The organism is Burkholderia sp. BCC1996 (assembly GCF_905339955.1).
Lineage (GTDB): Bacteria > Pseudomonadota > Gammaproteobacteria > Burkholderiales > Burkholderiaceae > Burkholderia.
In genome coordinates this window covers 1-57,671 of sequence record NZ_CAJPHM010000013.1, presented here as the reverse complement: position 1 = coordinate 57,671, position 57,671 = coordinate 1, and the positions used below count along the sequence as shown (strand labels likewise).

The 57,671-nt window shown below is 61.4% G+C and carries 51 protein-coding genes (1 of these 51 running past the window's edge); 27 read left to right on the top strand and 24 right to left on the bottom strand.

Features of this window, described 5'->3' with window-relative positions:
* Positions 1-303, top strand: the end of a protein-coding gene (locus U4Z64_RS19885; RefSeq protein WP_321820933.1) for a CAP domain-containing protein. The gene continues 759 nt to the left of window position 1, outside the view; 303 of the gene's 1,062 nt are visible here — the last part of the coding sequence; its start codon lies beyond the left edge, outside the window; the stop codon is at positions 301-303.
* Positions 304-1,241: 938 nt separating this feature from the next.
* On the opposite strand, the gene U4Z64_RS19880 is transcribed toward U4Z64_RS19885, so the two are convergent.
* From U4Z64_RS19880 to U4Z64_RS19820, 13 genes are all read right to left on the bottom strand, one after another.
* Positions 1,242-2,858, bottom strand: coding sequence for a hypothetical protein (locus tag U4Z64_RS19880; protein WP_321820767.1), 1,617 nt, complete (start codon positions 2,856-2,858; stop codon positions 1,242-1,244).
* Positions 2,855-3,904: an ATPase, T2SS/T4P/T4SS family gene (locus tag U4Z64_RS19875; protein WP_321820766.1), complete on the bottom strand. Its 1,050-nt coding sequence runs from the start codon at positions 3,902-3,904 to the stop codon at positions 2,855-2,857. Before U4Z64_RS19875 ends, U4Z64_RS19880 begins: the two co-directional genes overlap by 4 nt.
* A 154-nt stretch (positions 3,905-4,058) precedes the next feature.
* Positions 4,059-4,685 (bottom strand): type 4 pilus major pilin, encoded by a 627-nt coding sequence (locus U4Z64_RS19870; RefSeq protein WP_321820765.1) that lies wholly within the window; start codon positions 4,683-4,685, stop codon positions 4,059-4,061.
* 372 nt (positions 4,686-5,057) lie between these two features.
* Positions 5,058-6,248 (bottom strand): hypothetical protein, encoded by a 1,191-nt coding sequence (locus U4Z64_RS19865; protein WP_321820764.1) that lies wholly within the window; start codon positions 6,246-6,248, stop codon positions 5,058-5,060.
* A gap of 16 nt (positions 6,249-6,264) precedes the next feature.
* A complete protein-coding gene (locus tag U4Z64_RS19860; RefSeq protein ID WP_321820763.1) occupies positions 6,265-8,157 on the bottom strand; it encodes a GspE/PulE family protein in 1,893 nt (630 codons plus the stop codon).
* Positions 8,158-8,208: 51 nt separating this feature from the next.
* Positions 8,209-9,108: a hypothetical protein gene (locus U4Z64_RS19855; RefSeq protein WP_321820762.1), complete on the bottom strand. Its 900-nt coding sequence runs from the start codon at positions 9,106-9,108 to the stop codon at positions 8,209-8,211.
* 20 nt (positions 9,109-9,128) lie between these two features.
* Entirely contained in the window at positions 9,129-10,520 is a 1,392-nt protein-coding gene (locus tag U4Z64_RS19850; RefSeq protein WP_321820761.1) for a hypothetical protein, read from the bottom strand.
* 70 nt (positions 10,521-10,590) lie between these two features.
* Entirely contained in the window at positions 10,591-12,456 is a 1,866-nt protein-coding gene (locus U4Z64_RS19845; RefSeq protein ID WP_321820760.1) for a hypothetical protein, read from the bottom strand.
* A gap of 70 nt (positions 12,457-12,526) precedes the next feature.
* Complete coding sequence (locus U4Z64_RS19840) at positions 12,527-13,324, bottom strand: toxin co-regulated pilus biosynthesis Q family protein (protein ID WP_321820759.1); 798 nt, start codon at positions 13,322-13,324, stop codon at positions 12,527-12,529.
* A gap of 40 nt (positions 13,325-13,364) precedes the next feature.
* The gene (gene icmT, locus U4Z64_RS19835; protein ID WP_321820758.1) at positions 13,365-13,649 is read right to left on the bottom strand and encodes an IcmT/TraK family protein; all 285 of its coding nucleotides are present in this window, start codon (positions 13,647-13,649) and stop codon (positions 13,365-13,367) included.
* Positions 13,646-14,896 carry an ATPase, T2SS/T4P/T4SS family gene (locus U4Z64_RS19830; RefSeq protein ID WP_321820757.1) on the bottom strand — a complete coding sequence of 417 codons (1,251 nt, stop codon included), beginning with the start codon at positions 14,894-14,896 and terminating at the stop codon, positions 13,646-13,648. The genes icmT and U4Z64_RS19830 overlap by 4 nt, the downstream gene beginning before the upstream one ends.
* A gap of 19 nt (positions 14,897-14,915) precedes the next feature.
* Positions 14,916-15,755, bottom strand: coding sequence for a type IV secretory system conjugative DNA transfer family protein (locus tag U4Z64_RS19825; protein ID WP_321820756.1), 840 nt, complete (start codon positions 15,753-15,755; stop codon positions 14,916-14,918).
* Complete coding sequence (locus U4Z64_RS19820) at positions 15,739-16,236, bottom strand: DotD/TraH family lipoprotein (RefSeq protein ID WP_321820755.1); 498 nt, start codon at positions 16,234-16,236, stop codon at positions 15,739-15,741. The genes U4Z64_RS19825 and U4Z64_RS19820 overlap by 17 nt, the downstream gene beginning before the upstream one ends.
* 831 nt (positions 16,237-17,067) lie before the next feature.
* On the opposite strand from U4Z64_RS19820, the gene U4Z64_RS19815 reads away from it, so the two are divergent.
* The 11 genes from U4Z64_RS19815 to U4Z64_RS19765 all read left to right on the top strand — a co-directional run bounded on the left by U4Z64_RS19815 (position 17,068) and on the right by U4Z64_RS19765 (position 32,420).
* Positions 17,068-18,216 carry a hypothetical protein gene (locus tag U4Z64_RS19815; protein WP_321820754.1) on the top strand — a complete coding sequence of 383 codons (1,149 nt, stop codon included), beginning with the start codon at positions 17,068-17,070 and terminating at the stop codon, positions 18,214-18,216.
* Positions 18,217-19,249: 1,033 nt separating this feature from the next.
* Entirely contained in the window at positions 19,250-21,019 is a 1,770-nt protein-coding gene (locus U4Z64_RS19810; RefSeq protein ID WP_321820753.1) for an AAA family ATPase, read from the top strand.
* A gap of 68 nt (positions 21,020-21,087) precedes the next feature.
* The gene (locus U4Z64_RS19805) at positions 21,088-21,291 is read left to right on the top strand and encodes a hypothetical protein (protein WP_321820752.1); all 204 of its coding nucleotides are present in this window, start codon (positions 21,088-21,090) and stop codon (positions 21,289-21,291) included.
* A gap of 94 nt (positions 21,292-21,385) precedes the next feature.
* Positions 21,386-22,687, top strand: a complete 1,302-nt coding sequence (locus U4Z64_RS19800; protein ID WP_321820751.1) for a hypothetical protein — start codon at positions 21,386-21,388, stop codon at positions 22,685-22,687.
* Between the two features lie 147 nt (positions 22,688-22,834).
* Complete coding sequence (locus U4Z64_RS19795; RefSeq protein ID WP_321820750.1) at positions 22,835-25,819, top strand: hypothetical protein; 2,985 nt, start codon at positions 22,835-22,837, stop codon at positions 25,817-25,819.
* 300 nt (positions 25,820-26,119) lie between these two features.
* Positions 26,120-27,958 (top strand): hypothetical protein, encoded by a 1,839-nt coding sequence (locus U4Z64_RS19790; protein ID WP_321820749.1) that lies wholly within the window; start codon positions 26,120-26,122, stop codon positions 27,956-27,958.
* A complete protein-coding gene (locus U4Z64_RS19785) occupies positions 27,955-29,709 on the top strand; it encodes a hypothetical protein (RefSeq protein ID WP_321820748.1) in 1,755 nt (584 codons plus the stop codon). The genes U4Z64_RS19790 and U4Z64_RS19785 overlap by 4 nt, the downstream gene beginning before the upstream one ends.
* Positions 29,706-30,158 carry a DUF6884 domain-containing protein gene (locus U4Z64_RS19780; RefSeq protein WP_415750585.1) on the top strand — a complete coding sequence of 151 codons (453 nt, stop codon included), beginning with the start codon at positions 29,706-29,708 and terminating at the stop codon, positions 30,156-30,158. The genes U4Z64_RS19785 and U4Z64_RS19780 overlap by 4 nt, the downstream gene beginning before the upstream one ends.
* A 44-nt stretch (positions 30,159-30,202) precedes the next feature.
* Positions 30,203-31,081, top strand: coding sequence for a tetratricopeptide repeat protein (locus U4Z64_RS19775; protein ID WP_321820746.1), 879 nt, complete (start codon positions 30,203-30,205; stop codon positions 31,079-31,081).
* A 130-nt stretch (positions 31,082-31,211) separates the two neighbouring features.
* The gene (locus U4Z64_RS19770; protein ID WP_321820745.1) at positions 31,212-31,448 is read left to right on the top strand and encodes a hypothetical protein; all 237 of its coding nucleotides are present in this window, start codon (positions 31,212-31,214) and stop codon (positions 31,446-31,448) included.
* Between the two features lie 33 nt (positions 31,449-31,481).
* Positions 31,482-32,420: a prepilin peptidase gene (locus U4Z64_RS19765; protein WP_321820744.1), complete on the top strand. Its 939-nt coding sequence runs from the start codon at positions 31,482-31,484 to the stop codon at positions 32,418-32,420.
* A gap of 62 nt (positions 32,421-32,482) precedes the next feature.
* Here the strand turns inward: U4Z64_RS19765 and U4Z64_RS19760 are convergent, their stop codons facing one another.
* Entirely contained in the window at positions 32,483-32,818 is a 336-nt protein-coding gene (locus tag U4Z64_RS19760) for a helix-turn-helix transcriptional regulator (protein ID WP_321820743.1), read from the bottom strand.
* 339 nt (positions 32,819-33,157) lie between these two features.
* Here U4Z64_RS19760 and U4Z64_RS19755 point away from each other — a divergent pair, with 339 nt between their 5' ends.
* Together U4Z64_RS19755 and U4Z64_RS19750 are read left to right on the top strand one after the other, a co-directional pair.
* On the top strand, positions 33,158-33,784 hold the full coding sequence (locus U4Z64_RS19755) for a hypothetical protein (RefSeq protein WP_321820742.1): 627 nt from the start codon (positions 33,158-33,160) through the stop codon (positions 33,782-33,784).
* A 420-nt stretch (positions 33,785-34,204) separates the two neighbouring features.
* A complete protein-coding gene (locus tag U4Z64_RS19750) occupies positions 34,205-35,098 on the top strand; it encodes a PAS domain S-box protein (protein ID WP_321820741.1) in 894 nt (297 codons plus the stop codon).
* On the opposite strand, the gene U4Z64_RS19745 is transcribed toward U4Z64_RS19750, so the two are convergent.
* Positions 35,095-35,589, bottom strand: coding sequence for a hypothetical protein (locus U4Z64_RS19745; RefSeq protein WP_321820740.1), 495 nt, complete (start codon positions 35,587-35,589; stop codon positions 35,095-35,097). The genes U4Z64_RS19750 and U4Z64_RS19745 overlap by 4 nt on opposite strands.
* Positions 35,590-35,632: 43 nt before the next feature.
* Positions 35,633-35,896 carry a hypothetical protein gene (locus tag U4Z64_RS19740; protein ID WP_321820739.1) on the bottom strand — a complete coding sequence of 88 codons (264 nt, stop codon included), beginning with the start codon at positions 35,894-35,896 and terminating at the stop codon, positions 35,633-35,635.
* Positions 35,897-36,155: 259 nt separating this feature from the next.
* Between U4Z64_RS19740 and U4Z64_RS19735 the strand changes: the two genes are divergently transcribed.
* Positions 36,156-37,370: a hypothetical protein gene (locus tag U4Z64_RS19735; RefSeq protein WP_321820738.1), complete on the top strand. Its 1,215-nt coding sequence runs from the start codon at positions 36,156-36,158 to the stop codon at positions 37,368-37,370.
* A gap of 149 nt (positions 37,371-37,519) precedes the next feature.
* Here the strand turns inward: U4Z64_RS19735 and U4Z64_RS19730 are convergent, their stop codons facing one another.
* Positions 37,520-38,380: a GTPase family protein gene (locus tag U4Z64_RS19730; protein WP_321820737.1), complete on the bottom strand. Its 861-nt coding sequence runs from the start codon at positions 38,378-38,380 to the stop codon at positions 37,520-37,522.
* A 469-nt stretch (positions 38,381-38,849) separates the two neighbouring features.
* On the bottom strand, positions 38,850-40,589 hold the full coding sequence (locus U4Z64_RS19725) for a hypothetical protein (protein WP_321820736.1): 1,740 nt from the start codon (positions 40,587-40,589) through the stop codon (positions 38,850-38,852).
* A 201-nt stretch (positions 40,590-40,790) separates the two neighbouring features.
* Here U4Z64_RS19725 and U4Z64_RS19720 point away from each other — a divergent pair, with 201 nt between their 5' ends.
* The 12 genes from U4Z64_RS19720 to U4Z64_RS19665 all read left to right on the top strand — a co-directional run bounded on the left by U4Z64_RS19720 (position 40,791) and on the right by U4Z64_RS19665 (position 51,488).
* Positions 40,791-42,953, top strand: a complete 2,163-nt coding sequence (locus tag U4Z64_RS19720; protein WP_321820735.1) for a helicase-related protein — start codon at positions 40,791-40,793, stop codon at positions 42,951-42,953.
* Positions 42,954-43,265: 312 nt separating this feature from the next.
* Complete coding sequence (locus tag U4Z64_RS19715) at positions 43,266-44,825, top strand: Fic family protein (protein ID WP_321820734.1); 1,560 nt, start codon at positions 43,266-43,268, stop codon at positions 44,823-44,825.
* A 116-nt stretch (positions 44,826-44,941) separates the two neighbouring features.
* Complete coding sequence (locus U4Z64_RS19710) at positions 44,942-45,394, top strand: hypothetical protein (RefSeq protein ID WP_321820733.1); 453 nt, start codon at positions 44,942-44,944, stop codon at positions 45,392-45,394.
* Positions 45,395-45,449: 55 nt separating this feature from the next.
* On the top strand, positions 45,450-46,298 hold the full coding sequence (locus U4Z64_RS19705; protein ID WP_321820732.1) for a hypothetical protein: 849 nt from the start codon (positions 45,450-45,452) through the stop codon (positions 46,296-46,298).
* Between the two features lie 118 nt (positions 46,299-46,416).
* On the top strand, positions 46,417-46,650 hold the full coding sequence (locus U4Z64_RS19700; protein ID WP_321820731.1) for a hypothetical protein: 234 nt from the start codon (positions 46,417-46,419) through the stop codon (positions 46,648-46,650).
* A 30-nt stretch (positions 46,651-46,680) separates the two neighbouring features.
* Positions 46,681-47,043 (top strand): hypothetical protein, encoded by a 363-nt coding sequence (locus tag U4Z64_RS19695; RefSeq protein WP_321820730.1) that lies wholly within the window; start codon positions 46,681-46,683, stop codon positions 47,041-47,043.
* A gap of 12 nt (positions 47,044-47,055) precedes the next feature.
* Complete coding sequence (locus U4Z64_RS19690; protein WP_321820729.1) at positions 47,056-47,241, top strand: DUF1937 family protein; 186 nt, start codon at positions 47,056-47,058, stop codon at positions 47,239-47,241.
* A 365-nt stretch (positions 47,242-47,606) separates the two neighbouring features.
* Positions 47,607-47,975 carry a hypothetical protein gene (locus U4Z64_RS19685; protein ID WP_321820728.1) on the top strand — a complete coding sequence of 123 codons (369 nt, stop codon included), beginning with the start codon at positions 47,607-47,609 and terminating at the stop codon, positions 47,973-47,975.
* 78 nt (positions 47,976-48,053) lie between these two features.
* The gene (locus tag U4Z64_RS19680; RefSeq protein ID WP_321820727.1) at positions 48,054-48,254 is read left to right on the top strand and encodes a hypothetical protein; all 201 of its coding nucleotides are present in this window, start codon (positions 48,054-48,056) and stop codon (positions 48,252-48,254) included.
* Positions 48,251-48,751, top strand: a complete 501-nt coding sequence (locus U4Z64_RS19675) for a hypothetical protein (RefSeq protein WP_321820726.1) — start codon at positions 48,251-48,253, stop codon at positions 48,749-48,751. The genes U4Z64_RS19680 and U4Z64_RS19675 overlap by 4 nt, the downstream gene beginning before the upstream one ends.
* Positions 48,752-48,843: 92 nt before the next feature.
* The gene (locus U4Z64_RS19670) at positions 48,844-49,023 is read left to right on the top strand and encodes a hypothetical protein (protein ID WP_321820725.1); all 180 of its coding nucleotides are present in this window, start codon (positions 48,844-48,846) and stop codon (positions 49,021-49,023) included.
* Positions 49,024-49,616: 593 nt separating this feature from the next.
* Positions 49,617-51,488 carry a PglL family O-oligosaccharyltransferase gene (locus U4Z64_RS19665; protein WP_321820724.1) on the top strand — a complete coding sequence of 624 codons (1,872 nt, stop codon included), beginning with the start codon at positions 49,617-49,619 and terminating at the stop codon, positions 51,486-51,488.
* Positions 51,489-51,545: 57 nt separating this feature from the next.
* Here the strand turns inward: U4Z64_RS19665 and U4Z64_RS19660 are convergent, their stop codons facing one another.
* The 6 genes from U4Z64_RS19660 to U4Z64_RS19635 all read right to left on the bottom strand — a co-directional run bounded on the left by U4Z64_RS19660 (position 51,546) and on the right by U4Z64_RS19635 (position 56,584).
* Positions 51,546-51,764 carry a hypothetical protein gene (locus U4Z64_RS19660; protein WP_321820723.1) on the bottom strand — a complete coding sequence of 73 codons (219 nt, stop codon included), beginning with the start codon at positions 51,762-51,764 and terminating at the stop codon, positions 51,546-51,548.
* Positions 51,765-51,783: 19 nt separating this feature from the next.
* Complete coding sequence (locus U4Z64_RS19655; protein ID WP_321820722.1) at positions 51,784-52,023, bottom strand: hypothetical protein; 240 nt, start codon at positions 52,021-52,023, stop codon at positions 51,784-51,786.
* Complete coding sequence (locus U4Z64_RS19650; protein ID WP_321820721.1) at positions 52,017-52,859, bottom strand: class I SAM-dependent methyltransferase; 843 nt, start codon at positions 52,857-52,859, stop codon at positions 52,017-52,019. Before U4Z64_RS19650 ends, U4Z64_RS19655 begins: the two co-directional genes overlap by 7 nt.
* Before the next feature lie 15 nt (positions 52,860-52,874).
* A complete protein-coding gene (locus U4Z64_RS19645; protein ID WP_321820720.1) occupies positions 52,875-53,183 on the bottom strand; it encodes a hypothetical protein in 309 nt (102 codons plus the stop codon).
* 397 nt (positions 53,184-53,580) lie between these two features.
* A complete protein-coding gene (locus U4Z64_RS19640) occupies positions 53,581-55,002 on the bottom strand; it encodes a hypothetical protein (protein ID WP_321820719.1) in 1,422 nt (473 codons plus the stop codon).
* Positions 55,003-55,066: 64 nt separating this feature from the next.
* Entirely contained in the window at positions 55,067-56,584 is a 1,518-nt protein-coding gene (locus tag U4Z64_RS19635; RefSeq protein WP_321820718.1) for a replicative DNA helicase, read from the bottom strand.
* Positions 56,585-57,671: the final 1,087 nt, after the last annotated feature.

The following is a 57,671-nucleotide window of genomic DNA, read 5'->3' as shown; positions in this document are numbered from 1 at the left end:
CCAACTGCGCCGAATGTTTCGGGTTCCGGTTGGGGAACGCCGGTTGTCGTGATGGGCAATCCGACTGATGCCATCGTTCTCCAATCGGGCACGATGACCGATGGGTCGGGTAATGTGATCAACCTTCAGTTGCTCACCTCCGCAAACGACACCAACAAGATCGTGCAACCGTACGAAGCAGTGGCTTACCCGGCCGCCGCGCTCCTGCCGAACACGCAATATGCGGTCAGCTTGACCGGGACCGTCAACGGCGTTGCATTCTCACGGAGCTTCACTTTCACGACAGGAAACATCGTCGGGTGAAGCGAAGAGCCTGCAAAGCAGGCGTTCCCAATCCTGAAAACCCCACGTCTCGGACGTGGGGTTTTTCTATCTGGAAGATGATTTGTCGTCGGCTCAAAAGACGCGACGTTACGTGAGCCGCGCATCACGAGGCACACTCGTGGTTAGCGTACGTGATCCCGCGGATAACTGCGCTCGCACCATCAGGTTAATGGCCGCCGCCGCAGGGCCCTCCTGTTGCGTTTTGAGATTGGGATAGTATGAATCCAACAACCTGTGTCGTGCCTGGGTTCAGCATGCAGGCAAACAATTGGGTGCTCACGCCATAAACGTAACCGGCGTCGGGATTACCGAAGTCGGGCTCTACGAGGGTGCCGAAACCGAATTTGTAGACATCGTATGGTCCGTTGGACGGTGGCCAATCCCCGTGAGCCGCACCGCCAAAGCCAGAACCCGGGGCTTCACAGATGCGTGGAGGCGGCTGCGAGTTAATGTCGTTGGCAACTTGATTCGTTGTCTCGGACTGCGGGCCGACAAACGCCGACGGCGTCAGAAACTTTCCATAGGCTGCCGCTACGGTGGCGCAAGCCTGCAGCTGATCGGACAGTGTTGCCTGCGGGGGAGGCGGCAACGTACAGCCAAGGCCAACCCAGCCTGATCCATTCCACCAAGGCGCACTCGTTTGCTGATAGCCCCCCGGACACGAGGGCGGCGCTTGGTAATTGCAGGCAGGCTGGCTCCAGTGTGAGCCCTGCCAGACCGCTGAGGAGATGGTGGTCCATCCAGGCCCACTTTGGCAGGCCGGCGGCGGCGTAGGGCTGTGTTGCTGCGGGGTCAAGCACGTCGAATCCTGATATCCCCATGAGCATACGACGGGCGTTGCAGAGGCGGATCTGCAACATGCGACAAGTGCCAGAAGCACGAACGTTCCACGAATGGTCTTCATTTTCCACCTTCCTTCAGTAGGTGCAGTACGTTGACGCGGACGCCGTAGCACTCCAAATCGGATTCCCGCTTCCGTCGACGATGTAGGTCACCCACGCATTACCGCTGGCCCACGCACCGACATTGACAGTGGCCGTGTCGTTCACCACAAAATTGGCTGGGTAGACGAGAATTTGAGGAACTCCACCGCCCGAACACGCGGGCTGCGGAATCCACCAACCATGCTGAACCGTGAATTTGTACATCTGGAGCCAACGGCCCCCAATCGGCAACCACGTACCGGACTGGCACGACAGAATTTGTCCCGAGCCATCGCTATTGGCGCCGATCAAACCGTTTGTTGGGCACCATGTTCCGGGGACCACGACATTTCCCGCCTGAATCGTTCCCTCCACTCCAAGCGACGCTTGCCCGTTCGCAGCCTTGATGGACAAGTGATTGCTCTGGTCGTTGATGATGCGAGCATTGAAATCCTGAACGCCTTGGCCCCCGAAGTGGAAATCGATATAGGGCCAACCACCGCCAGTGGTTCCGTTGTTGCCACCAAGTTCGAGACTGCCACCTTGATCCGCCTGAAACGTTCCACCACCCGGGAGCGTGAATTGCTGCGCATTGACATTGCCATTGACATTGGCACTACCCATCGTCGCGAGTCCGGCGACCTCGATCGTGTTTGTCGTCAGGTCATTCACGTTGTGAATGCTCTGGCTGTTCGCGTTCATCGTGCCCGTCAGCGCCCGGCTACCGTCGAGCTTGTAGAACTGCGCGAGCAGGGCATCGAGTCCCGAGAGATCTCCTGTGCGAATCGCAAGGACGCCCGCAACATTACCCAGCGGGTTCGCGGTCGACCAGCTTGCGCTGCGGCCGGTCAACGTGCCGGGAGTCGACGGGAACGACATGCCGGCATCCTGGCCTGCCGTGACAACAGCCTGTCCAAGCCAGTCGATGCGCGGCTTGCCGGTTCCCTTGTCGAGCAGCGCCTGGTTCGAATACGTGAGGCCTTGAATCACGCAGTTGACCCCGGGGCAAGTTGCCGGATCCACGGTCAGTGAATTCGTGAACGTCAAGCCGGACGGCGAGGTGGCCGACAGGGCGGAATCCAGGACGTGGACGCCTTTCAAGTCCGCGAGCGTCGGTTTGGTCGGATTCGCCACCGTGTAGCTTGCGCCACCGCCCTGCGGCGTGAACACGACGGGCTGGTTCGTCGACAGCTGCGCAAAGAAGTTCTGAACGTACAGGTTCACACCCGCCTGCAACTCAGCCACGTACTGGCCCGTGGCCGTCGCCAGCGAGATGTTCGCCGTACGGCTCACCTGAGAAATCTGCGACATGAGCAGGATCGTGGACAGCACCAGCACGATGCCGAACTCCAGCATCGAGAAGCCCCGCTGAAGGCGAAGCTTCGCCGCTTTCAATGCAAGCGGCGGGACGCGTTGCGATTGCGGTTGCCAGCACCCGATGAGATGTGCTCGAACCTGCGCAGCGCGCACCTCGTGCCGGTACGCGAGATGAAGCTGCGCGAGCAGGCCATTCAGACACCGCTTTACGCGCTTGGTCCGCGTCGTGCTCGGCGCCGGCGTCAGGGCGCTCGCAGCCGCGGCCGTCTCGTTTCCATGCGTGGGCGTGTTCATGCTGCCATCCCTGATTGCTGGGCTGCCGCGACCCGGAACGGGGCAGGCGAGCCGTCACGAATACCTTGGAGGATGCGATCGGACGCCTCATAAGCGCGGATCTGCCACGAGCCATAGGCGTAGCTGTGGAACAGCACGCCGCGCAGGGACTGCGCGATCTGCTCGCGCGCGATCTCGGGCGCCAGGCCCGCACGCGTTGCGGTCGCAATCAGGCGCGTGACGGCTGCATCAGGCGTCATACCGTGCACTGTCGTGATCACTTCATGGCCGTCACATGCAATGTTAAGCAGGTCTACCGAATTGCTGTTGGAGCGCACCTCTCCGTAGTACAGCATCCCCGGCGCGCCGATCGGAAACGCACGCAGCGCATGTTCGAGCGCCGCCGTGAAACCGATCGACCGCACGTCGACCTCGTCGACGTAGCCGTTTGTACCGACGCGATGTCCACCATCGTCACCTAGCGGCGTCTCGAGCGGATCCGCCAGCGTCAGACAGTAACCGCCGTATTTGAGCAGACGCTCACGGACAACGGCATTCGCACCGGTCGATTTCCCTGCGCCGGTGTCGCCGACGCACAGCAGCAACCCACCGTCCGTCCGCAGCTTGCTCGAGAGCGCAAGCTTCTTCGCTGCGACATTGATGCCGTGCAGTTTATCGAGCGGAATTGGCCGAAGCGGGATGTGCTTGAGGGCATAGAATCCGCCCATCGCCTGGGCGCGATAGCGGATCGCGCGGTGGCCAGACGACTCGTCTTGAATATCGAGCAGAAAGGCGGCGAACGGATTGTGCTGCGACTCTTCCTTGCAGTGTTCGCGCAGCGTGTCCGCAAAACGACGCAAGTTCATCGAGAGCACCCCGTATTCCTGCCACGGGCGATCCATGTCCGGACGCACGCCCTCGCGCGCGACTTCTGGCGCGAGAGTGCCCTTGCCAGCCTGCTCCTGATTCGGAAGTGCGCAGGTCTCTTCCGGATCGGCGTCATACAGGCGCCAGTCCGAGAATGCTCGCGCTTCAGCAATCGATTCGCTCTTGACCCGAATGTCCATGTTTCACTTGGCTCGATATCAGCTCGCTACCTGGTGGTAGACCCTCTCAAAGGCACTTCGCGCAGAAAGCGTCTTTGAAGCGGCCAACCAGAGCGCGGGAGACGGAGCAGCCGAGACTGACCCGATCTCCCGCGCGGTTCACGCGTTCAGACGCTTAGAACACCTGGAACGAGAGGGTGTTGGCGTTGCCCGAGCAGGTGATCTTGGCCGGGTTGACCGAAGTCGTCGCGGTCTTCACCACGTTCGCGCCGATCGACACCGTGGCGGCCGTCTGCGAGAGCGCCGTCACGAGCGGCAGGCACGACGCATCCGGCAGGTTCGTCAAGGCGTACTTGACGCTGTCGTTGGCCACGTTGATGGTGCCCGGGGTAACCGTCAGCGTGCCTCCACCGAGGCTCGTCGTCACCGTGCCACCGCTGTTGTTCAGCGACGACAGGTTGTTGAAGAACGAGCCCGACGACAGGTTGGCGTTCGAGACGTTGCCGTACTGGTTCGCGTAGGAGGCCTTGACGTTGCCGATCAGCGTCATGAGATCCGAGCTGAGCTGTTGCGATTGCGTCGCCGTCGAGTTGCGGTTGTAGGCCACGATGATGCCGACCAGCGCGATCGCGATGATCACGAGCACGAGGCCGAGCTGGACCATGTCGAAGCCGCGTTGCGCCTGCGCACGGCGACGGGCGAGGGCGCCGTGGATACGGCGCTGCAGGACGGTCATCGCCGATTCCTGAATCTCGGTCTCGGTTGCGCCGATTTTTTCCACTGCTTGATTGAAGCGGGTCATGCTGATCTCCCTGAAAAATGGCCGGTTGGCAACGATTGGCTACGTGCCGCAGGCCAAATAAAAAGTCACACGTCTGCTTGACATCCCGACCTACACCCCGTCAGCCGCCGACCCGAACTTCACGAACCCGCTTTTGCTGATCGCTACTACCCCTACTGCTTGTCGATGCCTGACCTCATTTCCGTCAGACATCCGGTCCGGATCTGATGCCGAGACACGTCGTTCCGGCTTCCAATCCAATGAACCGACATCCTCATCGGTTCTTTTTACACCGTATTTGCATCACAGTGAATATGTTGCAAGCAATTGTCGGATGGGAACTAAATGTGAGAACACCGGCGCGGCATCCGCGCGAGTGGTGCAACCTAAAACTCAGTGGCCCATCCTCAGCGTCTTCATCTGCACCTGTTCCTTGAAGTCCTCGATGATCAGGATCGTGCCCCCATAAATCGCCATCATCAGCACGATGGTCACGACCATGATTCCGTAGCGCATCAAGGTCGCGCGTTGCTTGATTTCCAGCGGCGCCTTCTCGAGGATCAACTCGCCCACCACTGCGAGCATTTCCGAGGTCTGCGCGTACTCACCGATATCCAGAATCCGGTAGTACATCGAACGATTGGTGAGGCCCGTATCGAAAACCTCACCCCGGCTGTTCGGCTTCAGTTCCATGTTGGCCAGGATCGCGTCGATATGCCACTTGAGCCACGGTGTCGCATTCGTGCGCATTCGCTTCAGCGCGTCACTCACTTGCATGATCTGTGAGCCGATCAGCTTGGTGACCGAACCGAGCGACACGAAAAACTGAGCGCTATTGAAGTCGCGGTAGATTTGATAGAACAGCACGTGCTTGTCGAGCCATGCGCGGACGCGCCCGGTGTAGCGCGGCAGCGACCAGATCACCCATCCCGCGACGATGCCCACGAACGCGACCCACATCCACCAGTCAGCCCGGATCACATCGCCACTCGTGAAGAACACCGTAGCCACCGTGCCCATGTCGCGCGGATCAATGTTCGCCTTCACCGCGTCCTCGAGCTTGGGCAGCACCATCCACGCCTGAATGGCCAGGAACAGGTGCATCACCAGAACGAGGAAGACCGCCGAGGCCAATGCACCGTTCACCGTCTTGCGGCACGCGGCCATCCCCTGAATACCCTTGCCGAGCGATTCGAGCCCGGCTCTCAGGTCGCCGTTCTTCTCCGACACCGAGAGCACGGTGATGTCCTCAGGTGGCACCGAATCACGGATCGCCTCATAGAAATAACCCGTATGGGCAAACCGTTCGAGCCAGTGAGCAGCGAGTTTGCCCATTGGCATCTTGGCGTAGCGTTGTGCGTACTTCTCGAGGAAGTCGCTCGTCGTACGTCCCGGCATGCGGCGCATGCTCTCGGCCAGGTCGAGATAGAAGTTGCCGCGTTCGCTCTTGAAGCGCAGCTTGGCCCAGAACAGCTTGTCACCCAGCTTCGCATCAAGCTTTTTCAGCACGCTTTTGCCTGCCTGCGAATCGAGATCCGACACCTTCGAGCGTGCGCGCTGGAACATGTCCAGAGAGAAACCCATGCTTGATCCTCCGTACTTAGCCTGCATTCACCACGTGCAGGCGACGGGCTTCGGCCTCCTTGCCCGTGATTGCACGCTCACGCTCGTATTGCTGGAACGACCCGAACTTCGCTTCGACTTCCCGCGGATCGATCATGCCGATGCTCACCTTGTACATAGCGACCTCGAGCACGGTTTTGCCGCGCGTTGACGGTTCGTCGTAACGCGCGCGATTCAGGCTGCGCACGTAACATTTGAGTTCGAGGTTCTTGGTCGGGTCGCGGGCATAGCTCAGCATCGTCGAGTCCAGCTCGATCATCTCTGCGATCACCGTGCGGCCGCGCGCGCCGTTCAGCTCGGGCAGGCCTTCGCGACGGCACAAATGGCAGCCATCGGGGTTCCGGAAAAACATCTTCTCCGGGTCGATGTCGAACAGGCGCTTGACGTTGTCGATATACTCGCGCGTGACCACGCCGCGCGTGATTGCGTCGCGAGCGCACAGGCGACAATCCGGGTTCGTGCACGTGACCGGTAGCAGCGCCTGGTAGATGAGCAGGTTCAGGAATCCGGGCGTCGCAATCACGTCGCGCGGAATACCGAGTTCGTCGGAAACGAGACGCAGCGTGATGATGTCGATCGCCGATGGCGCATGGACCGTGGCAAAGGCCCGGTGACCGGATTCCGCGATGTCGCGGAACAGGCCTGCTGATTCCTTGTCCCGGATTTCGCCGACCAGCACCGCATCGGGGTCCATCCGCTTGAGCTGTCGTTTGGCAACGATGAACGGGTCACGGCCTTCTTCGGATAGGCCACGCGACACCGAAAACTGGGCTGCACCAGGAATGTCGTATTCGACCGGGTCCTCGACCGTATAACGTGCCATCCAGTCCGGCAGCATCGTCATGACCGTCTGGATAGTGGTCGATTTGCCGGAACCCACCACGCCGGAAATCACCGTACCGCCACCCAGACGCGCGATCGCCTCGTTCCACATGTCGATCTGGTCAGGCAGGTAGCCCAACTCGATGAGCGTACGAATCGTCTGGATGCTGTCCTGATACAGCATCCGCATGACTACTTTGCAGCCCTTGCTTGTTTGATTCGAGGCCCAGCGGAACAACACTTGCCGGCCATTGATCCGCTCGGATATCCGGCAGGCCTGGCCCATGTTCATGTTGAAGCCGTTGTCCGAACCGGACTTCCCATGCATGTTGTACAGGTACGCCACCATGTCGGTGAGCGTGGATGACTTGAGATTGAATTCTCTCGGCCGTGTGAGACGACCATCGACGCGAAAGAGGATCTGCGACTTGGGCGACGCAGTCTCGATCTCGATGTGAATGTCCGACGCCTGGTTTTCCATCGCGAAGCTCACGGCTGCACAGAACTGCTGCCACAAAGCGCTGCGATCCTTGAGCGACAGCCCCATCATGGCTGCCTTGTTTTGCGGATGGTTCTCCATCACAGCGTCGCGAGCCAGTTCCACCAGCACTTGGGTCGAAGCAGGGTAGAAGAGCGGCGTGCTCGCGGTGAAGCCTTTCTCTTTCAGGAGCCGCGCAATTTCCTCCGCGACGTCCGAATTCACGAGATGCTCTACCACGATCAACGCGAACACCTTGACCTTGTCGTGTTCGGCACCCCCCTGCAGCTGCACCGGGCAAATCTCATGGCGCAGGCTGTGACGCACGCCGATTTCGTCATAGAGCTTCTCGCGGAAGAAAGGTAGCTCGGCCACGTCCATGATCGTGGCCGCAGCCCGTTCTGCCGGCCGCGCGATACCACCGCCTGCACTCGATGCGGATGCGGCAGTTCCCGGCGTTGTCGCTCGCGCACGTGCCGCAGCCACCGGCTGACCACCGGACTGGCCAGCCGGTCGAGTTGCCGTAGCCTTCATCGGCTTACCCTTGAGGAACCGCGAAAAGAGACCCATGGAATCACTCTCGTTCGACTTGCCCCGCGCCTCGCGGAACTTTTCTCCGCATCACATTCCACCCACCGGGTGCATCAGTGACGTGTTCACGATCGGTGTAAGCGCCGTGCGCACCGCGCTGTTGTCGCTACTGGCGGTGCCGTAGGCCATACCACTGCTCGGCGTGACCACCCGAGCGACCGGGGCGTTGAGTTCGGCCGGTACATCATCGGCCGTGATCTGCTGGAACGGTGCGAACAGATGTTTCTTCTTGCCAGCCGACAGCGTCGCGCCGCGCGGCGTGATGCTTGTCACCGTGTAGCCGCGAAGCCTCACACCCACCGAGATCGTCGTCTCGACGTCGTCCCAGTTGATGACGGCACGATAGTGATTGACGCCACCAAATTCCGCGCCATACACCGCGCTGAGGAACGGCGGGTGCATGTGCGACCGTCGTTCTGCGGCGGCCGCAGCGGCCGCGGCGCGCGCGGCGTCCGGTTGGGACGTTGCGGAGGCCGCCGCGGCGGCGCCACCGCCGCTGCCACCGCCACCGCCACCGCCACCACCACCACCGGCATCGCCGTTGAGTTGGTCGCGGAGTTTCTTGAGCGCGAGCTGGTCGTCGACGTTCAGCATCTGCCGCAAGAGCACCGATGCGCCCGCCGCACTACCAGCTGTCGCCGGCTGAGTGACGGCCGCTGCGGACGAAGCCGCCAGCGCAGCCGCGGCCGGCGTGGTGATCGGTCCGGACGCAGCTGCCGACGGTGTATTCGTTGCGGCGGAAGAATTGCCGCTCGCCATTGCAGCGACAATCATTGCGACAGCCGCCATCGCAGCGCGACGGCGCATGCGCGAATGACTACGCATACTGAACATATCGCACTGCGACACATTCGCCGGCGCAGCGCCGACGTGGCCGCGTAGAGCCACGGCCTTACGGGCGTATTTATTGATCATCTGAGTGGATTCCATCTTGCCCCCTCGTCCCAGAACTAGGACCGCTTCGCGAAAAGTTGACCGGAAACCTCGATCGAGCCGAGCGAGGTATTGAGCATGTGCTGCGCACCCTGCTCGCCGTAGCTGAGCACCACATGCTCGACGGACAGGTATGGCGGGAAGAGTCGGATCGCACCGATATTGCGTGCGGGCCCCGCCGCCTTCCACGGTGCCGCAAAGATCGGGGACGACAGATCGCCCGGCGACACACCGGTCGGCAGACCGAACACCTGGTAATCACCGAGCGCCACGCCGTTGCCAGCCATCACACGGTCGAGTTGCTGGGCTTGTGAGCGGAAGTCGATGTCGACCGTGCGTTGTGACGGAAGTGCATTGAGCACCGTCGACATCAGGCGCGTGCTCACCGGTCTGGTGAGTGTCACCGAGATGCCCTTGCCGCTCGGTGCGAACACAATGCTCGGCCGCGGCCAGTCGGCCGGCGCAGCCTCGATGAATGAACGGTTGGTCGCGAGAGCAAAGGGACCACGCGCGAAAGACAGCGTGCATGACAGCAAGCTTCCGGCCGCCGTAGTTGCGACAGGTGTCGGCATGCCCGGTGCAGCACCCGGCGCTGTAACTGGAAGACCTCCTGCCGATTGCACTGTGCAATCGTTCTTTTGGAAGTACCAGCCGCCAACTTGACGTGGCAGCGACACGCTCCAGTCATACCAGTCATCCAGATCAGTCACCTGCACGACAGGTAGCGCGCGGGCCGCCTCCATTGCCTCCTGATACAGCTGGTCCGGCGACTTCTGCTCGCGGGCCTGGTCGGCCGCAAGCTGCTGTAGCCGGTAGCTATGGTAGAAGTAGGCTCCACCCACCACGGCGCCGCCAAGCAGCAGGAACATCAGGATCGACGCCGGGCGAATTCGCTTCCCACCGCGCTGCATCAGGCAACTGTCATCCGCCGCTGCAGCGACTTCGTCAAGGGTCAACCGCTCGATGCCTGGCAGCGGGGCGTCACCGACCAGCACGAAACCTTCCTCGCGGAAGATTTCCATAAACTGGGTCACCACCTCATGCAGCTCGTCCTCGCCAACCGGTTCGCGATCGAACCCGGCCTTCGGCTTGCGGTTCTGCAGGCCAACCACGAGATACTGCGGGTCAGCCGTCTCGAGCGTATCCGGTAGCGCCAGAATTGCCAGCACGTTGTCATGGTTCTGATACGAGTGCGCGACTGCCGCCGCGCCACAATACAACTTCGGCACCTTTTTCGGCAGGGCACCGGGAGCGGGCAGCAGCCCACCCACGTACTCGCCGGCCGAATCGGCGTAGAACCACTTCGAACCCATCTCTCGGGCTTTCTGGGCCGGCGTCGCATCGCCACCAATGATCGGCTGCCAGCGCAGCCCGAAGGCCAGCGTTGTGCCGTTGTGTTCGACAATCATGGGCGCGCCTCGATTCGATGATCCATGTCAGGTTCGGTATGGCGTGGTCGGACGGAATAGGTGGGCGGCCTCAGATCGTCGGCGTGCTCGAGTCGACGACCGACACAGTCACCAGAACGACCGTCGTCGTGCGTACACGTTTTGACGTCAGCGAGCCGCCGGTCAGAATCGGCAGCCCAGCGCCCATAGCTCGACGGTCGTACTGATCTGCGACACGATCGAAACCAGTCAGCACCAAGGTCTGGCCGCTATGGATCGGCACTTCTTGCGTCGATCCTTCGCCGTTCACGTTGGGGAGCTGCACCATCTGCTGGTTGGAGCCCGACCCGGAAGTGAAGGTCTGCAGGCTTGTCAGCTCCGAGTTGTCCAGTGAGACAGTCAGCACCACGTCGTCACGCGATGTCGCGTTCGGATAGATCATGAGCTTCGTGCCGACCTGATCTTGCGAGGTCGTGATGCCCGGGATGCCGCCCGTGCCGCCGGCCGTCGCCGTTGCCGGCGTGGTGGCCGACACGTATGAAAACTCGCTGCGCACGTTGTAAAAGATCGGGTGGCGGTTGCGTGTCGACAACGGCAGCTCCGTCGATGTCTGCACGCGACCGATCTCGCTGAGCGCCTGGATAATGGCTTGCGTACCGTTCAGCGAACCCGACAGGATGTTCAGCCCAATCGAGCCGGCATTGCTCGACACCAGCGACGCCGGCGAGATCGCAGCCAGGCTGAATGACGGGATGTGCTGAAGCGCGCGCGTGAGCACGGCGTTCCAGTCGATGCCACCTTCCCCGTCGTCCGTCGTCGTCACTTGAACCGTACGGAATTTCAGGAGCACGAGACGCGAGAGGATCGACACCTGCGTGTGGATGATCTTGTCTGCTGCCTCCACCGACGGCTTGGTATCGGTCAGCGTGATCGTGCCGGTGGCATTGTTGACCGCGACGCTACCCGAAGCGGTCATGACCGTCTCGATCGAATTCTTGATCGACTCCAGCTCGTTGCTGCCTTGCGCTTCGGACTTCACCGGTGCGGCGTCGCTGCTTTGTGCCTGCAGCGCGTTCGAGTTCGTGGTCTGGTGCTGGACCTGGAAGGCGGTCGTATAGCTGGTCGCCGCCGGGCTGACCGGCAACTGCCACGTCTTTGTCACCATCCTGTAGAAGCGAATCACGCCGTGCGCGTCGTCGTATTCCCAGTTGATGCCGAGGCGAGTTGCAATCAGATCGCACCAGCCTGCTGCTGTTGGATTCCGTGCGGTGAGCGGGTCGACAGGATCGAACTCGAAGCTCGCAGGGGTATCGACGCCCATGCTCGAGCTGGAAAAGCCCGGCCGAGGCATCGCCTGACGGAGGCTGCCGGCGCCACCGCTTCCCACGAGCGGCGATGGCAGCGGGGCGCCCGCCGTACCCGTGACCGGCACGGCGTTACCCGAACCCGGCACCGAGCCCTGGGCGGTCGCCGACAACGCCTGGCTCTTTGGCAGCAGAGAGCTGGCATCCATATAGACGTCCGGCTCGATCTTGACCGGGATGCCTGTCGCCAGCGTGATACGTTCGGCCGCCGTCGTAAGTGACACACGGCCTGGCCTCCACATCGCAGCGATCTTCGCGCCCGAGCGCAGTGCCAGGGGCAGGGTCACCTCGCGCGCGAGCGGCACCGGCTTGCCGACAAGGTACGGCTTGTTGACGTCTTGTTCCTTCAAGCGCGCTTGTGCGCTGCGATCGAGTGCATTCAGCAGCGTCGCGCGCTGAGCGTCAGCCTCTGCGCGTGCATTGTCGTGCCCGCCCGTCGTCGTCTTGATCAGGTCCGGCGAGACACAGCCGGCGAGTTGCGCGACCATCACGGCCATTGTGACCGCGGCCGCAACCGGGCGCAGACGCAGCGCGCTCAGCACACTGCGCTGATAGTGCGGCCGGCTAGAAAGATCATTCGTGGTACGGGGCATGGCTGTTACCTCTTCGGAATCAGGTTGGGTTCGGGTTCGCGAGGTAGTTCGCGCTCCAATCACGCGGCGGTTACTGGTTCGGATCGCACTTGACAGTCACCGGCGCGACGCGCACCACGTTGTTCGAGTAGAAGCAGGGCTTGAGCGGCGTATCCATCATGTCGGTCGACGACAGGAGCTGCCGCACGGCGTCCTTGAAGTCGCCCGTCGCTGAATCACTGGCCGCCAGCGGGAGATCCTGGCCGTAGTCCCAGACCACCTTCCACTTCGCTTGCGCGGCCCAGCGCTCCATCGCCACACGCAAGTTGCCGTCCGCCTCGCTTGCCACCCACGTGCTGGGATTGCCCGCGCTGGCGGCGCCGGCGGCGGCCCCCACACCTGAACCGGTCGAGTCCGTGCCCGCCGGAGCCGGCCCCGATGCTGCCGGGGCGTCGACAACCAGATCCCTGTCTTCGAGGTGCGCGCCGTATCCAGCCTGACGCAGCACGTTGCGGATCACGTCTGCCCGTCGGTCGCCGCCTTCCCACGAGACTGTCTTGGCAGGTAAAGCCATGTCATACGACAGGCGGTAGCCCTTCGGTAGCAACGCGGTCAGCGCGTCGAACACCGATTCATCTCGCCCGAAGCCGCGTGTCGTTTGTGCCCAAACCCCGCCAGTCGGCAAGTCGACCGCCGGAGCACCAGCAAGAGCCCCCGGTGCCACCGTTGCGGCCGCGACGCTCGGGTCTGCGGACGGATTCGCGCTGGCGACGAGGACCGGCGCCTTCGAGCGTTGATCGATGAAGCCGGCGCGAGCCGGCAGCGCCATCACTGCGCACGCGAGCGCAGCACAGGCCGTCAACGCGGCCGGAGCCAGTTTCGCGGTCATCGCATGGAGGGGTGCTCGTGCAGACATGGTGGTCCCCACTTCAATAGGAAAGATCGTCCGCACTGATGCGGATACGAAGGCGGTTGCGGAAATACAGCGGACGCGCTTCAAGGCGGTGCCCGCGAAGCTTCGAGAGGTAACGGCGAATCATCCACATCAGGGTCTTGCCGCGACCGTGCAGGAACCACAGCGTCGCGATTGCGATGAGCATGACGACGAAGGTCCACCACCGGATGTGCGTCAAGAAAAGCAGGAGCGGGCCGAAAACCAGATATGCGGGGAAGGGGCCCAGCTTGGTCGTACCCGCCGCGGCTGCCCAGCTCATGCTGCCTCCTTCCCGTCGCGCAACGGATCGTTCGACGAATTCTGCGATTGCGCACGCTTGCGATAGGCGTCCATGAAGCGCTCGGCCTCGGCATGCGCCATACCGGTCACTTCCTTGAAGCCGTCGAAGGACAGCGTGCCGGATAGCACATCCGGCGCCGCCTGAGTTTCGAAATCCGATCCGTTCGCTCGGCACAGTTCGCGCACACGGCCGGCCCATTCGTAGTAAGGGATCCGGCTCATCTCGATGCGCAACTCGCGATTGAGCACGAGCCACGAGCGGTACGCCTTGACCTCACCGTCCGAGGTGACAGCCAGCTTTTGCGCCACGATCATGCGCAAGTTCGACATCATCTTGTTCGCCGCGCCTGCCTCACGCCCCTGGTAATAAGAGAGCACGCGGTCGAATGCCTCGGCTGGGGTGTCGACGTGCATCGTGGCGTAGACGGCGTGCCCCGTTTGCGCCATCTGCATCCCTTCTTCCATGGAATCAGCGTCGCGCATTTCTCCGACGATGATCACCTTGGACGCGCGGCGCATTGCGTTCGGTGTCGCCATCGAGAAATCGCGCAGGTGCTGGCCCGGGCCAATTTCCACCTGTGACGGTGCCGGCATCGAGCCATCACCGAGCCCGCCATATGTAAACTCGATCGGCTCGCCGTACTCGAGGATCTTGATCTTCTCGAATGCGCAACGCACTTCGATCCGGTAGCGAACGTGCGAGGCAAGCAGAGTCGTCTTGCCCGAGCCGGTCGTGCCGACGATCAGCACCATCCCGTAGCGCTGGAAGAGGTTGTCCAGGATCTCCACCGGGAGATTCAGCGTTTCGATCTTCGGCGGGTTGTGCGGAATCGTGCGCAGCGTGATTGACAAGCCATTGCCGATATCGCCGATACGCGACTTCACCGCATTGAGACGGAAGCGATACGACTGTCCGCGCTGACGATAAATCTCGTACGCAACGTTCAGATCGACGCCCGTGCCCAGCACGCCTTCAGCTGTCGGGCCGTACATGAATACCAGCGCACGCATGACTTCGAAGTCGTCCAGGTACCGGTTGGTGCCCGGGTAAAGCTGGCGCTTGTACTCGATCCAGACCGGTTCGCCTGACTGAAGCGTGATGTCCGATACCTTGTTTTCCCAGTAAGAGGTCAGTAAGGTGTCCAGCTCGGACTTTACAAAATCCGAGGAGAGGGACATCGGATCCGGACGGCTGAAAGTCATCGGAAGTGGTGTGGTGGCGCTCATGCTTTTCCTTTCGCGACGATTACTGCGCCAGCGGTTTCCATGACGACGCTCCCGTGAACTTGGAGTCCGCCGTGATGCGGAAAACCGTTTGTCCAATCACCACCGAGTTCGGATCTTCCACCACCGAATCGGTGGCCGAAGCGATCTCCGGCAGCGACACCATGCCCTGCGCATGTAACTGGTAGAACCGCCGCATGCCCTCATAAGCTCGCGCGAGACGCGCGAGGTTCGCCTGGAAAATCGCGTCAGCCTGAGCACGACCGGCGGAATACGCCGTCGACAGTTGCTCCTTCCAGTACACGCGCTCTTTCTCGTCGCGCGGCAGCGACCCCTCGTACTGCGAGACCTCTGGGGCACCGCCCGTCAAACCGGTGAACAGCCAGTCCCGCCACGTCGGCGGGACACTGACAAAACGCGCTGGCTCCTCGATCCGGTACTGCACGCCCTGAACCGTCATCACACGAGCGGCCACGTCGGCCGAGTCACGAATCGTGGTGATGACGGGCGGCAGCACGCCGTTCGCGAAGAGCAAATCGGTGAAGCGCCATTTCTGGTCGAGGTCATGTTCGCGGTACTTGAGATCCGCAAGGATCTCCTTCGAGCGATCCGCCAGACCCGCCTGCGCGCCGACCGCCTGGGCCGCGCCCTGCAACTCGATGCGGCGTATGAGCGGAATCGAATCGCTTTGCACCGAGGTTGGCGACACGTTAAGCAGTGCCGGCAAGCTGTCCTCGGCGTGCGAGGCAACCGGCCATGCGCACACCGCCAACCCGAACGCGACCGATGCGGCGACGAACGCGGCCGACGGCAGCGTTTTCAGGAGGGACGCGTGCACCCGCCGGTTATTGAGCCGGTCCACGATAGACGATCTGGATTTGGTTGTCGGTCAGCACCAGGTCGGCGCGCTGCCCGAATTGGTGTCCCACATCGGTCATGAACTCCGCAAACGGCACCGACGTCATGTTGATGAAGACAGGCAGCGCCAGACGCGGATACGGACCGTAGACCTTGAATTCCATTCCACGCGCCACTGCCACCTTGCGCAAGAGCGCATCGGCGTCTCCCTGCCAGACAACGGTGATCGTGTCGCCCGACAATTCCGGCGGCGGAATCTTTTCTTCCGGACCCGCGCTGTACCCGGGGAAGCCGGCCACGTTCTTATAGGCGCCCTCGAGTGCCGCATCGACTACCGGATCGCCCGGCTGTTTAGGCACGGGTGGATTGGCACATCCCTCCAACCCGCAGACGACCAGCAGCGACCCGACCAAAGCCGAGGCTGTGATCGCTCTTCGCGCAACGGGCGCCATGCGCCATTTCTGGAAATAGGGTCCGATATCCACGACCGCATCCTCATGAATGCACTTCCAAATCGACGCCCTCGGCCAGATGACTGCTGCGGTATCCGCTGTCATCGGGATTCATTCAACCCACGCTGTCGGCGCAACACATCTGCGAGGACCTTTGGGGCAAAAGGTAACACAATGAATTTTTAGTCTCAAGAATATATTGTGCGTAAAAGTACAGAAACATGAGTTACGTTGCGTGCAACTTCGCGCAGCGGTCTTCAGCAGCGCCGATTTGTCGCGTTTAATCCGCTTGTTAGCGTGTTACTGGTGCAATTGACGGTAACGACCACCTTCGAGTGGATAACGTGCGCGCATCAATACGTTGCACAACGTTAACGGTGCAATAAAAAACGTTAGAATGATCGGGTGGGCACGACAGCCTGCTCGTCACGGCTGGGGGTTCCTGCTGCGATCGCGTGCGCGACCGGACGCTGAATCGAAGTTGCGCCGCAAAGAATGCGGGTCCGGAAGCCGCGCAAGGAGGGGTAAGAATTGCCGGGCGGCAACCATCGATTGCACGTGCAAACGATCGGCGGGCGACGCGCACGATGCGCATGACGAACACCGTGACAGGTGGAATGCCAGCCCGTTGGAACAAGGAGCCAGGGAGCACATTTGATTCCTTGGCCCCGCGATCGAGCCCACATGATCCAGTAACGCCCGCAGGAAACACGCGCGCGAATGAATCAGATCCGCCTGCAATGCAGTGTTAACGGGAACCACTTCGGCACCAGTAATGGGCCCAGCAGGGATCAGGGCCGCGGCGAACACACTCCGCCACGCTCACCAGCGCCGAAGGGGATCCTTCTGATGGAATCAAATCGCATGGAATCCTTGCACGAAGACACGACGCTCCAGGAGGCACCATCCACCGGGGGGCATAACAAATCCACCGAGGACCAGTACTTCAAGATCGTCACGCGTCTATATAGAGAAGCCGAGGCGCGTCGTTCACGCGATCCGGAACTGCCCGCCACCGTGAGCAACCTCGACGTCGTGAACGACCTCCTCGAGGCATCGCCCACCCTGCGTCCCAACACCTGGCGGCTCTATCGCGCCGCGCTGCGTCATCATCTCGAGATCCTGCTGAAAACTCTCCCGGGGGATCGACACGCCGGCGTGCAACTGGCGCTCAAGGCGCTCATGCGCCATCAGGTCGCTCCCAACCCGAACCTGCCGCACCGAACGTCGAGCAACCGCCGTCGCAATTTCAGCGAGGACGACCTCAGCATGCTCGTGCGCCACCTGAACAACCGCCGCATCTCCGCGCATGCTTGGCCACTGCGAGCAGCCCACTGGCTGCTCGCAGGACTGGCGACCGGCCTGCGGCCGGCTGAATGGGAGCATGCGCGGTTGATCGACGACCGACGGCTCGCGGTCATCACCGGGAAACGCAAGGGCGAACCCCCTGCCAGCATTTTGTCTGCTGAGTGGGATGCGATTCTGACTGCACACGTGGACCTGGCCGAACCGTTGCCACAATGGATCCGGATCGTCGAGATCGAGCCAAGCGATCTGATGTGGATCAAGGCGCACCTCAGCTCCATCGATGAGCTGCGGAGCAAGGGGATCCCGTTCGCAGATATCTACGAGCAGAGCAGGCTCGCGCTGCGGCGTGCTTGTGAAATTCTCTGGAATGGATCCAAGCGCATCAGCCTCTACACAGCCCGAGGGCAGTTCGCCTCCAACTCGAAGGCGATCAAGCCGCTCACCGAGGTTTCCCGTCTCATGGGTCACCGGTCAACCCGCACAACCCAGCGCAACTATGGCAAGCGCCGCTATGCGCATGCAGCCTATAAGGAGGCGGCAGCGGCAGACCCAGTTCAGAGCGCATCAGAGCAGAGTGCCGAATCAGCTGGCGAACATGATGGTAGTTGGGCGTCCAACTGGAGCAGCCGCGTTGACGGACGGCTCGGTGGTCAGGGATTGGGGGAGCAAGATTTGGGCTCCGGAGAGGAGGGGACAGGGGGTTGAGGCTGGTGATTGCGATGGCGATTCGCGCGGCTGGCCGCCGTCAGCCGCAATGTCCCTCGAAGTTAACCTATTACGGATTGCCTACGCCGTAGGTAATTTGAAGGCGCAATATCCGTGGCGAAGTCGCTCCTTGTGGGGCGCATTTCGAAGACCTCGATGAAAGCAATCCGAATGACTTTGTAATTTGTGCGGGATCAGCGCAATCGACTCCGCGGGGCGGGTCTTACATCTCGGCCGCCGCCGGCCACGTCGATCGGGTATCCCGGGACCGGAGGTTCCACGACGCTCCGTCCATCGAGTCCACCTACCCGCGGAGTCCTTCGTCATCCTATCGCTCACGGCACCCTAACCGGCTGAACCGAGATAACGAACGCACCACGAGCGCACCACGCTCACGAGCGCCCGATCAGCGCTTGATACCAATGTGCTTGAAATTGCGCGTCCTCCGCCAACCCTCCGCCACGTCGTGTCCGAGCGCGCTGTCACACTGACATGGACACGAGCTGGCTGTTATATAGGGAGTAAACTCCGTGAGAAACGCATACTTCCTACGCGTATACCTTACCTAAGAGTGCTTTTCCTTTAGGTAAAACTATCTCAAAAGACTATTCATCATAAGGAAAAGCGTCTAAATTTATTTTTTGGCCGCCGAAATTGAGTCGACCCTAGGCGTGGATGTCTGGCACATCTGCCCAGCCTGCGGCGATCCGGCCCGGTGCGAGCTGAGGCTCGGGCGGGCACATCGAACGGCGGCCGAAGGCCCCTTGGTTCCGAAGATGACGACCGGCTAGCGGCTGTGGAGCGGGCTGCGGACAACGGTTGCACCCATCCTCCGGGATGTAAGGCGGAGTCTTACAATTGCGAATCGCGCGTAGAATCACCCCTGCCGAGGCCCAATATTCCGTGAGACCTGAAAATACGTTGCATGATCGGACTTGCGGGGCCGGATTTCTATGGGTTATATTGCGGCATGCGGGTTGTTCGCTACGCGCTGACCCGAATTGGCTTTGATGTCGTAGACAGGACGATACCCATGACTCAGCACCAGTCCCTTCCGTTTTCATCCGTCGGCGCAGGGGGCTCGGTCGCCCGCAAGCCGATCAGCCTCAATCCGGAGCAGCAACAGGTACTCGATGCTGACGCTTCACGCATGGTGGTACAGGGTGGTCCGGGCACCGGTAAAACTCTGCTCGCTGCCCGGTTTGCCGCGCGCTATCCCGATCGCAACGTCATCATGCTGGTGCGCGACGACCGAGCGCGAATCGATCTCGAGAGCCGTTTGCGTGACGCGGGCGTTGTTCAAGCGCAGGTCCATACGTTCGACTCATACGCAATCGAACAAATTCGTCTTCGTCGACCGGATCTGCTCGGTGCGGACGTCGTTCCGGAATGGCAACCGTACTTCCTCGTGCATCGCCAGGCGAAGTCGCATCAAGCGGATCTGATCGCGGACCACGCTTTCGACTTGCTGAATGGATTCTTTGCGACTCAGGACGATGTTCCTGACGTGAAACACTTCACGCCCGACATGCTGTTCAACTTCGCGGCCAAAGGCGCACCCGGCGCGAACCTCATGAACGAGATTGTGGCCGAGGCTCGGGAGGTCTGGGATCTTATCCGGGCCGGCAAAATTCCCGTACCGAAGGTGGCAGCTGTCAAGGTGTTTCATCAGGTCGTGTTCTCGGCCGACCCGGTCGCGCGCTGGTCGCCACATGACATCCTGATCATTGACGATGCGCAGCATCTCAACGGCGCAATGCTGAAGTTCGTCCAGAGCTTGGTCACGCATTGCGAGCCGTATGCGCTGCTTATCCTCGGGGACGCGTATCAGCGGGTCGACTATTTTCACGACTCTCTCCATCCGATGGACGCGCTTTCCGCTGGAGTCCCCCTTTTTCGTTTGACGCAGTCCTATCGGGTCTCGCCCATGGTGGCAGGTGTCGCGCAGGCGATTCTGAGTCATCTGATCCGCGCACCCGAACATCTCGTCGGCACGCATCTCGAAGACGTGGACCTCGGTGCGAACATGGCGCGCGCCGACACGAGCGGCCAAGAGGCGTTCGTGGCGCGGACGATATCCCCGCTTCTCGGACTCGTGCTCAAGGAGGCAGATGCACACCCGGACAGCTTCGCCCATCGCCTGTGCTGGCGAGACGTTGGGGAGGCACTGCGGATCTTGATGTCGGTATACGCCCTGGCAAACAATCGGCGTGGCGATGTCATTCTGCCCTTCTATCGTCAGTTCTCGGATTACGCGACGCTCATTTCGTTTGCGCACGCAACCGCTGACATCTCGATCCTCGGCATGGCACAACTGATCGAGCAATACGGCTCGAAGCTCCCCTCTCTGGTCGATCGAATTGTCGAAAATCGAGTTGCGCTCCGGACTCCGCGGCGTGCTGACGACGGCGGCGCACCGCGGCTGACGCTGGCAACCGTCAATGAGATTGGCGACGCCGCGTTCGATACGGTTCGCCTCGCGAACGATTTCACGGTTTGCAAGGACGTGCAGGATCCGCGAGGGGTGGTCGGCGACGGCGCCGTAAACCGCGACGTCGCGTCGGATGTGCGCGAAGCTCGCCTGCTGTATCTTGCAGTGACCCGCGCACGGCGCGAGGTCCATCTCAACGACGAGACGCTCGCTTGGTACCGAGGAATACCCGGGGTTACGCTTGGCGCAGGCTTGCTCGACACGCGTACCGATACCTTGGATCAAAGTACCAGCGCAGCGACAGCCGCCGCGCCCGGCGCTGCGACATCGTCCAGCCCGGCGGCTCTGCCCTTGCCATTTACCCGCCGTTGAAGCAGCGGAATTTCTTGGGTATCTGCATTTCGCGGTTGATATCACCCAAAGAAAAAAGGGCAAAGGGAATGGAATATCCGACGCAGCAAGAACAGGATGGCGCTGTCATCAAAGCGGTGACAATGCCGACCGTAGTAGAAGACCCACCGGAATACGTCGTGATGGGTGCGTGTGCGTTTTCTTTGGTGCTTCCCGAAGGCGACAGCGGCCAGGATCCATTCGCAGACATACGCGGCACACTGAAACTGATGTCAAACGTGAAATGCGGATAGCCAATTTCTCTTCCTGAACCGGGGTCGCTGGGCGCATTCACTGCCGCGCGTGGCGACCGCTAGTCACTGACAGATGGCCACTGAAGGGGGTGTCATGCCATTCGAAATTCTCCGTCGCATCGCGGACGCGGAGGCGGCGCAGACCGCAGCCGCGCGCGCAGCAATCCAGGCCAGCGCGCCCGGTCAACAATCGACCGGTGAATCGGAAGCGATTGCCACTGCTGCCACTGCGCACACCGCATCCACTTCCCCGGCGCCGGGGACGGCCACACCCGAGATCGATCCGGCTGACGACGTCCTGGACCTCCAGGATCTCGCTCACGACACGAGCGATGTGCTCGGCGCTGGGGATGACGTCGAGATCCGAGTTCCCGGTGACGAGCCGGAACCTGCGGCGACAGTGACCCGCACGATCGCCGACGCTGCCGATGCCGACGCCGCTGATCCCACGGCCTCCGTGGCGGCAACTGTCGTCGAGACTGCAGGTCTTGCTGCTGTTCCCGCGGGAACTGTTCCGGTCGTCGCCGCTTCTCGCGAGGTGACGCAACCGGTCGAGTCGATGACGGCGCTGGCCATTTATCGGCCGGCCGATCGGTGGAGTGCCGATGCGCAACTTTTCGCCGGTGCGGTCGGCACCATCGAGGCGGGGGAGGGCGAGGGCGTCGTGCGCTTTCGTTTTGATCCGGCGCTCGTACGAATGTCGACGGACCTTGCTTCATTCGAGTCCATCAATGCGCCGGCTGAGGAGGTGACGAGCCTGGCGTTGCCGGCAGCGACGGCAGCCGGCGTCCGCGCGACGTTGCTCGAAGGCTATCGCGCGAAGGTGATGGCTGTGGCCGAGGCGCGCTCTCGCGCGGTGCAGGCTTCTCTTGGCTCGCGCGGCTTCAGCAGCGGCTCGCCCTTCGCCGCCCAGTTGCTCCATCAGCAGATGGGACAGTTCGACCGGGTTGGTCGGCAAGAAATTGAGTCGGTGGGGCCGGCGTGGAGTGTACCGATTCACGCCGCGGTTCTGGTCAGCCGTCAACGCCTCGACGACGACGGCGATCACGATGAGTACGACACTGGATTGCGTACGGTCTACGACATCAGCGAAGAGAGTACCCAGTTCGCCGTCGCCGACGGTCAAGCGGTCGGCGAGGATGTCACGATCCTCAGCGCTGGCCGCTCGATCGACTCGGCGATCGATTTCCTGCTCGGCGCGAGCATAGACCCGATGGTCGTGACAGTGGGTGCGTTCATGAAGGTGCATGCGACGGATGCCGACAGCGCCCGCACGGTGGCCGCTGCGTTGCTCGAGCATCGTCTGTTGGTCGACAGTGTCGACTGGAACAACGTGACGCCGGTGTACGCGGAACCGTGGCGTCAGCAGCTGGAGGGAGATGCGCCCCGAGGGTAAGCACCAAAAGAAAACGCCCGCTGGCGGGCGGGCGTTCAATTTGGTTTTAGGCAATGACGCGCACAAAACGACAGAGCCAAAACACACACTGGAATTCATTCTGTATTGTGCGTCATTGCTTGTCAACACATTTTTGGTGGACAGGCAATGCGATTCTCCGACATGTCGGAGGGCGGGCTTTCTGGCGCCCTGTCCGAGGCGCGGCTATTGCATGATGACCGCGCGGGGACCTATTTCAATGTCCTGAGCAAGGGCGTGGGTAGTGATGCGGGGCGACGCGCAGGGCGCCGCGGCTATCCCACGCATATGCTTCCGGAAATCATGCGTTTGTCCGAACGGCAGCACCGCGACGACGACTTCTATTTGTCGCAGGCGACTTTCTCGGCGCGTAGCGGTTGCGCGACTCATTTCCAGTCGATTCGCACGCTGTTTGTCGACCTCGATTCATACAAGGACCCAGAAGGCCTCGCCACACCGGAGCAGGTGCTCGAGAAGCTGGATCGGATCGGCTTGCCCGAACCGACCTACATCGTTTCGTCCGGGCGCGGCCAGTATCTCAAGTATCTCCTGCAGGACCGTGTCTACGCCGAGCATCTGCATGACTGGGGGCTTGCTCAGCGCGCGCTGGTTGCGTCGACGGCGAGCCTTCATTCCGATTCCAAGGTCAAGGATTGCAGCCGGATCCTGCGCACGCTCGGCAGCGCGAATCGCGCGAGTGGCGGCCGGCGCGTGAGCGTCGCGTGGCAGGGCGGGACCGTGTACCGATTCCGTGACCTGGCGGAACGCATCGGCCGATCGGCCGTGAACGCGGTGCAGGATGCCCGCCGGTCAGGTATGGCGGCCGATGGACTCCAGCTGCGGCGCCACGCGCGGACCTTGCGGGCCTATGCCGAACTGGGCCAGGCCCAGACATTCGCGTTTTCTGCGCTCGACGAGATCACGCAACGCCATACGCCGCTGCTGTTCAATACGCTTGAGCGGACCCCGCAGTCTCTCGCGTGGACGCGCTTCCTCGACTTGAAGGAACTGATCCGCATGCGTGGCGGGGTGCGTGAGGGTGAGCGGGACCTATGCCTGTTCTGGATGATGAACCTGCTGGCCGCGAGCGGGACCGTGCACCCGGGAAATTTCTACGACGAGGTGGCCGCCATCGCGTCGCTCATGCCGGGGACCGATTTCGAGCCGCTCCAGGATGGCTCCATGGAGACGTTGTATCGCCGTGTTGAGGCTCAGGCGGAAGGCAAGCGCTGGCGTCAGACTGCCCGACAATCGGAACAACCGGATGGACAGGGACCGAACGGCAAGACTCGCAACGCGGATCGCTCGCCGCTATATCAGCCAAGCAACGATTTCCTGATCGAGACATTCCGCATCGAGCCGGCCGAGCAGCGCGCGCTGCGCACAATCATCTCACGCGACATCGTCAACGAACGCCGAGTGGCGAAGCGGCGTGCCGCCGGCGTACAGCCCATGGCTGAAGTCATCGCGACACGGCGGCACGCGCGCGAAAGCTCGGCGCAAACAGCGCGCGTGCTTGTGCAGCAGGGCGCAAGCCTGTCGTCGATCGCCATCGAGCTGATGGTCAGCGAGCGGACCGTGCGGCGCTACCTTGCACCGTCCGCGGCATCGCCGGGCACGCACGCATCCGCAGCGGAGATTCCGGCGCCCGCAGCTCGACCATCGACGCGGCACATGGCGATTGACGCGACACTGCAACCGATAGTGCCACATGGCATCTTGAGGGCGTCGCGTGGTGGCGGGCAGCATGCGCCGAGGCGGGGCGAACAACACACATCGGATGTGAAAGAGGATGTGGCTTCACACGTTCGGAGTCTCGCCGAGGCGGGGCGCACGGGCGCGGCGATTGCGCGTGAGCTGGGAATCAGTGAGCGCACGGTGTGGCGTCACCTGGCTCGCCATCGGTGCGGGTACAGCCGCACGCCCGATGTCACGGGTGACGATGCTGTTTCGAGTCTCTCGCAGTTGGATTCGTTCTCGGGAAGACGAGCCGGGGCGAACTTGAACCCACGGCAACCGGACAACGCCTCGACCTATTCGTATCGGGAGACACTCGTGACGACAAACTCCTTTGCCGCGCTGGCGGAAGCTGCCCGCCGCGAAAAAGCGGAGCAAGAAGCGAAAAGGACTGCGAAGGTCATCGCCCGGGCGCCGCAGAGATCTGAACCGCGGTCAGATTTGCCCACGCTCCCGCGCGGGCGGCAGATGCATGAACCTGCACGTGCCCAGCAAGCTACGGGCGGTATCCACTGCGATGATGGCGATCTCGGTGAGCGCGAAGGCATGGCGATATCCGCCTCGTCGGTCTTCAACAGTCTTGCGAGGTATGCGGACCCAACGGATCTTCCGCACATCAGTGCGGCAGGTGAGGGGGAACACTCGATGGACGCTGGGCCTGCTGGCATGCCCCCGGTATCGAGCGGGAAAATGCCGGGCGTCGGGGGGATAGGCGCGCCCGGCGGCATGACGCCCGACGACCGCGCCCGTCTGGAGCGTCTCAGGGAGATGCAGGACCGAGCGGCGCGCCGACAACTGCGAGGGCGCGCTAGCGATCCGAACGACCCGAACAACGTGGTCCAAAGGGGGGCTCTAGAAGAGGCTTCCGACGCACAGAAAGGCGCGGCGCACGCCGTAGCAACTTCCCCCGTCGACCCCGTGCGACCGCGCGGCTCGCGGTTTTCCTTGGAGGCTTGGGAGGCCGCACGCGCGAGCCAGCCCGGCTGCTGCATCTTCGAGTTCCAGCGTATCAACCCTGTCAGCCAGCAGGTCGAGTCGATCCTCATGGCCCTGCCGCACGAACGTGTCGTTCAGCAAGGTTTGCCGCTCGAGTTGCTCGATGGAAGCTTGGTCGCGCCGCGCATTGGCTCAGGGGGTGTTGGGGCAACGAACGCTGTCGCAGGCGGCGAATCTGCTGCGCAGGACGAATGCCGCCTTAACTTCCACCACTGGGGTTTCGACGGCTGCCAACAGGTGGCCCGCATGCGCATTGTCCTGCGCGAAGCAAACCCAAATCGCGCGCTGTTCGCGGGCTGCACCTTCGACCTGGCGCTAGGTCCGGATGCTCGAGAGGTCCTCGACCAAGGATTGAATCGCAGTCCGAGTTCCCGCGGGTAACTCCCTCAAGTCGACATGACGCCACGGCCTGAATTTCACCCCCAATGGGGGGAGGTGCGGTTCAGTGCGCACATTTCATAACCGATGACTCGGAATAGCAACATAAAAAAATGGCTGAAATATGTTGCGCACCCGCAGTCGGGAATCGTAATGTTGTCTCAAAAGCTGTGCGCTCGATGGCTGGTGGGCGTGCAGAAGTGCGCGAGGCTCACGCTCGGACTGAGCGGCAGTACTAGAGTCAGCTCATTTGTCACCTGGAACATCGCAACGTGAATGGATTGACTTCGTGTGGAAGCCGACATGACCACCAATGAGAAGAGCCGTGCTGACGAGCTGACGGAAGCCGAGATTGACGCGATCGCTGATGATGGACATCGCAACGCGATGGGCGGCATTTACGTGTGCCCTGCACATGACTTTGCGAGCGCAGTAATTGTTGCCCATGAGGAGAAGCGCGCGACAATCCTCACTTCCTCCCCTGTCGAGCAGCCCGCAGCAGCGCCACTCGTGCGCGAAGTGCAAGGTCTCGCGCCATGGGAGCCGGGCGCGCTCGCGGTATCGATTGCTGAGATTGATGCACTCAGCAATAGCGAGGATCGCGGCCTCTCGAACAGCGAAACCGAATCGATGATGGCTGTCGTGTACGAATTGCGACGCCTTCAAGCGTTGGAGCGCGCAGCAGCGCCATTCGATCCGGCCGCGCAGTACGACGAGAGAGGTGTGCATATCGGATCGGGCCTGCCGAAAGAATCCTGCCCGTGCGGCCTCTGCGAAACGATGCGCGCGGCCGCATCGCAGCCCACAGCAGCGATGACGGACGAGCGAGCAGCGTGCGCGCCTCAGACCTTCTCGGGATTTGAAGCACTCAACGCAGGCTTTCGCGCTGGCCTCGCCCGGGCCGGGGCGGATGGGGCGACGGTCGGTGAGTACGACCTGAACACGAGCGACGGCGGCCGGGGCTACATCGCCGAGTTTTTCTCGAAGCGCCTGCGCCGGCATGACTTCGGTCGTTACATCAGAGAGCTGCTAGCTGCCGATTTCGCATGCGCGCTGGCTCGATACCTGAGCGATCAAGATGCCTCCCGCGCGCCCGCTATGGCGGCGGAAGCAGCGGCACCTTCACTTCGCGCCGAGTTCGACGATGCTTACCGGGCGTTCGTCGGAGCGTTCGATACCCCGCAAATGCGGCGGGCCGTAGCCGGCGAATATGCCGATGATGCACGGCGTCGTCTGCGCACCTTCGCCGAACGGTTCGCCGCCCCGCAGCCGCCCGCGCAGGCCGACGCTCGGGAGGCGGTGACGGACGAACCTGCCGCATGGCTTGTTGACGGCCTGAACGGGCACAACGAGCGCCACGCGAGCGTTTGGATCCGCAAGGAAAACGCTGATGCCGTCGTTGCCACCCTGTTCAATGTGTCGATCGAACCGCTCGACCGCCGCACCGCGCTCTCTACTCGTGCAGCGGGGTTGACGGACGATGAGTGGAAAGCCATTCGGACGCTTAAAGGGTATGTAGAGGATCGAGCCGGTCATATCGCCCGCGAGTCTGCTCTCGACCTCGCGCTCGATTGCGTCGCGCGCCTTCTCGCAGCCCATCCGGTCCAGCCGGAGTCGGTGACGTTCGACGTCAGCGTCGCGACAATGAAGGAATCGCACCGAACGACTTACCACGTGCTCGCGAAGCGCTCCGACCGATCGCAAACCGATCTGCTCGACTCGACAGGCGTGATGGACGTGTTCCACAGTGAGAACCGCGAACACGCAGAGATTGAGTGCGCCGCGTGGGACGCGTTCCTGACCGGCGCGGTCGCGAGGAAGCACTTGGAATTCGTCGTCGCATCAGTCGCGCAGCCGGAACTGCACGAGCAGGTGACGGAAGCCGACTTCGACCGGCTCAAACGGTTCGTCGGACTGGTGCTGAAGGACCACCGAAACCACGGCCATCCGGGAGACGTTGACGGCGGAACACTCCAGGCGTACGCGGCGCGGTGCGGTCTTATCGAAGAGCGTCGCATGGAAGTGCCTTGTTCCGAAAATTGCTCGTGCGCCGAATTCGGAGAGTTTCCCACGACGTGCTTTTTCAATACCGATCTGGGAACGGCTGTCATAGACGTGGCCCGGATGGGAGAAGGTCGATGAAGCCAGTTCTGACGAAAGTGGAGATTGCTTCCGTTGTCGCTGCGGCGAAAGCGAGGTGGAATGCCGAAGCAGATGAGCGCAACCAGTGGCCGGTGCTCGGCGATGACGAGCGCTCCGAGCTGATCGCCATTGCTCTCCAATCCAACCTGTTGGAGCGTGCTTGTGTCGAACCGGCGGCGCATATCACGCCGCGCGATATCGAAACACTGGGCACAATCAGTTCTCTGCAAGCTGACGCAGACGGAGTTGTCATCGCGAACGCGACTGGGAACGAGGATATGTTTCTCTCAGCCGTTCGAAAGCTGATCGCGTCGGTACGGGCCCTGAAGGATGTCCCGCAACATTCAATTGGTGCAGAGATTGCACCCGCGAACGAACGCATCCGCGATTTGGAGATTGAGCTGTCTGGCGAGCGCGGACAGGTCGCGATCTGGAAGCAGCGTGCTACAGAATGGTGCGACAAGTACAACGCCGCAGTAACTCAATCCGCACGGAAACCCGCTCATGAGGGCATGACGGACGCAGCTGCTCCTATTGCCATGCTGCTGTTCTGCCCGAGGTGCGGCTCGCAGCACGTCGATGCCCCGGAGATCGGGGACATAGACACCGGTAGTGGCATCAGGGACGATGTGCAGTGGACGAACCCACCCCGTCGAAGCCATCTCTGCCACTTTTGCCAGAACGTCTGGCGGCCGGCCGACGTGCCAACGAATGGCGTCGCATCAATCCAGTCGCGCGGAAAGGCCGACACCTGGACCGGTACCGCAACGCAGTCGACTATCGCTACGGCGCTCGGTCGCGCGCGCGCGGCGCTGTACGCGATCGCGAAAACCTACGATGAGCTGGAGTTGCGTGCGAAGGCGTTGGAGGCCTATGAGGAAACAAATGAGGTACCGCCGGGACAGATCGTCCCGCGCGCCCCACCGTTTCAGAACTGCCAGTTCCGGGTGTGCGACCTGCCTGGCCAGTGCCGTAGTGAAGGCGCGTGCCATCACCCGGCGGGGGTTGATGCGGACGCGCGTAATGAGACAGTTTCTGGTTCGAAACCGCACGAAGTGATTTTGCGCGCAATCGAAATCATCAGAGGGGGCGCAGATAGCCTGCGTGAATGCCACGCACCGCATGGAAATTGGGGCGACGCTCTGGAAGAGAAGGCGGCTTATGACGCCGAGATTGAAGTCGTGCGTGATTTGGAATCGGTCCTGCGCGCTATGGCAGGAGAAGCGGTGGGGTGGTTTGTCAAGGTATTGAATACCGTTCGGTGGAGAGACGATCTGGTGAACGCTGACTTCTACGACCGACAGCCGTTCTACACCGTCCCACCCATGCAGGCCGACACTCGGAACGCGCTGACGGACGATCGTACCGCATCCCCTGTGGCGCAGCCGGCAGCAACAGGCAATGAGATGGGCTCAGAAGGGGGGATACAAGGCTGGCATGTCGAGGTGCATGTGAATGCCGAACGCGTGTTGCTGATCGGCGACAACTGCCTCGCTGGAGTCGAGAACTTGGACATGTTTGCACCCATCGTTCGGACAGCGGCCGCGCATCTGATCAGCTTCATCGGGGCCGGCCCGGACCATGTCGGCGGTCGAGTGATGCTCGCGGCTTCTGCGCTGGCGGACGAGCAGCCATTCGCATACGAGGTCACCAACAATTTGGGCGAGCGCGAGTTGATCTACGCTGAGAAGGTCACTGACGAAGACTTGGCCCGTCCTCACGTGACGCTCTGCCGTGTGGGTGGCGCATGAGCGCGCTCGTTCTTATGGCGTGCTGCGCGGCTAAGGGCATGCGCGCAGCACCAGCCTTCGACTTGTACCGAGGCGTGATGTATCAGAGCTTCCGTGCCCATGCCGGCGATGCGCCGCCGGCCGTAGTGATCCTGTCGGCAGAGTACGGCTTTATCGATCCGCGTTTGATGCTCTCACCCTACGACCGCCGCATGGACCGGGCACGTAGCGACGCGATGCTCGACGACTTGGCGCGCTTCGACCGTGCTGCGTGGCCCGAGGCCAATGAGATTTTGTTGGCCGGTGGCGAACTGTACCGGCGCGTAATGCGCGCGGCGCTCGCTCGACGGATCACAAGCGGTGTTATCCCGCATGACGCGCGGATCAGCGAAACGACGGGCGGTATCGGGTATCAGCGATCTCAACTAGGTGCATGGCTGCGCCGCAACTGCAATGGTGAGAAATGTTGAAGTGTGTGATTTCATGGCGTGTCTTGTTTGCTGGGCGGGCGCTTGTGAACGTAGTCGTGGTTCTTGGTGCCGTGTTGAACACCACGACGCTCATTGGGGTGTTGCTGCCCGGTGAAGCTTTCGCCCAGGTTGCCCCTGCCGTCCAGGCGCCGTCCGCGGCACAGGCGCCCCAGGTACCGACAGCGGCACAGGCGGTACCTTCCTCGCAGATTCATTCGCGTGGTTCGCACGAGGCGCTGTTTGCCGTAGCCCAACACAACCTGCCGCTCGCCGCGCGCATCTTTAGGCAGATGATCTCTCAACATCCGAACAATCCAGTGCTGCACTTCTATCTCGCTGAGGTTGTTGATCAAGAGGGACTGCACGACGAGGCGGTCGCCCATATGGCAAAGGCGCGCGCGCTAGATCCGTCCTTGTCATTCACGTCGCCAGATCGCTTCAGCGCCATCGAAGGGCAGATGAAGGCGCGAGCCGCGGGGCGGCATGTTGTCTTGCCCGGCGACGGCCGCGGCAGCGGCATGATGCTCGCCCTGCGTGATCCAGCGTTTCTCATGCCGATGGCTATCGGTCTGGTACTGGTTGGGGGCGTCATGATCCTACTGGGCACGCGACTATGGTCGTTTAGAGATCCGGTAGGCGCGGAACGCAGCCGGCAGCGTGCGCGATTGGAGTACTTGCAGCACAAGATGCAGCGCGATGGTCACGCGAACCAGACTGTCGATGGTAAGCGCATGCTTGCGCAACTCGCTCGAGCGCGTGCATTGGCGGGTTCACGCGCATTGCGTGACGTCGAAGTCAACCGTCTTGAGGAGGGAGTGAGGCGTGCGCTGGGCGGCGATGACTCTGGATGGCCGAAGCCTGCAGGGGATATCGTCGCAAACGGCCAGCGCGATGCGAGGCGGGCTGCTGACATTCAGGGTTGATTCGCGGGCCATACGACGTCGATCAATGCATGTTGCGTGTGGCGGAGGCCGCGCGGTAAGGTGAACTGACGCTGCCTAACGTGGCCGCGTCTTGAGGAATTCGAGCGCCACCAGGCGTAGGAGAAGCATCATGGCAAAGCTGGGCGAAGGAACCAAGGTCATCAGCCTGCAGGGCGAAACGGGCAAGACCGTCGCATCCGATCAAACCTTCACGGGCCCGAACGCGCTCGGCTTTATCGACGAAGCTGTCGACCTTCCCGGCGGGGATGTCGAGTACGTGATCACATTCGATGGCGATGTGACCAAGCGGATCTCGGAGGCGGATCTCTTCGATCCTTCGCGTTACGGGGTGCTTGTGCGCGATTGAGAGGGCTCTTTGGAGTAACTAGGCGAGGTTTTCATGTTGCATTTTTTTGCGGGCTTTGCGCTTCTGCCGCGTGCGATTCAGTGGGGCTTCGCGCTTTTGTACGGAGCGGTGTTTGGCTCGTTTTTGACCATGGTCTCGTATCGACTGCCTCGCATCCTGCTGGCAGGTTTGGAGTATCCGGCCGACGAATCGACCGCAGACAGTGCGCTTCCGCGGCTGGCGGTGCCGGCCGGCATGGTACCGGAGGGAAAAGCGCTTAGCCTCTTTCAGGCATCCGCGTGCCCGAACTGTGGGAATAAGATTCCGGCACGGGCTAATATCCCGATCTTCGGATGGCTCGTGGTGCGTGGCCGCTGCGTGTGCTGTCATGCGCCGATCAGCATTCGGTATCCGATGATCGAGCTGGTGAGCGCGGCCGCTGCCGGCATGTGTCTGGCGCATTTTGGCGCGACGCTTGAGGCGATCGCTGCCTTCGCTTTCTTGTGGTGCCTGCTGCTCGCCGCAGTCATCGACCTCGAGACCATGTTCCTTCCCGATTGCGTCACGCAATCGTTGCTGTGGCTCGGACTTGGACTCGCGGCATTCGGGGCGATTCGCTTTCTGCCTGTACCGAGCCAGGCGATCCTGGGTGCCATGGCGGGATACATGATTGTCTTCATCCCCGCGCGTATCGGGCAGGCGATGATCGGGCGCGAAATGATGGGCGAGGGTGACTTCAAGCTGAACGCTGCGATCGGCGCGTGGCTTGGCTGGGAGGCCATTCCGGTGATTTTGTTGGTCGCCGCAACGCTGAGCGTAATTGGACACGCTGCGGTTAGCATTCTGCGCGGCGGAGCGCGGCGCGCTGCACAAGATTCAACTGGAGCGACAGATTTGATATCGCAGGGCTACCTGCCCTTTGGGCCTTGGCTTGCCGGCGCCGCGGCTCTGATGCTGCTGGCCGGCCGTTTCGGTCTTGGGGCGGCGATCTGACAGGGCATATTGCATCCGCGTTTCTGACGCGGCTTGGTCGTAACGCCAAGCATGACATGCAATTAACTCTTGGGTTTTGCTTGGCGTTTCGTTTCAATCAGGGTTTTGATCTGCTTGCGGTCGGCTTTTGACAAACGCTCCCACGCAAGCAACAGATCTGCCAGTTCATCGTCTTCACAGTAGAAGTACGCGGCCGGGAGGCAAAGTGCTTGTGCCAATTTCAATGCAGTACCGAACGGGGGCTCATTCTCACCTGTTTCGTAGCGGCTCATCCGAGCGCTCGCGGTACCTTCATCTAGGCCAATTCGCACGCCAAGTCGGTCTTGCGGCATACCGGTTCGGAGTCGCGCCTCCCGTAGACGGCGACCGAACAGTGTGGCTGGCTCCTTTCTTTTCATTCTTCGAATATCGTAGAATTTGCTTGTTGTCTCTCTACGTAATTCGTAGAATTGCCAATGGCAGCGGACACAGCTGCCACTTTCCGCAAAGTTAGCAGCGAAGTGCGAGAAGCGCTTGTTGTATATGGCCTACATGGAGGTCGACGGTTGTCGACTGCAACGCTGTGACCGCAATGCGCTCGTCGGTGAGAACCGGTGGCGTAAGATCGATCCAGGCGAAATAGAGATGCTCGGCGATATCTGCGAAGTCAGCTGAGCCTGACCGAGGAACAGACTCATGATTCAAGAGAAGTCGGTCACTGTCCTCGTCGTATCCATCTTTATTGGGACGACGCACGGGTGGAAAGTGACGCGTCGGTCAAGAAGGTGATCGCCGTGCCTCCGCCCGAACTGCCCATGTCGGCTTTCGTTCCGGTCGACACAATCGATGCGCCAACGCCTGCGGTCGCAGTCGCGTCTCCCTATTCGGAGCATCATTATCGTGAAGTGGCGCTACTGTGGGCGTCGCCTTGGGCGCGCCTGTCTGCGCGGCTGCCCAATGGTCTCGTGATCGACCTGGAATGCGCTGAGCTAGATGCGCGGCACGTCAAGACGAGGCTTTTCGCGATGCGGCGATGCTCGATCAACGGTCGCAAACGTTTGGCGATTCAATCGATTCGTTGTGACCAAACTGATTACATTCTTTTGACAACAATATTGCTTCTCGCCGCGATGATGTTACGCGTCGAGGTGACTTACGATCTTGTTGACATTCTGTCAGGCGACCATGTAGTGTCGATCAGTGAGTACGTGATTCTCGGGTGGGTCGTGATACGAAACAACAATTCCTACGCATGGCACGCGCGGTCGATTGATTTGTATGACGATAGCCGCTATTCCGCGTCGGTTCCATCGGATTGGCAACGTGTAATCAGCCCATTCGCTGGTGGCGGAGCACATCTAAAATCAAAATGTGAGAACCATTGATGAGCGTTATTTCTGTCAGCGAGTCCTTCTACATTCGATTTGGGACCGCCAATCCGATTTGGAAATTTCAATCTGATAGCAATGTCCTCCACCTTAGCGACTCCGTGCACGGAGTCCATACGTCAATTCAGATCGAGCCAGAACAGGCAAGGGCTGTCCGTAGTCTGGGTGAGGAGATCACGAGCCTTCGCTGCGCGGTTCAATTATTCGGTGAACCCATGGATTTCTTTCTGATCGGTAAGCGGCTAACTGATTGGGCGTGGGGAGGGGTTGCATCTGATATTTCCGATGTCGCCGTTGCAACCGACGACATTATGACGCAGTTGACGAAGTCGCCGCCTCGTAATGTCATATATTTGTCCAGTCGCCGTTCTGCAGGATATTGAAATTTTGCCCTAAGCGATTCACATTGGTGGTGGCATGAAGGTGAGTATTGATTTTCGCGATTTCAGGGATTACTTCGGATCGGCGAACCCAGTTTGGAAGTTATCGGATGTGGGTAGTACGTTGCAATTGTTTGCAGCAAGCGACGACCGTGAGCCAAAACTGAATGTCAGACTGTTAGCACGGCAGGCAGAGAAGATTCGCGCGATGAAAGGGGCAATGTCGATGCAAACGATGGATGTGCAGATTGCGGGGAAGTCAATGTGCTTACATCTGGTTGGCAAGAAAATTGGACCGGGTGAGTGGGCCGGTATTGCGGCCAGCATGTCTGATGGCGCAGCCGTGGCGGAGAACGCTTCCAAGGCTCTTGATTTTGCCGAGTCGATTGTTTCTGAGGTCAATGCAATCGTTGTTGTACTCGATCGAAGCGGCCGAATTCATCGGTTTAATCGCCGGGCGGAGGAGTACACCGGATGCAAAGAAGAGAACGTCATTGGGAAGAACGCGCAGGAACTCTTCATGTCTTCGGAGGAAGGACGGGTTTCGAGAGATAATATTGCTCGTTTCTTTGAAATCGGTGAGGCATATGACGTTCAACGAGTGATTGAGACCGTCGGCGGGCCAAAGCCGTTTTTATTTCGAAATCGGTTTATTCCATCCGGTTCAAAGGCGGAGTTTATTGTCTGCTCTGGAGTGGAGCTGCCGCGAACGTTGACGCCTGGTGAAGAGCCTGTCTTTAACGGCGCGAAACTGCGTGACGCCATCACGACCACCCAGCAATTGTCCGCTTTGTTGATGATGCTGTCGGGCAGCCCATCTACGCTGGAAATCCTGCCCCCGGCGGCGCTGAGCGATATCTTTGGCTTGGCTAGCGAACTCTCGGAGAGGTTGCGCGAACACCTGATTGCGGCGTCCGCCGGACGCGCTTAGTGTGGGTCGGGTTCGTACTTTTCGCTGATCGACTTAACGACGGGGAGAAGCGCGGCGATTTCGTGCTCAGGCAAATCAGCCATACGTTTCAGTATCTCTCGTTTCGCCTTGCATGCCAGTTCGTAATCCTGTGCGAACGCCAGTGTCTCTCGTGCCAGTGTTGCTGCAGGCTGCGTGTCTACAACCGGGGGCGTCACTGATAGAAGCGAGTGGGCTTTGCCACCGATTGCCATCGGTGGCATTCCGCTTTCGAGCCAACGAGCTGCGCAGCCAATTGTCTTCTCGGCCTCAATCATGCCCGCATAGGACATGCCACGCGATTCCCAGTTCTTGACGGTTTGCGGCGACTGATTGATCAGTCTGGCGATGGCTGACTGGCCCTCCACACCCCGAAGTTGTCGGGCGGCCTCGTATAGGCGAACCATAGTTTCGTGCATGGGCGGCATGGTGCCAGTAGCCAACAACCTGGTGTTAAACGTTACGTTTGACAAGCGCCTCTCCATCCGATATGTTTAACTTCACGCCACGTGTAAATTAAACCATGGATATGATGGTCGTGACAGAGAAAGATTTGTGCGGCCTGGATGACGTTGGCGGCAGGATGGCGAAGCAAGCGCGGCAGATCCAAGCGGCGGGATAGCCGCGATCGAGCACAAGCAGAATACGGGGTTGCAGAGACTTCAGCATTGCGAGCAGAGGGGGGACGGCGAGCGTGCGGAAGCGGAGATCGACGGATACAAGGATCAAAAACATGCTTGTAAGAAGCTCGGGGTTTGCTCCATCATCGGAATCGAACATTCTGGAATCCGTAGTTTCGGCCGCAAATGCCGTGCGACAGCCGACGCTCACATCCGATCAGGCCGCTTTTCTGGAAGCCGTGCCACATTACCCTGGGCACAATTACCTGGTGGGAGGACCCAGCACGGGTAAGACGACGGCGCTGGTTCAACTCGCGGTGTCGCGAGCGCCGGCACGCCGCGGTCTGTTCATTGTCAGGACGGCGGAGTTGAGTCGCCAACTGGACCGGGAGCTTTTGTTACGCGCGCCTGGAGTCGAAGTGACGACCCTGGTCGGGCTTGGTGTTCGGCTGGCCAAGCCTGCAATGCGAGCGTCGCTGGTCCACGCCTTGTGTCCGACCGCCATTTCGAGCCAGCTGAACATTTCGAAGAGCAACGCCGAGGCCGCGCTGCGCATCCTCGACATCTTCTGCCAGAGCGCTGATACCGATATCGACGAACGCCACCTGTCGAATCTGGACCGCGTGTTTGCCGGTTCGGTGCTGGACATTCTCGACAAGGTCGATGCGGCCCGCAAGCTGTGGCAGGACATTGTTGACGGCAAATTTTCGGTGACGCGCGATGCGATCTTCAAAATGATGTCGCTTGATGCTCCGGCGCTACTCGTCGACGACATCTATGTCGATGATGCAGAGGACCTGACGCCGGCGCAGATCCACTTCCTGCAGCAACAAGTACATGCGCGAATCATCTGGGCCGGCGATCCGGAGCAGCAGCTACAAGGCAATCTCGCGGCGCTCGACGCGTCCGCGCGACTTGGCCCGGTGACCATCCTGAATCAATCCTTCCGGATGACCCCCGAAGTTGCGGACCTGTGCAATTTGGTGGCCGCGGGGAGCCCTGCGGGGCTGGCCAAGGCCGGGTTGGATCAGTCTCCCTTGCTGTTGAAAGGGGGCTGCGATTTTCTTGCGCTGTCGCGCTTCAACGTCCAGAAATCAGTCGTGATCGCTCGCTGGGATTCGACGCTGCTCTCCATGGCGTTCGAGACGATGGGCGAGGGCGTGCACTGGGTCGGGGGCTGCGACGCCGTTGCACGTGCATTCGCCATTTACTATCTCTGGAAGGGTTGCGACGAGACCATGACCCTGCCGTCGGATGAAATGAGCAGCCAGTCCCGGACTGATGACGTAACCGCGTTCTCGAGTTACGCCCTGCTGAAGGACTTTGCGATCCATACTCACAACCAACAGCTGCTCGTGCTGACCGAGATCGTGGAGAAGTATGCAGAAAGCACGCCGCAGATCGCGCTGAGGATTCTGCGTAATGCCGTGCCGCGCATGGATGATCCCGGGTGCCGGGAGATCTATGCAACGCCAGAGCGCGCGAAGGGGATGCGTTGGGAGAGTGTCACGCTGGCGCAGGACTTCCGTGGGGACGTGTCGGACCCGGCCGAACGCGCTCTCCTCTATCTTGCTTGCTCTCGCGCTGAAGTGAATGTCACGGGTCCGGGGCTTTGGACCAGCAAGTGGTTCTGAGTGTACTGAACTGGCTGTACCTCATGTTGTTTGTGATCCGCCACGGCTCTCAAGAGTCCGGCCGCGGATTTCGGCGAATGTGATCGGCCAAACCGGCAACGTGGTTCCGGATCGGCCGGCCCTCGGACCGTGCGGGGGCGCATTTTCATTCAGTCGCGATCAGCGGCGCGGGCAGCAAGGCTGGCCAGGAGCACACCCAGGATGGCCGCCCCCACCGCTATCCCGATCGTCTTCAACACCGCCTTCACCGCGCCTTCGTTTCCCAGTTGCCTGGCATGGTCTGACACGTGCTGTTTCTCGGTTCCCTGCACGAACCCGAACTTCGCACGGTCCGGCAGCAACTTGACCATGCTGTCGACCATCTCGGTGAGCTGCCAGTGGCGGGTGGCGGACACGGTGCAGACTTCGGCAGTGGGCAAGTTGAAGAGGGCACCCACGTCCGACCGTTTCTGCTCGATGTTGGCGAGTTGCTCGGGGCCCGGGCGGCGCTCCTCGCGGATCCAGTCGTCGATTGGTTCGAGCTTGTCGCACTGGTTGACCACCACCAGGAAGGGCGTGGCGTTGCGCCCGATCTCCGGCTCGACGATCGTCTCGTAGTACTTCTTGTCGGCGAGCAAGGCGCGGTCGTCGGCCTTGACCACCCACAGTACGAGGTCCAGCTCCGGGAGCACGCTCTTGTAGAGCGCGCTGTACTCCTCGTCGCGCTCGACGCTTTCGCCCAGGCCGGGCAGGTCCACGAGGAACACCCCGGAGAGGTTGCCCTGCATTTCCAGCAGCACTTGCTGGGGCTGGCGGGTGCACGCTGAGACGTCGCTGACCTTGGCGACGTCGTGGCCGAACAGCACGTTGAACAAGGCGGACTTGCCCACGCCCGTCTTTCCCAACACGCCAATCCGCGGGACGTAGCCCAGGGTTTCTTTGATCTGATCGACGGTGTCCTTGGTGACCTCGACGCCTTGCTTGCGCAGCACGTCGCTGAAGATCCTCACCAGGTTGGGATCAATGCTCATGTTTTTTGGTCTCCTTCGGGCGGTTGTTTTTGTTGGGGCGCCGGTGGCTCGACGGCCCCCACCCACAGGGTCAGGCGCATGATGGTGGGCGGGGTGGTGCTCATTCGACGGATCCCTCAGCTGATGGTAGACGGGGAAGTGGTCGATTGTACGGAGCCCACACGACGATTGCTTGACCATTGGGTCGCGCGGAAGTGGAAGTGTTACTGGTCAAGTAAGGTTCGAGCGTCGCCCGATCCCGACCTGCCCTCGACGTGAGCAGGCGGACATTGCGGGCATACGGAATTAACCGCATCATCGAAAGCGCGATTGAATTCCGCAGTGTTTGGAAAATCGTGCGGCAAAGCCTCTGGCGTCGACCGGAGGAGGCTACGCCCTGCGCGCCGGCGTGCGGACCGTCGCACCCAGACGGACCCATGGTCACAGCGAGCGCTGAACGCGCAAGGCAATCAAATCTCGTTCACATCGATCAGCCTATTGGTGCCGGCGAAGCGTAACTGTCGGCGGCCGATTCGAGGTCATCCGGACGCAGTGCATCTTCGGTATCGGTGGATCCCTCTTGTTGTCGACCTTGCGCTTCGCGCAGTGCATGCTCATGCGCCAGTCGCCCATGGTCCAGGTCGGCGAAAATCTTTTCGGGCGTCTCGCGTTTTGCTGACCGCTCGCCACTCACGAAGCGCCAGACGCTTTGCAGCGCCTCTCGGATTTTCTCGAAGATCGACTGAGTCGCTCTAAATTGATGCGAAGCCTGCATGTCGAGGGTGAGCTTGTCGCTTGCCCAGAGCTGAAACGCATAGGCACAGCGTTCCTCCATCGAGGTGGCGCATGCTTCGTACGCCGTTTCGCCGAAATGATCACGGGCGAGTTCTTGCACGCGGCGAGCAAGCGATCCCGATTCGACGAAGGCGTGTGTCAGCACAGCTTTCTCCTGACCGGATAGCAGGCGGTCCCACGCCAGATGAAACGACTCGTGGTTGAGGACTGAGATGGGGTCTTCGGCACGAAGGCATACGCTCACCAGGCGATCGCGGTAGGACCCGGTGGCGCCGTTCAGTCGGGCCTCGCCGAAATGATCCGGTGCATCGTCGAGTAGTGTCGTGCAGAGTTGCAGCGAGCCAGCCGATCCGATCACTCTGGCAAAGCGCTCACGGACCATCGCTGCACGTGCGTCGAGCTTGACGCCGTCGAGTTCAGCCGGGTGCAGGGCATAGCCGTGCGCGTACAGCGGAAGCTCGCCAGCGAGTTTCTCGCGCAGGGCATCGGTGATGTTGATGCCGAGCACGGTTTTCGGCTGGTCGCCCAAGATGATCTCGCGCGGCTCGACCTTGCCGAGCTTGCCGATGACCTTGTCGGCGAGTTTGGGAATGATCTTGCCGTAGAAGTCGTTCAGGCCGTCGTTGCCGCCGGCGCGGCCGCCATTGCGCATGTCGCCCGTGATCCAGGCGACCTCGTTGATCTGCGGCTGGCGCGCGGCCATTTGAAGGAGGCGTCGCAGGACGAGGCCAGCCCAGAGTTCGGTGTTCGTGACATACGGCCCCTTCGGGATGCCGTTCCACTCGGAGCGGCGGCCTTTCTGAGCCCAGTCGGACTGAACTTCCTCGATGAAGAAGATGTGGTCGCGAACGGTGTAGCGCGCATGCGCCATCAAATTCTTGCCCAGCCGTCCGTCGACTTCGCTGCTGAAATGGTGCTGGGTGAAGTCGGGCACGTGATCCACAAGCGTTAGAAGTCGCTTGCGCTCCTCGTCGAGGGGGATTGCCTCCATCAGGCGATCCATGTCGAAGTTGATCTGTTCCAGCTCGAACTCGATTGATTCGACGCGGTCGAGGATGTTGTCCCGGCGGGAATTCAGGATAAACAGCGTTTCCGCATAGTCTCCGCCCGGCCAGCGCCAGGACGCCCAGCGCGGCCGCGCGAGGGTGACCTGCTTGACCGTCGTCAGCTTTTCTTCGGCGAATTCCTTGACCTGATCACGTGTCAGCACGCGTGACGCGTCACCGTCGTTCAAGCGTTCGAGTACGCCGGTCTCGTCAATTTCCGCCTGCTTGACGCCCTTCTGGGTCATGTTGCGGATCAACGCAATCCACTGGGTGGCCGGGGCGCGCGCCTGTTTCGATTGCTCGATTTCCCGGATCAGGCGGCTGAACATCAGCGGCGAGGGATCCTTGGGGTCGTTGAGGTATACGACGACGTCGCGCTTCTCTGCCATGTGGCCTCCGTGTGGGTGAAGTCGGCTGAAGCCAATCGAGGTCGCACCGAGAATCGATTGCGCGAGGCATGCGACAGGCAATCGTGGCCGCAAAGTTTACGCAACATAATAATTGATGTAAAAATATATTGCAAAATTGCTGGGCGGCCGTTTGGCGCGGCGTTGCGCGGTCTTGGCATTGCGATCAGGTTGGGGGGGCGCGTGGAAACGTACAGACAATTGGGATTGGCAGCGGCCGAGCAGATGCTGATGGTCTGTCCGACTGGCTACGACGATCTTCGGGTAGTGCACACCCAGTGGTCGTCTCTGGGGGATAACCGCGGTCTGATGACCGTGTCGATGTGCGCGCCGGAACTGATCCGGGCCTTCACGGGCGACAAGGTTCAGCAGCCGACCATGCCGGAGGATCAACGCTTTTCGCACACAACGCGTCGGCTCGACATTCCGCTGCGCGACGCGCGTGGAGAGGTCGCATACCTCGGTGTGTTCGGCAACATCTGGGCGTGGAAGGATAAACAGGAGGGAGATCCGCTGGCGCTCATCGTCTCGGCCAAGCGTTTCGGCCGGAATCTGTACCTGCAGGATCTCGAAACCGTCGATCCCAAATGGGTGGGCCGCGTGCGGCCGCGCTACCGTGGTATCCCTGGCAAGGTGGCGGCAGAGCGCATCGAGCGCGACATGCAGGACGTGGTCGAAAGCCCGGCGGCTTACGAGGTGTGCCGGGAGATGATCGTCAAGACGATCGGTTGGCCCGAGGAGGTCGTGATGGCGCGCGTCGGGGCGCCGGATCTTTCGCTCGTCGCGCTGCTGCGACGATTGCACGCGCCGGAGAACGCCGAGGACGGGCTGCGGTCCCAGGCGCTGGCCGCTCGGGTGTCCAGTCTGGCAGTGCAGTGCAATGCCATGCGCGAGAACGTGCGGCGACCACACCAGGCCGCAGCCTTGCCAGTCGATGGGACGGAGCTGCGTGAGCAGATGGCGCTCGTCAATCCGCCGTTGACCGAAGACCAGCGTGACGCGATCGAAGGGGTGATGGCATGCCTGACGGATAGCCGGCCAATGAACGGGTTGCTAACGGGAGATGTGGGGACCGGCAAAACGTTGACTTACTTGCTGCCGGCCGTGGCTGCATGGCGGGCGGGTGCCCGGGTGGCGATTGTCGCGCCGACGGTGATCGTCGCAGACCAGATCGCGCACGAACTCCTGCGGCGGTTTCCGGAAGCCCAGATCGTGCGCGCGCAGACGGGAGATCGTATCAGCGAGCCCAGCGCGATTCAGGTGGGCACGGTCGGCCTGGTGAATGAAGCCGCGCGCAGCGACTACGTGCCGAACCTGCTGATCGTGGACGAGCAGCATCGCCTGTCGGTCGAGCAGCGCCGCCGAATCGTGCGACCGTGGACGCATGTGCTCGAGGTCACCGCGACCCCGATTCCGCGCACGGTGGCATTGGCGCACTTCAGCGGGATCGATCATTTCATGTTGCGCCAGGCGCCGGTTGAAAAGGAGATCTGGTCCGGGGTGCTCGACGGCGCCGCGGGTGACCGCGCGCGCATCAATAAATGGCTGTCGCATGCGGTGGCGACCGGTGCTCGCTCAATGTTCGTTTACCCGTCAGTGGAAAAGGCTTTGCCAGCTTCGGGCGGCAAAGCCGGGAAGAAGGGTGCCGCAAAACAGAAAGGCGACCCGCGGGGGCAGCTCGATATCGAGTCGAGCCAGGATGACGCAGGTGAGCATCGCGCGACGCGCGCCCTGCTGGATGCTGCGGCTGGAATCGAATCAGCGTTCCCGACGAAGGTGGCTGTGCTTCATGGCCAGATGAGCGAGGACGCGGTGCGCGCGACACTCGAGCAATTCCGGTCGGGCGAAAAACTGATCCTCGTGGCGACCTCCATTGTTGAGATTGGGGTTGACCTGCCCGATCTCCGTCTGGCGGTGGTAGTGGGCGCAGATCGGTTTGGCCTTGCCCAGTTGCACCAGTTGCGCGGGCGCTTGGCTCGGCAGGGCGGGCGCGGTGCGTTCGCGATGTTCATAGAGGACGCCGCGCATCTGTCGGAGGATGCCCGCGCGCGCTTGGACGCCGTGGCAAGCATTCGGGACGGTTTTGCGCTGGCCGAGAAGGATCTTGAGCTTCGCGGCTTCGGCCAGCTCGATGAAGGCGAGCAATCTGGGGCGACGCAGACGCTGTTCCGTGGCGTGGCGCTGGCTCCGGGGGATTTCTTCGATCTGTCCGATGAGCTGGCCGCCTATATCGAAGAGGTGTCGTCTCGGTTCGACGAGACGCCGGTAGACGATCCCATGCTGGCACCGCTCGACGAAGACATCGAGGGGCGTTCAGTGACGGGAGAGCAGATCCGTCTGATCTGATTTTGTAAGAAAAAACGGTGTGGATCGAGATTCCGACAAAAAATCTGTGACCCATGAAGATTTTCTGTGCGAAGTCGAGGGACGTTCAGGGAGTGTTGGGTAAGAAAAAATGGGCACAGTGGCAATTTTCTAAGAAAAACTGTGACGTGGTAAGAATTTATTGGGGTTGGATGCCTGAGGCGATTGGCGAGAGTCGCCCAATCATGTAAACAAAAATGTTGGAAATGATGGATTTGTAAAAAAAACTGTGCAGATGTAAGATTTTCTGATGGTGCCCGCCGGGCGCTGGAGCCGAATGATGGAGGGCGCGCGATGGAGCCGCTGACGCGAGAAGTCGGATATGAATATGTGCGGCGAAGCCTGGATCTGACGGCGCTGCCGCCGGCGCGAATCGCCCGCGTGAAGCCGGTGACGCGGTTGACCGAGCTGGCTGACGGCCTGGCCGTGCCACGCACGATCGCGCCGACGGGCGAGGACGCGCCGACGCCCGCCGGCATGCTGGATCACATCCTGTTCGCGCTCAAGCACGAGGGCACCAATCTTGCCGTTCTGGCCGAGGCCCTCCCCAAGATTCCTGGCGATACGTTACTGGAGGCGTTACACGAGTCTCCAAATGGACTGTATTTGCGCAAGGCAGCCTTCCTGTGGGAAGCCTTCACGAAGGAAACCCTGCCTGTGGAATCGAATGCTGGGGGCGCGACCGTACCGCTGTTCGATCCCGAGCGTTACGTGACTGGACCTTCTCAGCGCAACGCGCGCTGGCGCGTGGACTTCAATGGCCTGGGGTCACTGGATTATTGCCCGACCGTCGAGCGCACTCCGGAGATCGAGGCGCTGCTCAACTCAGACATTCTGGGACGAGCCAAGCGCTTCATGGACGAACTGCCTGCGGAGCTGACTGAGCGCGCGATTTCGTGGGCCTATCTGCACGAGACGCAGAGTTCGTTCGCCATCGAGCGAGAAACGCCCTCCGAGGATCGTGCAGAGCGCTTCGTGGATGTGCTGCGCCAAGCTCATCAGCGACGGATTCTGACCGAGGAGTATTTGGTCGAGCTGCAGAACACCTGTGTGTCGAACCCATTCGACCAAGCCGCGATCTTCCGTACGGAGCAGAACCATTTGGCGAATGGCTCCCGTGGCGCTGCGGGGGTGACCTACGTACCGCCGCCACCGGAGATGGTCGAGGACCTGATGAACCGATGGATGGACATGGCCAATTCGCTGCCGAGCCAGACCGACCCGCTGGTCGCCGCGGCAGTGGCGTCATTCGGCTTCGTCTATATCCATCCGTTCATGGACGGCAATGGCCGTCTGTCGCGTTTTCTGATCCATCACGCACTATGCAGCTCCGGGCAACTCGAGAATGGTCTGCTGTTGCCGGTGTCTGTGGCGATGAAGCATCACGAGGCTGATTACCTGGCGTCGCTGACGACTTTCTCGAAGCCGGCGCGCGATCGTTGGCGCGTGAAGTGGATCGACGACGATCAGTACGCGTTCGAGTTCAGGGGACATGGGGCCATGTATCGCTACTGGGACGCGACGCCGGCGGTGAAATTCGTGCAGACGATGGCACAGCAGGCACTCGAGGTCGAGTTGCGTCGGGAGACAGATTACCTGCAGAACTACGACCAAGTGAAGCGCATCATCGAGGCGAAATTCGATGTGCGCAACACGATCCTGTCGAGACTCATCGTGATGTGCCTCGACAATGATGGAGTGGTCTCGAAGAACCGTCGCAAGCAGTTCGCGGGGCAGGTGCCGGATGCTCTCTTCCCGGCACTGGAGGCCGCGGTGAGAGAGACGCTCGGAGCGCCGGATTCAGATGAAGAGGGTGGCGCTGACGACTCGCATGTCGACGGTCGAGGTGGCTAAGTCTGCCTGATGCTGACGACCCAGTGGTGAGCTTTTCCGGGGGGTATGCCATGTTGCATGCCCCCCGCGCGCCCGGTAATGTGACCAACAGGAATACGAAATTCAACGGGGGCCCTATGAATCGCGCTGCGTCGTTCGTGCGCAACCAGCCGTCGCTCGATGACATGAACGAGCCGGTCGACGAAGATCTGTTCGAGTCGTGCGTGGAGTTTCATCTGAAGCTGCTGAAATCGGGAGTGGATCCGGTTGAGGCTGCTCGCCGACTACGTGCTTCGCTCTATGGGCAAGGAATACCGCAAGTGACGTTGCTTTCCATTGCTTGGCGTGCCGAGGAGTTCAGCCGACTGGTTGACGATGAACGGTTCGCTTTGTGGATTCGTGTGCGTGAGGGCGATGTGATCGCGGTGGATCCGGCTTTGACGCGTGCGTGCGCGTTGGCCAAATTCCAGTGGGTAAATCAGATGCCACGTCTGCAGGTGAGCGAGGTGATGCAGCACGCGGTCGAGATCGGCGCCCGCTACGGGCATCGCGATCGCGTCACGCAAGAGATGCTTCCTAGATTGCATTAATTCAGGATGCCAAATCGTGTTACGTTCCAGAACAGTTTCGAACAGGTGAGCATCCATGACGCGCTCGTTACTCGCACCTTGCCAGCGATGGCGTGATGGTCGCGGTCTGTTCCTGATGCCTGGTCAGCATGAGGAATTCGATCGTCGAAAATATTCAGTCGACTTCATCAATGAAACGGTCGCGCGTGAATTCGTCAACGCTCATCACTACAGTCGGAGCTACCCAGCAGCGGTCTTTCGCGTGGGGCTTTTCGGTGTCAATGCAGCGCTCGAGGGAGTCGCCGTCTTCAGCGTCCCGATGAACCAGCGGGTGATCCCCGCTTACACGGGACTGGCTGCCAGTGAAGGGACGGAATTGGGGCGCTTCGTGCTGCTCGACGCGGCGCCACGAAACACGGAAACGTATCTGTTGGGCGAGGCATTCAAGCTTCTGCGCCGTGAGAGGCCTCATCTGAAGGCGGTCGTTTCCTACTCGGATCCGGTCGCCCGCCGCGACGCATCGGGAATGCTGATGACGCCTGGGCACGTCGGGATCATTTACCAGGCCCACAATGGCCGTTACATGGGGCGCGGGAGCCCGAGGACGCTGCACATCGGGCCGGACGGCCGGGTGTTAAGTCCGAGGACGCTTTCGAAGATTCGACTCGGAGAGTCAGGCTGGGAATCCGCTCAGCGTATGTTGGAGCAAGTCGGTGCGCCCGTTCGCCAATTTGGGGAGGACGGAGCCGAATGGGTCGCACGCGTGCTCAATTGCGGAATCTTCAAGACAGTTCGGCACGCGGGTAACCATTGCTATGCGTGGGCTGTTGCCAAGGGGCCGCGCAGACGCCAACTGGAAAGAGGTTTCCGCCCGGGGTGCCCGTATCCGAAGCAGCCTGATCAGGACATGGAATTGGCGGCGTAGTGATTGTTGGCAAGCAAGGTTGTTCAATCGCGACGACTCGTGCGATCGGCAAGCAAAAGATCGCGTCGACTCGTGCGATCGGCAAGCAAAAGCAACATAGTTGGCTGAGCGGAAAACGATGCCCACGCTGAATATCAATATGATTCCCGTGCAGAAGCGGTGCCGCTGGTTTGTGCGGCAGGGTGCGACGACGCATTTCATGCGCGGCTTTCGCTCGAAGGGCGACGCGAGCAACTGGATTGACGCATTCGGTTCGTCGCTCGATTGGCGAGCCGGATTTCGTTTCCGGCTAAAGGGCGACGCACAGGACATCGAAATCGTCGACCGGCAAGGACGGATAGCTCAGCCGTAACAAGGAAAACGAATCCGTCAGGAGAGTGCGATGACTGAACTCGCAAAGGCGATGTACGTGACTGACGACCGCGATCTTCCCGACGTCGAGCAGCGTGCGCTCGTAATCTTCCCCGGAGGCAACGGCGACTGGTACGTGCAGGTTGCGCCGAAGCATGGCAGAACGATCGAGGGTGTGCGTATCTGCACCTCGGGCGGGGCAGCAACACAGTGTCCTGGTCTTGGCCCGGCGATCGCTGAGGCCTACCGTGCCATGCTCGCGGCGCAAAACGGCGAGCGACGCGAACGTTTAACCCCACCCGAAGATCTCGAGTGTGAGTTGCGCGCGTGGCGAGAGAAGTTTCCGAATCTTCAGTTTGACGGAATTTTAAACATCGTTGAATTGTACAAGTGAACAGGGAAAGCGATGCTCCATTACCTCGCTTCACCATACAGTCATCCCGACAAGTCGGTGATGGAAGCGCGACGGGTGGCGGTCTGCCGAAAGGCGGGCGAATTAATCGCGGCGGGGATCGCTGTCATTTCACCGATCGCTCACAACATTGCTGCCGCCCATCAATTTGGGAAGCCGGTCGAGTACATAGACCCCTGACAACGGAAACCAGAGAAGGCGCCATGGCTGCATACACTTTACCCGTCGATGATTGTTTGCGGCTTCTTGCTCGCGTGGACACGGGGGAAATCAAGCCTGAGACGTTCTACGTGAACGGAGCACCGGAATGGTTCGTCGTGTTTGACCGGGCTAGGATTGAGGTGACCGGGGTTGCGGGCAAGGCGCCCGGGGTCGCACTCGATAGCAAAAGCGGTCGCGCCCTGGTCAGGCGCGGCCACGCAACGAGCCGCCGGCTTGCAATCGCGGCGGCCCAATACTTGACCTACTACTGGATCACGGACGCTGGTCGAACTGCGGCAACGCAGCTCAGGACCCAGCATTCCGGTGAATAGGAAAAATTCGCCATGAGTGAAAGACTGCTCGCCCTCGGCCTTGATCGTGCGAAGTGCGACGCGGATCGCGCAATTGTACTGGGTGCCATTCGGCGATTTGCTGAGTCGATCAACGATACGCAGCTTGTCGCCGAAGTGCAGGCCGTCATGCCGGCTGCGCATCCGTTTATACCGCCGGAGGCTTGGAAGCAGAAATACGAAGGTGGATTTCGGGTGCATGCTGATGAAGATTGCGGAACATACGTCGACGACATGGGGCGCTACTGCGTTGAATTTTGGCAAGAGCATCTGACGGATGCAGAACGTCAGGCGCGTCTTGTGGACCCGTCCTTGGGGCTCGACGATGGGCGCAAAGATGCCGAAGGCCTCAACGGTGCGTAGCAGGGTTAAATTCCGGCGCGCGAGCGCAAAACGCCGATAGGAAGTGGACAAAGTACAGCAATCGAGGAAAAGTGAATCATGACCTTGCAATCAGCCAGGCTATACGTCGAGCGGTACGAAGTGCATGACGGCAACACGGGTGAGGTCATCGACCGCGGTCATGACCTCGATGGTGCGGATGAAGTATTCAATGATCACGTCGATGCCGCGCGTGCCGAAGGTGACCCGACGCTCGTGCGTCTGGTGGCGGTGTTGTGCACTGGCACGGTGGCGCTATGACGCGGCTTTTCGTCTTTGATAATCGGGACCCCCGGTGGAGCGAGGAGCAAGTCGCGCTGATCGACCGGAAGGTCGAGGAAGCTATGGCGATTCTCCCGCGTCTGGAGATCGCCCCTGACGGCATTCCGCTCACAAGCGAGGAGCGGCGGTGGATGCTGACGAGTTCATTTCGGGAAATCGCCAAGGCGACGAGCCTGGACAATCTGGCTTGTGCCCCGGCGGCGATGCTAGAGCAGTTTGCCGTGATGGCGCTGAGGCGCAACCATAACGTGAAAGGCGAGCTGGTTCAGCTGATCCGCGTCTTCATGATGGCATATGCCAATCCTGAAACGAGCGAGGCTGCCAGTCAGTGCCTGGTCGCGATGGAGCAGCTCATGAGGCAAGGCCGTGCCGCAGAGAAGCGCCCGCATCTGTTCAAGTGGGAACCATTGCCCGTGGCGAATTCTCGGCCGCGTGGTGATGGGAGCAATGGGCGTGACGGGGACATCGGGGTATGAGGCGCCGGGCGGAACGGAAGCATGGAGCAGATCAGCTCGGGGATGCGAAGAGATCGGAATACGTCGCAGGGATCCTCGTGGGCATGGGGATCATGTCGATCCTGGAAGGGCTGGATGGCTGGTTGCTGCATGGGGCCAAGGGCGACGGGCTCGCGTGGATGGGAGGCATGGCGTTGCTGTGCGGACTATTGTGCGTCGTGGCCGGCCATCGCGAGGTGCGTCTCATACGAAAGGTCACCGAGGCGATTGAAGAGAGCGAGCAAAGCGATTAGGAGAAGAGCAATGTGGCAACGGTCCTTGCGGAGCAAACAAGCGAGCCGGCCCTGAGGTAGGGGCCAAGGGGTAAGTGCGCCAGTTGGCGTGACGTGCCCGTGGGAGCAGTGCAATCGGGTAGGGCCGCACGTGGGAATCTGATTCGGTGGACCGGTGATCTCGTGGTCTTCTGCGCGCGTGGGATGCGGATCATGTGGGAATGGCCTTATGAAAGCCGCTGGCGCGGGGCATGTTGTGTGGGTTTGGGTGATGGAGAGGGATTGCGAACCCCGAACCCCAGAGTTGCGAGAGGCGACCCCGCGCGCCCTGCGGTCGCCGCGCTACGGCTACGCCTCCGCGCGACTCCCTCCGGGCGCGCTTTCCCGTGGGAATGATGAACCCGTGGGCGCGTCATTACCTTGTGAGGCCCGTTCTCGTGGGTAGGATTGACCAAGTGGAATCGATACCGAAAGCAGCGCCCGCCGGCGCGTCCCGCGCCGGACGGGCCGGTGTTGGGCTGTCGGGTGGGTGGTTTGGTGCCCGTGGGAACGCTATCCCGTGGGAACGAATCTGGGCGGGCCTGTGCTTGGTGGCGTGCGTTGCGCTGGCGAGCATGCCGTTTCTCGTCAGTCGGCATGCGCTTCCTGTCGTGAGCTTCGATGCCGAGTGGCTTGCGTTCGTGCTGACGTGGGCCTGCATGCTCGGATCATGGCTGCTGGTGCGCACGCAGGCTAGGGGCGGGAAGCTTGCGGATGTGGACCTGCCCAGCGTGCCGAAGATCGCGGCGCTGCCGTTCGGCTGGGTGGCGCTCCTGTGCATCCAGTTCCTCATGCTTGCGGCCCACGGTGTGTTCGTTCACGATGCCAATGCGTGGCGCGATGGGCGTCTCGCAGGCCTGAATGAACCGTTGCTGGTGCTCATGGCGGTGCTGTACGGCATGGGATTGCTGGCCGCCGTGACCGCGGGACGCTGGGCCGCGGCCGCGCTTGGCCGCGATCGCGTGATGACGTGGTTGGCGTGGGGACTGCTTGCCGGCGGTCTGCTCTCCGTCGGGGCGGAGACCATGCAGGCGCTGCGCGTCGACGTGAGTTGGGGGCTCTGGGTTTCGCGCCTGGTCGTCGATCCCGCGGAAGCAGGTGCGCGGCGGCTCTACGGCAATCTGGCCCAGCCGAACCATCTGGGCACGTACCTCGCGTGGAGCGTGGCCGCAGCATGGATGCTGGCCGGGCGAGCAGGTTGGGAGAGTCCGGGGAATCGTGGGCGCTATAGCTCGACCGCGCGCGCTTTCGCGCTCGTGCTTGCGATGACCGTGATTTTCGCCGGGATGGCCGCGACAGGCTCGCGCACGGCCATCGTCCAGATGGCCATGATCGCCGTTGGTGCGGGCCTCTTCGAAGGAATAGGCCGAGGCGGCAGGCATGGCCTGCCGCGTGCGGTTCGGACGGGCGTGATTGCGGCCGCGTTTGTGGCCGCCCTCGCGACGGCCGCGTACGTCGGCACCGCATGGATCAGCCGACACGCAGGCCTCGATCTTGCCGTCGACGGTATGCACCGTCTCGCGACCGCGGACGAGTCAGGGTACCGCCGCGCGCTTGCGCTCACGGCGCTCGACGTCTGGCGCGAGCATCCGTGGTTCGGCGCCGGTTGGGGCGAGCTATGCACTGAATTCCTTGCGCTCGCGGGCCGCTATGGCTTCGCGGAGCCGGCCGCCTCGGCGCACAACGTTGTGCTCGATGTACTTGCACAGACTGGCCTGTTCGGCGCGATCGTGGTGTTCGTGCCGATCGTGGCGTGGGTGGTCCGCGTCGCGCGTTCCTTACGCTATCGGTCGGGCGCCGGCTGGGGACAAGTGCTGTCGCTCTGGCTGCTCGCGCTGCTCGGTGTGCACATGCTGCTTGAGTTCCCGGAGCAGTTCGCGTATTTCCTGCTGCCCGCCGGGCTCATCATGGGCCTCTGCGACGCGCGTGATGCCCCGGCGCACGCCGATCGCCCCGCGTGCCACGCGGCCGGCTGGTACCGCGCGCGACACGCGAGCGCCGCGCATCTGCTCGGCGTGCTAGTGTTCGCCGGCGCCGTCGGGTGTATCTGGGTTCGGGCCGACTATGCGCGCGCGCAGGCTGCGTTCGGCTGGTTTGGCGGCTACGCCTACGTCGCGCAGCCATCGGTACTTTTCGCGAACTTCGGCGAATTCGGCATGGCCATGCAGGAACCGCTCGGACCGGCAGGCCAGCCGGATGAGATCCGCAAGGAACTGCGCGATATTCAGATGGCGCTGCATGTTTCAGCCGCGCCCGCGGCGCTCGAGCGCCAGGTTGTGCTGCTGGCACTCGCGGGCCGGCGGGAGGAGGAATTACGCGCGGCGCGTCAGCTGTGGTGGATTGCCGGCCGGCATCGCGCCGAGGCGCAAGCGGATCTGGACGCAATGTTTCGCCGCGCGGGATTGGCGGATCGATGGGCGACGGTGGTAGCGGTTGACGTGCGGTAGGTGCGCTGAGTGCGCGGATCGATGTGTCTCCGGATTGCAACGGCCAGATTCAAAGCTTCACATCGGTTTGCCGTCGACCGTTACAAGCGCTTTCGTGCCGTCGCGGTTGATCGCGAGACTTTCAATGCCGTGCTCGTGCATCAGCAAGAACAGCGGCTTGATTGCGGCATGCAGTTCGGCTTGCGTAACACCGAAGCGTTCGGCGAGCCGACATGCTGACTCGCGCGCTAGTTTTTCAACCTCACCGTCCGCCCGAAGCGTAGTCACGTTGGTCATGGCCGATTATTCCTCCCCGTTACGCCGGAAACAATTGCATCGGCGAAAAGCTATCCACAGTCCCGTTATCCATCTTAAGCAAAACGACATATCCGGGTGAATGCTTCAAGCCAATCGTCGCGACTTCGATGCCGACTTGCCCTGCTCGCTTGTCGCCGGCGCCAACGACCCAGCGGCGCTCGCCGAGATTATGGAGTTCGACATCCACGAAGCGTAGGATCAAGTCGGCCGCATTCTTCTTCTGTGCGTGTGTCAGCATGCTATTCCATCTGCGAGTTGCTGGTCGGCGTTGGCGCGGCTCGCAAGCGCATAGCGTCCACTTCCAACGCAAGTGAATCGCGCATGGGCGCGCACAACCTTACGAATTTGCTCCCGCCAGAACTGCGTGCGGGTAGGCCGCTTCGGCTCAACCGCTGCGTAGATCTGGGTGAGGTCTGCCACCCCGCCAAGCTGCACCAGGGCCTGCTCGACGACGTTAGCCCAGACGGGGCCGGTGCCGGCCGCCAGCGCGGTCCTGAATGTCGGCGCGAGGCGTTGGACGTCGGCTGTCTCGCGGTATAGCGTGAAGCCGACCAGCGTGCGCCGGAAGTCCTTCCAAAATCGCGCGAAGACGAGTGGAAGTGACAATCCCGGGTAGATGTTGCGCGGGATCATTTCCTGCTCGAGCGACCATTGATCCGCGTAGCCTGCGACGCGCGCGGCGGTCTGGAAGGCATATGCGGGCAAGATGAACCCGACGCGTCCGCCTTCAGGGAGCAAGTGCCACGCGCGGGTGAGGAAACCATCGATCACCTTCAGGTTGAAGGGCGGGTTGCCGAGGATTACGGTCGGCGTGCACTCGAGCGGCACGCTGCGGAAGTCGCCCGTGATGACGGGGCGACCAGTCGCAGCCCGGGCGACGTCGGCGACGCGCACGTCGATCTCTACACCAAGCGCGGGTACGTTCGCTGGTACCGCGCCGAGGAACGCGCCTGGCCCGCAGGCGGGTTCAATTACGAGATCATGTTGGTCGAGGCCGGGGAAATGTCGCTCGATCAGGAATTCTGCCACCCATACGGGAGTCGGGTATTGGCCCAGAGCACGAATGGTGTCCATGACGGAGGGTGGCGCTCAGTCGCCGCGTGGGCGATCACGTTCGGGACCAATCTCGTTCGCCGGCGTGTCCATATCGTCGCCCAGGTCGACCGCTTTTAGCGTACGCGCCAGGAATATGGTGAACGCGCGTTGTTCGTGGGCGAGCGCGAGCTGGAACAGCTGGTGAGGCGACTGCGCATCGTTCTCACGCAACGCGCGCATCGCATACTCGATCGCCTCGGCATGCCGAGAGTCGAACAGCTGAACGTCTTGTGGCTTGCGCGCATGGTCATCAGCGGAATGGCTGGAAGCGTTGCCGCGATCGAAGTGGGTCGGTTGGGTCATCGAGTGGTGTGAGACCAGTTGAGTGGGGGCTGGTAAAACCGCGTTGCGTTACCGTTACGCGTGAGACCAGCATGGCAGATCGCGAAGGGGGCGTGCAACCCGACTTGCTTGTCGAGTTAGCGAGGATCCGGCAGCGTAGCCGTCGCGTGAACCAGACCGCGATAGGTCAAGCAGACGGCGACAACGACGAGTGCTGCCGATAGGGCATTCGCACCGACAGCCCATTGCAGCATGTGCGTGCCATAGGGAGTACGAGGGTGTGAGATGGCTTCGGCGCTCCAGCGCGTTGCGAAGGCCATACAGGCGGCTGCGCCGCAGAGCAGCACGATGCCTCGCGCAAAGACCCGGAACACGGAGGGCCGTGATCGCCTGCGAGGCGCGTTTAAGGCGGACGGGCTCATGCGGCGGCCCCGTTGTTTGCCGCGTTCGGTGAGGCGACGAGCTGGACGGCGCGGAATTCGGCAGGGCGGCCGATCTCGAGCATGCGTACAGCCGCGGTGCTGCGTGGCTGCAGGAAGCGAAGCGCCTTCGGATCGATCTTCAGCTTGCGCGCGGCTCCGTCCCAGTCGGCCGTGGCCAGATTGAGCAGGAGCAAGGTGCCGGCGTTCTTGATGAAGTCGGACGAGAAGTGCTCGGGCGATTGGCCGGCGAGCATGATGGCGCCGCCGAACTTTCGCATCTCGTTCACCCAAACATTGATCGGGTTGTCAGCGTCTTCGCTGTTGAATTTCTTGCTCTCGTCGAGCACAACGAAGTGGCGTAGCCGGTGCCCGGGGGTTTCGCCCTGCTGCATCAGCTTGCGGATGAGTGCATGCAGGCGGAAGCGCACGAACATCTTGAGTTCGTCGGGAGACTGTGCCAGCGGCTTGATGCGGTAGCGGCGAATGCGCGCATTGCCGAATGGTGGCGTTCGCGGCGTGAAAAGGCCGGTGCTGATCAGGTTTTCGAGGCGTCCGATCACCGAGAGCAGTACCTCCTTCGAGTTGTACTTCATGACCTCGTCGAATTCGCGGCCGGTCTCCATGGTCGACAGGAAGTTGTGATAGGCCGTCATGGCCTTTTCTTTCGCGTCCGCGAGCTTCGTCAGCAGGCCCTCATCGCCCTCGACCTCCGCCCTGGCCTTGGCGGCATTCGTGCGCGCACGCTGAAGGGCGACGACCGTCTTCGTGTAATCGTCAAACGCGTTGAGGGCCTGCTGGCCTTCCTTACGGTCCTCGAATCCGAGCCAGAGTGCCTTCAGCTTGCGTGTCGCGAAGTTCGCGACGTCACGCAGCGTCGGATAGCACTGGTTGATGTCGCTCCACTTGCGTTCCGCTCGCATCTGCTCGAGTTCTTCGTCCGAGGCCTCGCGCTTGACCCAGGTGCGCGGGTCGCGCTCGTATACCCCGCGCAGGGCGAAAACGTCGGTCAGCAGATTGGTTAGCACACGTTCCTGCTGCGGCCCCAGCTGACGCGAAGTGCTGTTGATCGCTTCGATCACGTCCTTGATGCAGCGCGTGACCCCGCCGTAATGCGGGTCGGGATTCAGCACGAGCGGATTGAAACCGTACCGGTTGCTCGAGGAGAACAGGACTTCCCCTGCGCCATCGACACGAATGTCGTCGTGGTAGTCGAAGATATCGACTTCCACTCCCTCAGGCATGTGCGAGACGAACTCGCGGATCCAATGCGTCTTGCCGGAACCCGAGGTACCAGCAACGCCGACATGCGCGTTCGAAATGGCCGATTCGCGCCAGTAGATGGGTTCCTGCTGTTGCGACTTATGCCATTTTTCGTAGTCGATGCCGATCAGCACGTCGCCGGAGGGGTTGTAGCTCATGGTGGACTCGTGAGTCTGATGGATAGATGTGATCGATGGGGCGATGTCGGTTATTCGTCTGTCGTCAATCGTCGTAAGGCGCCGCGATGTTCTCGAAGCGCTGCACGTCACCACGGAATCGGGCCGGGATGGTCGCGCCGAGCTGGCCGTCTCTAGCCTTGCCGACGATGATCTCGGCGATGCCCTGCTCTTGGGAATCGCGGTTGTAGACCTCGTCCCGGTAGATGAAGAGGATGTTGTTGGCGTCTTGCTCAAGATTCCCGGACTCGCGCAAGTCCGACATCATCGGGCGGCGGTTCGCGCGCTGCTCGAGGGCGCGGTTAAGCTGGGACAGGACAATGATCGGCACGCCCAGCTCGCGCTGAAGATCCCGAAGCGCGCCCGAAATGACACCTGCGGCGTTGGAGTCGACCTTCCATTCGGCGGGCAGCTGGATCAGCTGCAGGTAGTCGACGAAGATCACGGCGTTCGGGTGCAGGCGAACGAACTCACGAATGCGGGCGCGCAATGCAGGCAGCGCGAGTCCGGCTGAATCGTCGATGTAGAGCGGCCGCCCGTGCGCTTGCCCGACGGTGGTGAGCAGCAGTTGCTGCTCATCCTCGCGCAGGTTGTTGTCCGAGCGCAGGCGGTGCAGCGCAATACCGCTGCGGGACGCCAGGTAGCGGGTGGCGATTTTCCGGTCGGGCATCTCCAACTCGAAGATCGCCACCGGTCGTCCGAGCGATGCGTTGTAGTCGGCGATCGACAACATGAGGGCCGTCTTGCCCATGCCTGGCCGCGCGCCGATGTAGGTCAGGCCGTCGAGGCAGACGATTTCCTGATCGAGACGGGTAATGCCGGTCAGAGCGCCGTCGCGCGGTACGTCCGCACTGTCGGTTCCCTGACGTTCGATGATCTCCTCGGCCACCGCGAACATCGGATCGAACATCGGCTTGATGGTTCGTTCGTTCGTGACACTCCGTTGCTGCAGTGAGGCCACTTCGTCGGCCGCACGCTCGAGTAGGATCTCGGGGGCTTCGCCAGACTGCTGCGCGGTCAGATACAGCTGGAAGAAAGCGTCGCGTGCGCGCCTGCGGGTTGCGATGCCGCGCAACCGCGTCGCGGCTTCGAGCACGCTCTCTGCGGACATGCGACGGAACAGCTGGTGGGTGAAGACGGTCGGCAGATAGGTGTTGTCGCCGATGTCGAGGTTTCGGGCGCGCGCAAAAGCAGCGACTGACAGCAGGTCGAGCGGCCGCTGGCCTTCATAGAGGGCGGAGAGGGCCTGCCAGATGTTTTGGTGGACGGCGTAATAGAAATCGCCGGCCTGCAGCAGGTTCAGCAATTGGTGAACCAGAGGAGATTCGGCTTGATGCGCGGCAGGGACGCCTATGTTGGCGCCAGGCACGGCGCTCGGGTGGGTGGTCGGTGTGGCGGCTGCCAGCGCACGAGCCTGCTCCGCATGATTCAGGGTGGCGCAAAGGACAAGCGTTTCGTCGTCGGGCAGCTGCAGGTGCACGTCCGGATCGTCAGGATCGATCCCGGCACCAGCCATTTGCGCGCTTGAGTCGGTGCCGCGCGTGTCGGATGGGTGAAAGGTCATGGAGCGATGCCTCGGTCGATCTCAGGATTCAGAAATCGCAGTCGGTAGGCGGCGTTGCATGGCGGCTGGAGGTGCCGTGCATGGCCATGCCGACAAGATTGGTCGAGCCAGTCGATGCGGGTGCGGAGGCTGACGCGACGCGTGGCGTGGACCGGGAAACGGCGCGAGCGGCTGGCCGTGCCGTGGAGGCTGTCACGGCTAGTTTGGCGAACGCGGAGGGGGGTGCCGGGGCTGGCACGGTCGTCGGAGACGGCGTGGCATCTATGGCTGTGGCCTCCCTACGCGACGCTCCGGTGGCTGTGACGGCAGTGCCCACTGGCGGCGTCACGGCGTCTGGTAACCGGGAATGGGCGTCAACTCGGGCTGGCAGGATCGTGACCCGTGCGGGGGCGTCCGGCCGGTTTGCATAACGCCAGTGAGGATCTGAGGGGGCATCGCGCGCCGCATCCTGCGTATCGGACGAATCAATCCAGGTCGCCAGCAAGGCGATTTCGACGGGTGCGCTTTGGTCGCGGAGCACGGACAGAATCGCTTCGGGAACCTCTCGCACGACGGTTTGGCCGATACGCACGCTTCCACGTCGAGCTGCTCCGGGCCGGCCGTATTCGCCCCCGGAGGCATCAGATTCGATGACGGAAACGCCGCCCTTCAGGACGATCTGAACCATCCCATTCCTCTTCAATTGAATGTTGCGGTGTCGCGGAGTCACGGTCGAGACAGATCAGGCCGTGACGTCTGACGCAACATATATTCTCAAATCAAATATGGCGCTTGATGCGCGATATGCGCATCAAGCCACCTACTGAATCGCCCGAAAACCCTTATCACAAGGGCGTCCATGCAGAAATATGCTTGGCGAGGCGTGTGCGCTTCGTGTCTGATCATAGCGAGGCGACACCGTCGCGTACAACAAAAAACAGAAATCTCTATGTCCGTCTCGGTTCGGTGTGCAATGATAGACAACAACGAAAAATATGTTGTTATACTTCGCGACATGGACACGCCGACCGACATGGCGGGCCTCCCGGCCTTGCCGCTGACTGACGATTTGCTGGAGCACCCCGCGTATGCGAGTGAGCGCGCGGGC

Excerpts from the sequence above, each read along its gene's own strand:
- U4Z64_RS19780 (WP_415750585.1), top strand. The coding sequence starts at position 29,706 with ATGAGCGCGCTCGTTCTTATGGCGTGCTGCGCGGCTAAGGGCATGCGC.
- U4Z64_RS19765 (WP_321820744.1), top strand. The coding sequence starts at position 31,482 with ATGTTGCATTTTTTTGCGGGCTTTGCGCTTCTGCCGCGTGCGATTCAG.
- U4Z64_RS19800 (WP_321820751.1), top strand. The coding sequence starts at position 21,386 with ATGCCATTCGAAATTCTCCGTCGCATCGCGGACGCGGAGGCGGCGCAG.
- U4Z64_RS19810 (WP_321820753.1), top strand. The coding sequence starts at position 19,250 with ATGACTCAGCACCAGTCCCTTCCGTTTTCATCCGTCGGCGCAGGGGGC.
- U4Z64_RS19845 (WP_321820760.1), bottom strand. The coding sequence starts at position 12,456 with ATGCCCCGTACCACGAATGATCTTTCTAGCCGGCCGCACTATCAGCGC.
- U4Z64_RS19840 (WP_321820759.1), bottom strand. The coding sequence starts at position 13,324 with ATGACCGCGAAACTGGCTCCGGCCGCGTTGACGGCCTGTGCTGCGCTC.
- U4Z64_RS19710 (WP_321820733.1), top strand. The coding sequence starts at position 44,942 with ATGAATCGCGCTGCGTCGTTCGTGCGCAACCAGCCGTCGCTCGATGAC.
- U4Z64_RS19830 (WP_321820757.1), bottom strand. The coding sequence starts at position 14,896 with ATGAGCGCCACCACACCACTTCCGATGACTTTCAGCCGTCCGGATCCG.
- U4Z64_RS19655 (WP_321820722.1), bottom strand. The coding sequence starts at position 52,023 with ATGCTGACACACGCACAGAAGAAGAATGCGGCCGACTTGATCCTACGC.
- U4Z64_RS19875 (WP_321820766.1), bottom strand. The coding sequence starts at position 3,904 with ATGGACATTCGGGTCAAGAGCGAATCGATTGCTGAAGCGCGAGCATTC.
- U4Z64_RS19860 (WP_321820763.1), bottom strand. The coding sequence starts at position 8,157 with ATGGGTCTCTTTTCGCGGTTCCTCAAGGGTAAGCCGATGAAGGCTACG.
- U4Z64_RS19740 (WP_321820739.1), bottom strand. The coding sequence starts at position 35,896 with ATGTTCGATTCCGATGATGGAGCAAACCCCGAGCTTCTTACAAGCATG.
- U4Z64_RS19870 (WP_321820765.1), bottom strand. The coding sequence starts at position 4,685 with ATGACCCGCTTCAATCAAGCAGTGGAAAAAATCGGCGCAACCGAGACC.
- icmT (WP_321820758.1), bottom strand. The coding sequence starts at position 13,649 with ATGAGCTGGGCAGCCGCGGCGGGTACGACCAAGCTGGGCCCCTTCCCC.
- U4Z64_RS19790 (WP_321820749.1), top strand. The coding sequence starts at position 26,120 with ATGACCACCAATGAGAAGAGCCGTGCTGACGAGCTGACGGAAGCCGAG.
- U4Z64_RS19815 (WP_321820754.1), top strand. The coding sequence starts at position 17,068 with ATGGAATCCTTGCACGAAGACACGACGCTCCAGGAGGCACCATCCACC.
- U4Z64_RS19865 (WP_321820764.1), bottom strand. The coding sequence starts at position 6,248 with ATGGGTTTCTCTCTGGACATGTTCCAGCGCGCACGCTCGAAGGTGTCG.
- U4Z64_RS19660 (WP_321820723.1), bottom strand. The coding sequence starts at position 51,764 with ATGACCAACGTGACTACGCTTCGGGCGGACGGTGAGGTTGAAAAACTA.
- U4Z64_RS19640 (WP_321820719.1), bottom strand. The coding sequence starts at position 55,002 with ATGAGCTACAACCCCTCCGGCGACGTGCTGATCGGCATCGACTACGAA.
- U4Z64_RS19705 (WP_321820732.1), top strand. The coding sequence starts at position 45,450 with ATGACGCGCTCGTTACTCGCACCTTGCCAGCGATGGCGTGATGGTCGC.
- U4Z64_RS19680 (WP_321820727.1), top strand. The coding sequence starts at position 48,054 with ATGACCTTGCAATCAGCCAGGCTATACGTCGAGCGGTACGAAGTGCAT.
- U4Z64_RS19795 (WP_321820750.1), top strand. The coding sequence starts at position 22,835 with ATGCGATTCTCCGACATGTCGGAGGGCGGGCTTTCTGGCGCCCTGTCC.
- U4Z64_RS19730 (WP_321820737.1), bottom strand. The coding sequence starts at position 38,380 with ATGAGCATTGATCCCAACCTGGTGAGGATCTTCAGCGACGTGCTGCGC.
- U4Z64_RS19715 (WP_321820734.1), top strand. The coding sequence starts at position 43,266 with ATGGAGCCGCTGACGCGAGAAGTCGGATATGAATATGTGCGGCGAAGC.
- U4Z64_RS19725 (WP_321820736.1), bottom strand. The coding sequence starts at position 40,589 with ATGGCAGAGAAGCGCGACGTCGTCGTATACCTCAACGACCCCAAGGAT.
- U4Z64_RS19635 (WP_321820718.1), bottom strand. The coding sequence starts at position 56,584 with ATGACCTTTCACCCATCCGACACGCGCGGCACCGACTCAAGCGCGCAA.
- U4Z64_RS19750 (WP_321820741.1), top strand. The coding sequence starts at position 34,205 with ATGAAGGTGAGTATTGATTTTCGCGATTTCAGGGATTACTTCGGATCG.
- U4Z64_RS19675 (WP_321820726.1), top strand. The coding sequence starts at position 48,251 with ATGACGCGGCTTTTCGTCTTTGATAATCGGGACCCCCGGTGGAGCGAG.
- U4Z64_RS19855 (WP_321820762.1), bottom strand. The coding sequence starts at position 9,108 with ATGGAATCCACTCAGATGATCAATAAATACGCCCGTAAGGCCGTGGCT.
- U4Z64_RS19850 (WP_321820761.1), bottom strand. The coding sequence starts at position 10,520 with ATGATTGTCGAACACAACGGCACAACGCTGGCCTTCGGGCTGCGCTGG.
- U4Z64_RS19785 (WP_321820748.1), top strand. The coding sequence starts at position 27,955 with ATGAAGCCAGTTCTGACGAAAGTGGAGATTGCTTCCGTTGTCGCTGCG.
- U4Z64_RS19645 (WP_321820720.1), bottom strand. The coding sequence starts at position 53,183 with ATGACCCAACCGACCCACTTCGATCGCGGCAACGCTTCCAGCCATTCC.
- U4Z64_RS19700 (WP_321820731.1), top strand. The coding sequence starts at position 46,417 with ATGCCCACGCTGAATATCAATATGATTCCCGTGCAGAAGCGGTGCCGC.
- U4Z64_RS19685 (WP_321820728.1), top strand. The coding sequence starts at position 47,607 with ATGAGTGAAAGACTGCTCGCCCTCGGCCTTGATCGTGCGAAGTGCGAC.
- U4Z64_RS19695 (WP_321820730.1), top strand. The coding sequence starts at position 46,681 with ATGACTGAACTCGCAAAGGCGATGTACGTGACTGACGACCGCGATCTT.
- U4Z64_RS19770 (WP_321820745.1), top strand. The coding sequence starts at position 31,212 with ATGGCAAAGCTGGGCGAAGGAACCAAGGTCATCAGCCTGCAGGGCGAA.
- U4Z64_RS19665 (WP_321820724.1), top strand. The coding sequence starts at position 49,617 with ATGCCGTTTCTCGTCAGTCGGCATGCGCTTCCTGTCGTGAGCTTCGAT.
- U4Z64_RS19650 (WP_321820721.1), bottom strand. The coding sequence starts at position 52,859 with ATGGACACCATTCGTGCTCTGGGCCAATACCCGACTCCCGTATGGGTG.
- U4Z64_RS19805 (WP_321820752.1), top strand. The coding sequence starts at position 21,088 with ATGGAATATCCGACGCAGCAAGAACAGGATGGCGCTGTCATCAAAGCG.
- U4Z64_RS19670 (WP_321820725.1), top strand. The coding sequence starts at position 48,844 with ATGTCGATCCTGGAAGGGCTGGATGGCTGGTTGCTGCATGGGGCCAAG.
- U4Z64_RS19760 (WP_321820743.1), bottom strand. The coding sequence starts at position 32,818 with ATGAAAAGAAAGGAGCCAGCCACACTGTTCGGTCGCCGTCTACGGGAG.
- U4Z64_RS19690 (WP_321820729.1), top strand. The coding sequence starts at position 47,056 with ATGCTCCATTACCTCGCTTCACCATACAGTCATCCCGACAAGTCGGTG.
- U4Z64_RS19880 (WP_321820767.1), bottom strand. The coding sequence starts at position 2,858 with ATGAACACGCCCACGCATGGAAACGAGACGGCCGCGGCTGCGAGCGCC.